A 57,136-nucleotide genomic window follows, 5' to 3' on the forward strand; every position below is an offset into this window, starting at 1 on the left:
CCACGCCGCGGCCTTCGATCTCGGCGCGATGCTGGCTCTGGAAGACCAGCCGGTGCAGGCGCCGTTTTTGCTCGGATGTGAGTTCGGCGTCGGCGTCGATAGCGCGTGCGCTGCCGGCAAGAAGACCCTCGACGCGCTCGGCGCCGAGTTCTTCATCCAAGAGACGGCGCAGCCCCTCGATCTCCGACGTCAGCCCAGGCAAGTCGTTGACGAGGCGATCCCAAAGGGAAGGCTGGACCGCCTCGCGCCTTGCCCGCGAACTGCCGCCAGGCTGCGCTCTCGCGCCAGGCCGCCTGGTCTCACTTGCCGACATAAACGTCCATTTCGATCTCGTCGTCCTTGTCGTAGACGAACTTGATCTTCTTGTAGGCGAAGCTGACTTCTTCCTCGATCAGGTCCGCCTCGTCGGGAGCCTGCCGCATGTCGTATTCCATGATCGACGCGTCGGTGAGCGTCACGACCAGATAGTCGCTGGTCTCGCCGTCAATGGTGCGCCGTGCCGAAAACACCACCTCGTCGAGCGCCTTGTTCTCGAACAACGCCTTCTTCAGATATGGCGACGACTTGTCGTAGTGCTTGAAGAACTTGATCATTCCCATCGACACACGGCCGCGTCGCGAAAGCGAATTCGGATCATAAGGCGCCATCATCTTGTAATCGACGCCATGCACTTCGATCTCGTCTTCATGCCCGTCGCGCTTGCTGGGCCCCTTGATGTCGGGAACTTTCAAAAAACCATCAATCTTCATTGAAGGAGCATCGCTTCTGTCTGTGGTCGGCATTGTCTTTCTCCACCGCTTTCAAATGAAACAGGATGATGACTTCGCTGCGCTTCAGCCCTTCACGGACGGCAGTTCCGACACCAACCGCAGCGAGGCGTTGATGCCCTCCAACTGGTAATGCGGACGCAGATAGAAACGGGCGTTGTAGTAACCGGGTCTGCCTTCGACGCTGTCGACCTGAACCTCGGCCGCGGCAAGCGGTCGCTTGGCTCGCGCCTTGTCGTCGGCAAAGGCGGGATTGGCCAGCACGTAGCGGTTGATCCATTCGGTCAACCATGTCTCCATGTCGGTGCGTTCCTTGAACGAGCCGATCTTGTCGCGCGCGATCGCCTTGAGGTAATGCGCAAAACGCGAGACCGGGAAGAGATAGGGCAGGTTGGCGCTCAGCCTTTCGTTCGACTGGGCGTCGGGGTCGACCAGACGCCCGGCACGCGTCTCGTCGTCCTGAAGCGAGTGCGCCCCGATGAAGGCTGCGAGATCGGTGTTCTTGCGGTGCAAGATCGGCATCAGGCCGAGCTTCGCCAGTTCCGCCTCACGCCGGTCGTCGATGGCAACTTCGGTCGGGCATTTCATCGCAATCGAACCGTCGTCCGTCGGGAAAGCGTGCACCGGCAGGTTGAGCACCGTGCCGCCATTCTCGACGCCGCGGATCTGCGTTCCCCAGCCATAGAGCTTGTGGCTGCGGTTGATGTTCACGCCCATCGGGAAAGCGGCGTTCATCCAGACATATTTGTTGTGGTCGCCGCTTACCTCTTCCTCGAAGGTGAAGCCCTTCACCGGAACGGTCTCCGAGCCGTAGGGCAGGCGTGCCAATACGCGCGGCATGGTTAGGCCGATATAGCGGGCGTCCTCGCTCTCGCGCAGCGACTGCCATGAGGCATAGGCCGGGTTGTTCACGATCATTTGCAGGTCTTGCGGGTTCGGCAGTTCCTGCCAGCTGTCCATCCGAAACAGCCGCGGCGAGGCGGCCGCGATGAAGGGGGTGTGCGCCGAGGCACAGACACCCGAGATGTTGCGCAGCAGGCCGACGTCGCGCGGGTGGTTGGAGAACTCGTAGGCGCCGATGATGCAGCCGATCGGCTCGCCGCCCAGCATCGAGTACTCGTCGGTGTAGACTTTCTTGAAGATTGGGCTCTGGTCCCACATCTGGCCTTCATAGTCTTCCAGCGTGTCGGCCAACTGCTCCTTGGAGATGTTCATCACCCGGATCTTCAGCTTGGTATCCGTCTCGGTGTTGTTGATGAGGTACCAGAGACCCCGCCAAGTGCCCTCCATCTCACGCACTTCGGGGGCATGCAGGATTTCGTTGACCTGCGTCGTCAGCATCTTGTCGATGCCCGCGATCAGCGACTTGATCGACTTGATCGCGTTGGACGAGATGGTCGTCGTCTCGGATCGGGACTGAGCGGCCAGCGCCAGGTTGCGCACCAGTTGCTGCAGCTTCTCGGTGTCGTCCTTCCTGACCTTGAAATCCTTTTCAAGCAGGCCGCTGAATTCACCCAGATCTATGGCCTCCGCCTCGGCGGTTGCGACTGCGGTCTTTTGCTGTTCAGCCATGACTTACTCCTCGCCCTTGCCGTCGGACATCGCCTGGCTGGCGATCTTGCTCAGCAAAGGCTCGTTGTTGAGAAGCTGCGCAATGCGCTTTTCAGCATCGACGCGGCCATCCATGAAGCCCAGCAGTTCCTCGAGTTGCCGCCGCATCTTGAGGATCTCGGCCAGTTGCGGCACCTGCTCGGCGATCTTGTCGGGCGCGAAATCACCCATTTTGGAGAAGGTGAGATCGATCGCCATTTCCTCGTCCCGCTCGGCACCTTCGGCTTGCGGCAACGTGTTCTTCACGCGCGCCTTCACGCGCGGTCCCATCGCTTCCATGAATTTGGGAAAGCGGTTGGCGTCGGTTTCGACGAAATTGCGATCCAGAACCGACTTTGAAGCTTCCTTGGTCTGCGAGGCGCCGGAAAGGTCGGCAATGACAGCCATGACGAACGGCAACTCGATAGTCGTCGGGCTGCCGTAGGTTTCGACGTCATAGGCGATCTGCACGCGCGGGGCGCGGTTTCTTTCGATGACCTTCGCTTTGCTCTCTGCTGGCATGATTGTTACCTTTCATCCTTCTGGGCCGGCTTCTTGGGATCGGGAACACCGGCAAGCAGCCGGAATTCCTTCAGCCCCGACGGGGCGAGATCTTCCATCAGTTCCACGAAATCCATATGCACCATGCGGCGGACGCGCCGGGCGAGATGCGGGATCGGGCTGGACGGCTCGGTGCGATCGTAGAATGCGACCACGAGGTCGAGGCATTTGACGACTTCGTCGCGCGAATTGAGGCGCTCAGGCAGGCCGATGCTGGTTTCCGCCAAGTTTGCCACACTTGCCATCGTCTCGGCTCCATGGCCATTTCGGGTGGGTGTCGATGCCGGTTGAGACGGCTGCGCTGCAGGCTTTGCGGCACCGTTGGCGACCGCGCTGGCACTGGTATTCCACTCCAGCGTCGTCAGCAGTCGCTGCAGGAACTTCTTCAAATCCGGAACGGCTGCACCATTGCCGTCGATGCGGGCATTGAGCGCAGCATCTACCGCCTGCAACGCCGAAATGGCGGCGCGCGCATCGCGCAAAAGCGTCATGATGGCGTCGGCGTCCTGATCGGCCTGCGCCGCGCATCCCGTGCGTACCCGGTTCAGCATCTGGTTGTGGGCCGCAGTCAGCGCCGCCCTTTCGGCCGCCCCCAGGCCGGACGCAGCTTCCTGGAGCATGACGCGCTCGTCGAGCGCGGCCTGTTCGAGGTCTCGCCCGCCGATCGGCCCGATCGCACGCGGTGAGAAGAACACGGTCTGCCTCAGGTTGGCCAGCAGGCCGTCCTGGCCGTTTTGGAGCTCAAGCAGCGCATTGATGCGTCGCAGCGCCGCGTCGCGGCCCGTGGCGGCCGTGCGCAAAGCCGGGTGCATCGTATCCCAATACTGGTCGAACGTCCTTGCGATCAGGTTCAACCCCTGGGCGAGGCCCGCGAGCCTCTCTTCGTTGGCCAGCGCGCGCGTGACGATCACGAGAAGGCGCAAATCCCGGCCGCGCGATTGTAATTCTTCGGCTTTTTGCAGGACGGTCGCCCAGTCGACCGAAATGGTTGACTGCGAAGCCTTGTTGCCGCCCTCGTGAACGACCTTGATCTGTGCTTCCGTCAGCCGCTCCAGCTCGTGAAAAGCCGGGTCGTTGCGCAAATCCACTCCCGACGGGTTGTCACCGTCCAGAGGATTCAGCCAGAGTGCGAGATCAACCACACTTACCCCCCGCAAGCCGCCCCGTGCCCCCCATATGACGTAACGTTATCATCGGTCCCCTGCCACGACAATTGAGCAGATGCTCGAAAACTAACAGAAGCTGAATGCTCAGTTATCTTTCAACGAAACCCATGGGCGATCGGAGGACCCGGTATGCGCAACGTCGTTGGCATCGCAGTGCTGGTTCCTAGCGGGAGTTTGCTAGTCTTGTGTAACGACAAGGTGCCGCCCGAACGGGCCAAAAGGGCCCGCTCGTCACATGGCTTTGTCAAGCAGCCGCTTCTGTGGCAGGGTAGGGTCAGCAGATTTCGGGGGCAGGTTCGAATGGAACAGCGCCGGTCGTCGCAGAGTTTCAAGCGCAAGGAACTCGTTGCGAAGCTCAATCCCACGGGGGTGCGCGCCTTCAAGGCCGCCGCCGACACGGCCAAGTTGCGCGGCAACCCTTATGTCGAACTGGTCCACTTCGTCCAGCAACTGGTGCTATCTGAGCGCTCGGACGTGCAGATGATCGTCGCTAATGCCGGGCTGGATGTCAGCCGGCTGACGGCAGATATGACCCGTGCCGTCGACAAGCTGCCCTATGGCGCGACCTCGCTGGAGGAATTCTCCGATCACATCTTCCACGCCATCCAGGAAGGCTGGAACCTGGCCACACTAGAATTTGGGGTCGAGGAGGTGCGCAGCGCGCATATTCTTCTGGCATGCCTGAAGACACCGGTGCTGGAAGGTCTAGTTTCGAAGATCAGCGCTGAATTCGACAAGATCGACGCGGATGGGGTTATCGCCCGCTTTTCGGATGTGGTCGAAGGCTCTCTCGAAGCCGGCTCACCGCCTGCCGCAGTTGCCGCCGAAACGTCGATGAATCGGGGCCGGGGGGGCGACTCGGCACTCGCCAAATACGCCACCGACCTCACCCAGCGCGCCCGCGACGGCAAGATCGATCCGGTCGTCGGACGCGATGCGGAGATCCGCCAGATCATCGACATCCTGATGCGGCGCCGGCAAAACAACCCGATCTTGACCGGCGAGGCGGGTGTCGGCAAAACGGCGGTCGTCGAGGGCTTTGCCTTGCGCATTGCCCAAGGCGACGTGCCGCCGGCGCTTCAGAACGTCAGCGTACGCATGCTCGATGTGGGGCTGATGCAGGCGGGCGCCAGCGTCAAGGGCGAGTTCGAAAAGCGGCTGAAGGCCGTCATCGACGAGGTCCAGCAGTCAGAGATCCCGCTCATCCTGTTCATCGACGAAGCCCACACGCTGATCGGCGCCGGTGGCGCGGCGGGAACCGGCGACGCCGCCAATCTCCTCAAACCCGCTCTGGCGCGCGGCGAGCTTCGCACCATCGCCGCCACGACCTGGGCCGAATACAAGCAGCACATCGAGAAGGACCCGGCGCTGACCCGTCGGTTCCAGGTCGTCAAGATCGACGAGCCTTCCGAAACGGTCGCCGTATTGATGTTGCGCGGTGTCGCCGGCGTTCTCGAGCAGCACCACCAGGTGCAGATCCTCGACGAGGCGATCGAGGCCTCGGTTTCGCTTTCGCACCGTTATATCGCGGCCAGGCAGTTGCCCGACAAGGCGGTCAGCCTACTTGACACCGCCTGCGCGCGCGTTGCCATCTCGCAGCACGCGACGCCTGCCGAGGTCGAGGACATTCTGCGCCGTCGCCAGGCGCTCGAGGTCGAGGAAGGGATCATCTCCCGCGAGGCGGCGATCGGCATCGACGTGACCGACAGACAGGCGCGCGTAAAGGCCGGGTTGGCGGAAGCCGAGACCGCGCTTGCGGCAGCGCAAGAGCGCTGGGACCGAGAGAAGGCGCTTGTGAGCGCGATTCTCGATCTGCGCGCCAAACTCCGTGGCGAGGGCATGCCCCTTGAGGCGCAGGAAAGCGGGGAAGCTCCGGGGCAAGCTGTCGACGCGCCAGCGGGCGAGGCGCCTAGGACACAGGCTGCCCACGAGCCTGCTCCTGCGCCCGATACCGCCGCTGATCTGGCGCGGCTTCGCGAATTGATGGCGGAACTCGCCGCAGCGCAGGGCGAGACGCCGTTGATCCTGCCCTCGGTGGACCGTAACGCGGTGGCGGCGGTTGTCCAGGACTGGACCGGCATTCCGACCGGAAGGATGCTGTCCAGCCAGACCGAGAAAGCGCTCAAGCTCGCGGCTACCTTGTCCGAGCGCGTGGTCGGTCAGGACCATGCGATGGAGATGATCGCGCGGCGCGTGCAGACCAGCCGCGCCGGTCTCGGCGCACCGGAAAAGCCGGTCGGCGTGTTCCTGCTTTGCGGCCCCTCGGGCGTCGGCAAGACCGAGACAGCCCTGGCGCTGGCCGAGACGCTCTATGGCGGAGAGCAGAACCTGATTTCAATCAACATGTCGGAGTTCCAGGAGGCGCATACGGTCTCGACGCTGAAGGGCGCGCCGCCCGGTTATGTCGGCTATGGCAAGGGCGGCATCCTGACCGAGGCCGTGCGGCGCAAGCCCTATTCGGTGATTCTGCTCGATGAGGTCGAGAAGGCGCATCCCGACGTGCACGAGATCTTCTTCCAGGTCTTTGACAAGGGAATGATGGACGATAGCGAAGGGCGCAGGATCGACTTCAAGAACACGCTGATCCTGCTCACCTCGAATGTCGGTTCCGAGGTCATCATGGACCGCACGAGGAACGGCACCCTGCGCACCGGCATCGACGATCTGGACACTGCTTTGCGCGGTCCGCTGCTGAAAGTGTTTCCGGCCGCTTTCCTCGGCCGCGTGGTGACAATCCCTTACTACCCGCTTTCGGACACGATGATCGAGGCGATCACCACACACCAGTTCGCCAAGATCGCGCGGCGTCTCAAAGCCAGCAACCAAGCAGAGTTGGTGATCGGCGAGGGTGTCATGGACATGGTCAAGGCGCGCTGCACCGAGATCGAATCTGGTGGGCGCATGATCGACGCCATTCTCACCAACACGCTACTGCCGGAACTCAGCCGCAGCGTGCTCAATCGCACGCTCGAGGGCAAGAAGATGACAAAAGTCATCGTCGGCGCCTCGGCGCAAGGATTTACCTACTTGTTCGAATAGAGCCCGAGATGGGATTCGCGGTCACGCATTCGCGCAATCTAAGATCTTGAAGCACAATGCATGGACGGACGCCGTTAATCAACGCACCTTCGCCGCCAATCGGAGCTCTGCGTGGTCCGCAAATGACGCGCAGCCGCAGAGAGCGTGCCGTGCTTGGCGACCGCGAGCACAAATCTGAAATCATCCCAGTTCAATGTGCCCGCCACCTTTGCGGCTTGGACTGTCGGCTCGCATCCCGGCCGAAACGGCGTCTCATTCGTCAGGCGAGCCTCAGCCCAATTCCTCTCCGCACTGTCACAGAATCAACGAACAAAGGAGCGCCATCCGTAACTCGTATCGTATGATGTTCGTTCTCTGGATCGACGCTAGACAAATACGCTCACCCTTGAGCAGTGCTGGACCAGCGTTCACTCTCGACGGACGCGCTCGAACCATGGGGGCCGTCCTCTCCCTCCAACGCGTAAGCGCCCGGCTGATCCCTGCGCCTTCACCCGGGTGCGACACCGCAGGCCGAGCAATCGGTTCGCGCGGCTCAATGAGCAGTGGGAGGTGGCGATCTGGTAGCAGTGGCGAAATGCTGGCGCGAATGCGCGCGCCGCGCCAACTCATTCGGATCGCAGAGTCACGCGACTAGAAGGCGACCTTCAGTCCGAGCTTGGCGCCCATAGTGGAACTGTCGGACGACACCTTACCACGGACTTCGCCGTTGACGGTCGTCAACTCCGAGACCTTCAGGTTGAAGCCGGCCGACAGCGCCGCGGAAAAATCGGCATCGTCAAAGGAGATCATCCTGGTGTCGATTTCGGTCGTGTTCTTGTAACCGAAACGCTGCTGCAATTCGGCCCGTGCATAGGGGCTGAACACCATCCCGTTGCTTAGCTTGTAGTCGCCATAGATCCCAGGCTCGATCTTAAACGCGCCAAAGGAAAGCCGGCTCTTGCCGAACTGGTTGCCGCCGCTGTCGGTAAAGGAATCGCCGCGGAATGACACGCCAAGCAGGCCACCACGCAGGTCGAAACGGGTGCGCTCGCCCAAGGTGAAGATGTGGCCGACCGATCCCGTAACCGCATAGCCCTCGGTGTCATAGCTGCCTGTGGTGCCGAGCACGCCGTTGGTCACGTCGCTTCCGCCGAAGAAACCGGAGGCGGAGACCAGGGCGTAATTGGCGTCCTTGCGCAACAGCGCGTAGCCGCCGAACATGCCGGCCTTGTTGGTGCCCTCGCCTATGGCGTCAAATCCACGGAACGCGCCAAGGTTGACGTCTGTCGAGGCATAGCCGGCGAAAATACCGATGTTGAGACCATACTCATTGTCGAACTGGAAATGCTTGGCGGCATTGAAATCCAGGCTGATCGCGGCCGAAAAATCATTGGCATCGAAGCTCGGACCGGGGCCATTCAAACCGCCGCCACTGATAGTGTAGCCGTCATGCTCGCTATGAGCGAATTGGCCGGAGGCAAAGACGCCGAAGCTGGACGAAACCGGCACCATTCCGGATCCCGATGCGGGCGAAAGGGGGAGGTCAGCATCGATCGCGTCGCGGTTTATGCCGTAGAGAGCATCGATTGCCACCGTGACCGCCCCGGCGTTGGTGGCGCTGATCGGCGCCGCCGCAATACCGAAATTGGCCGGCGTTGCGCGCAGGAACAAGCCCCCATTCGGGCCAGTGACGATCGCATAGGTGAAAAGTGAGCCCAGGGTGCCTGGAGTGCCTTGGATGTTGAAAATCCCGGCGATCGGCCCGCCGGTCGAGACGATGATCGGAATATCGGTCGCCTGCGTGAATTGGGGCGTGCCCAGCAGGTTGACGATGATGGTGTTGACCCCGGTGGCCGAAAATGCGTTGGCGACGAGTTGATCCGACTGCAGCGTCTGTTGATTGATGTCGAGGCCGATGCTTGCTCCATTGAGGGTGAGGCCGCCCAGCGTCAACACGTCATCGGCGGCACCGTCCGTCAGGTTGATCAGCGAATTCGTCGCGATGATCGAACCTGGCATAGTGACGTTGCCGTTGATGAACAGCGTCGAGCCATTGCCGAGATTGAGTTGGTTGATGCCTTGCGTGCCACCGCTGAAACGGAGCGTGGAATGGTCGGCGGAGAAACTATCGAACCCTGCGAAATTCTGGCTTTTGCCGCCGGCAGCAAGGTCGGTATCGGTGACGGTGCCATTGGCATTGGTTCCACTGAAAAGAACGTGATCGCTCAGATTGAGCGGATCGACCGCGCCGGATCCGTTGATGATCAGCGTGTCGGGTCCAAGGCCAGTGATGTCACCGCCGATAGTTCCGCCGGAGAGCTGGACGTGGTCTGCGTCGATGCCACCCTTGATGGTGCCGCCGGAAACCGAAACTTGGTCGAACCCGGCTCCGCCGCTGACATTGCCGTCGACGGTGCCACCAGATACCGTGATCGTATCATTGCCTGCGTCTCCGGTCACGGCGCTGTGGACCGTGCCACCGCTGATAGCCAGCGTGTCGTTGCCATCGTCACCGCTCAGACTAGCGTCGAGGACGCTCCCGGTCATGGTGAAGTGGTCGTCGCCGTCGCCAAGCCCGATGGCACCTCCTCCTTCCGAATCGCCGTGAATAATGGCGCCCTTCTTGATGGTGACGCTGTCGGCGCCGCCATTTGTCAAAACAGAACCCGCGACAATGCCGCCGTCGCCATCGGCCAAGCTTGTATCGTGTCCTATGATGATGGTGTCGGCGCCATCGCCACCGATGACTGAGCCGCCAATTTCACCGCCGGTCAACTCCAGCGAATTGTTGCCTTCGCCAAGGGAGACGCTCAGAATGGTGCCGCTGTGGATGGTGACCGTGTCATCGCCCGCACCAGTGTCGAGATTGGCATCGACTTGCGGCGCAAACGGCTCACTGTTGAAAACCCCATCGGACATGTCGAACCGGTCGTTGCCGCCAAGGAGTTGAATGGTCCCCGTGCCCGGCTGCAAGGAGGTCGTTACCTCCGAGCTTATCGGCGGCAGGCCACTTACGCTGGGTGTCGCCGTACTGTTGTTCAGGATGCCGCCAACGATGTTCACAACGTCGTCGCCATTGCCGTCATAGTCGTTGACGATGACAGTCGACGAACTGTTGTCTTGCCCTTGGTAACCCTCGAACCCCGTCGTGAATACGCCGCCGAAGTCCTGGACAGTTCCGGCTGTGTTGCACGAGGCCGTGACCGACGTCGTTTGGAAGGTCGTTACGGCGGAGACGCCAGACCCGACTGTTGTCGAGGCGCCCTCGGCGGTGGCGGTGCAGGCTGCCGCGCCAGACATTTGGAACGTGGACGCTGCCGCTAACGCAAGCAACGGGACACCCCCCAGTTGATAAACCCTGCGCGGCACTCTCATTCGACCTCACTTACGAGAAATCGATACCGTCACAAATTAGGCTATTAAAATCGCTCGGCGACCCATCTGGTGGGTTCGATGCCTTGCTGACCGGAAGTGTACGCGGCGCGCTGCCCTATGGCAATGGAAAGGCGTTCGCCCTCAGACCATTGTAACGCCATATGTGGCGACAAGGTCACTATCGAAAACTCCGATCGAACTGCTGACATGGCAGTACATCAACGTCAGAGGAGACTGTTACAGCTCAGAATAGGCTGCCGAAACGGTCATATCTCCTGCATGGGCGACCTTGCGGTCAAAGCTCGCCCATATTTCGCCGCCACATTGCTGCGCCCAGCGGTGGCAGAAAGAAAAATCGGTCGGCAAATCCACATCGGGCGTCACGATCTTTGAAAACGGCGTCAGAAAACTGTCGAACTGTGCGGTGTATTTGTTGTTTTTGTAGCGAGACCGGTTCACCGTTTCCGGAAGTTTCTCGATTATCTCGGTGACGCAGTCGCGGGACACCAAAAAGACGCCCGTGCCGCATAGCGACACCCGGACGAAGCCGCTCATCTCCTGGCGGGGTTCGATGATGGTTCCGACGAACTCCAGACTCCGTGCAAAGGCCTTTTCGAAGGGCAGTTTCGACAGCGAGTGAAGTCTGCGGAGATCGATCAGGCGCCGAGGATACAAAGTGCCGACCACCGGCTTCTCAAGCGCCAGCATCGCGGCGATAAGATCAGGCGAAAAGCCCATATCGCTGTCGATCATCAGGATGTGGCTGCAATCCGGTTTGTTGTAGTAGAAATTGGTCAGCAAATAGTTCCGGGAAAATGGGATATCCGTGTACTCGATTTCGGACAGCGTGAAGGCGTAGCTGGACAGGCTCTTGTGGGTCAGGGCTGCGAACAGGCTGCGGACGAACACGCTTTTGTAAGCGGCTCCATAAACCGGCAGCGCAAGGTTGATCTTGGTTGGCATTTTGTCCTCCACAATCCAGCGACTGAGCGCATACAAATCCCTTTCACCTATCTTTGATACGATTCTTGGTATAAAAATCTGCTGGCCTTTGGGGGCGCAGGTCCAGACGCTCGGGCAGGATTGCGTTTTGCGTCGTGGTGCGCTGTTTGGAAGGCTGCGAGATCAACATTGACGCAGGCCGGACCGAGCATGCTGACATGACCCATCGCCTCAGACTCTTGTTTCGTATCCCGCTGCTTCTGCTTCTGATGCTCCTTGGCTCGGCCGGCGCTCGCGCGGCGGTCGAACAGACCGCGTCGCCGCAACCACGCAACCGGCTGGCGATCGTCATTGGCAATTCGAACTATCAAAGCACCCGGCTTGAGCATCTCCCCAATGCAACAAACGATGCCATAAGGCTTTCAGGGAGCTTGAAGCGGCTGAATTTTGAAGTCCTGACTGGGACCGATCTTTCGACTCAAGGTTTTGCCAAACTCCTGCAAGACGCTGAAGCGCGGTTACCGAGCGCCAGTGCCGTTTTGATTTTCTATGCCGGTCACGGCGTCCAACTGAATGGCGAAAACTACCTGCTCTCGGTTGATACGCCCGATCCTGAAAGCCTGGAAAAACTGACGGGCAGCGCCATCAAGCTAAATGATGTGATCGCGCGGTTCGCGCGACGCGACCGCCAGACATTCATATTCCTGGACGCCTGCCGCAACAATCCGCTCGGTTCTGGCAGCGGCGCGAGCAATGGTCTGGCGCAAGTTGAAGTCGGTGAAAATACATTCGTTGCCTTTGCCACTCAGCCTGGAAATGTCACGGCAGATGGCGGCGGCGAAAACAGCCCGTTCACCACCGCACTGCTGAAGAATGTCGAGATCCCCGGGCTCAGCATTTCGGACATGATGATCCGTGTGCGCAACGAAACTGAGGCGCTGACGGTCGGCCGTCAAGTGCCTTGGGATCAATCCAACCTGCGCGAGCAGTTCTATTTCACCGAGCAACAGGTGCTCGATCCGGGACAGTTGAGCGCAAGCCTTTCACGCATCCTGGCAGACCCCACAGCAAAGAAGAGGTTGCAGGTCGAACTTGCCTCAAATGACCTGCAAACAGCCGTGGTCATCGTTGGACAGACGTTGCGGTCGGTCGAGATTCCCGCACCGTCATCCAGTTTGGCGCAGCCTGTTGGCACTCAGGTTGCCAATTTGTCGCCCGCTGAAGGGGTTGAAGACGCTCGCCAAAGTGTCGTCTCCGGTCTCGAAACCCTTATAATCGGCGCGTCCGCGGGCGTGGGGGACAAGGACAAGACGGCCGATCTTGCACGCAACATTCAGACGGAACTTCGTCGCCTGGGCTGCTACCGGATGCAGGTTGATGGGGATTGGGGCACGGGCTCAATTCGTGCTCTCACTGACTACTACAAAAACACCAAGCAGGTCGCAGCAACGACTGAGCCGAGCGTCGGACTGCTCGGCGATCTCTTTCTGCGCTCAGGCAGAATCTGCAAGCAACCGGTCATCGTCAAGGCCAAGCCGGCTAAAGTGGCGTCGGATGCCGCCCCGTCGCGCAACACCCCCAGGGGGATGACTGCAAAACGCTCGCCAGCCGCGCCGAGACGTCCCGCGGCTCCCCCACCCGACATTTCCGGGGGCATCGGCATTGGCGGTGTATTCTAGGCGGCCGCCTTTGCTCACGCCCTCACTTCCCACGGAGCGAACGGGAATGACGGGGCCTTGGGGGTGCTTCACCGCATCGTCTAGCCGCCGTTCCCTTGCAGTGTGTTGCGCCAGATCTGTGCAAGCCCGGCAACCCGGCCGGTCTACAGCGTCCATTGCCCCAGTCGCCAAGGTCGCTCAAGCGACACGAGAGCTGATGGATGCAGTGAGGCAACGAAAACGAGACGGCGTATCACTCCAGTCGGAGACAGCTATGATCTGGCCCACTGAAACGGAGCGACTGAAGTACGTTTTGGGAAGGTTGGTGGGGCCCTGCTGAACACGGCCGATAGCGCCTGCGGACGCTTCGTGGTGATCGCGGATGTGCGTAACAATGTTTGAAGTTGCTAATTTCCTATCATCGCCGAGCAGCCTATCATCCTAGGTTTTCAACGGCTATGCGCTGGAACCCAGTTGGAAAATGCACGTTTCTCTTATGGTCACTTCAACGACCACACGGAGGATCAAATGAACATCAAGATGCTCACAATGGGCGTGCTGACGCTTGCCATGATGAGTGGTTCAGCACTTGCCGCTAACAACACATCCGCTCTCGACGATCCGGCGAAGATGTCGCCGTTCTTCACCGATGCAGGCATGAAAACGTTGAGGTCGGAGGCGGATTTCAAAACCGCTTGGATGTCCATGAAGCCCGATGAACAGAAGGCGGTACTGAAAGACTGCGGCGATACTACGCTTAACAAGGCGCATGCGGATTTCTGCGCTATGGCGAAAAAGATGGGCGGCTAAATTTAGCCTTTGAGGCCAACAAAAACGGGGGTGGACTGTTTGCCCGCCCCGCAGCGTGATCGCGCCCCGCGTCGCGATGATAGCGCGATCTTGGCGGCTCCGTTGCATAGCTATGATCGTTCAACGACGAGCACCGCGCCATTGCTCGTTTGAAGGCCTCCTGGGTCTTGAAGCACGGCAGCACGGGTCTCAAGTCGCAATGACCTCGGTTCTGCGTCGTGGCGACAGTGCTGCATCTTCCGCTGGGGCCGTGCCGCGGACGCGCTGCTCATCGAGCCAACCGGCGGCAATATAGGTAGATGCTGGTGTGAGGTAGCGTTGTCGAGGTCGGGAGCGCAATCAAACTCCGACAGAAATGACCCGACTAATCGCCAGGTGTGCTTTCCGAAGTGAGATGATTAGCCCTGCCGAGCATCGCCGAAATTCTGGGCTGCACTTGAAAGGATTTTACGAGATCGCTTTATAAGCCGCTGGTTTTGCTCGATAATCTCCTGAGTTTCCTTAATGCGGCGTTGCGTTTCATCCAAGCGGTTAACCAGCTTTTTGGTGTCGTCCATCTTTTGCATGAGAATGGCCGCCTTATCGTGATGTGTAACCTACTGCGTTAGCAACTCGCGCGGGCGGGAAATTGTTCCTTAGCCCAAGTCACGCGGCACGGAGGCAGCAGGCGATATCCCAACAGCAGCTACAATCTTTTGCATTTCGCCTTCCGATAATGTCACGTGCTCCCGATTAAGGAGGGCACTCGCGCGTCGAGAGTACGTGACCCTTCAGCAAAACGAACTCGTCGCTCAAAGCGAAAAAGATGCGGACTTGAGCGATCCAGCAAGCAAGGCGATCCACTCGCCGTTCAGGCAGATCGTTGGAAAGGGAAGGTTAGTGGGGGAACATGTCCACTTCTTCGCGTTCTGTCGCATGTCTCAAAATCCAGATAGGTTAATATCGGTTCGCAGCAAATCAAGGTTCGGGAGCGGGCCGCACCAACTCCTGCGGCCTTCCCAAGTGACCCTGCCCGCTGGCTCCAGCCAGCGGGCTTTTTCGTGCCCGAAACACTACTCGAGGGAGGAGGTTCACCATACAGTGGTCGATTCCGACGGGATGTGCCGCCCTATGGAAGGCCCGTCGCGGGAGCGGCGGGCTTTCTTGATGCTGTTTTCATCTCGGCACAATTTCCATGGCGCCGAATGGCATTCTATTCTCCGCATTGGTCACCAAGGTCCGGCAATTGCCTTGATTCTGTCTACAGACGCCGCCGCTGCCGTGAATAGACGCGGCCGGTTTGCGCTCTCCCCTTTGATCGCAGGCGGCTGACAAGGCTCGCTAGCTCGGCGCAGTTTCGCCGCCGCGGATAAGGCGAGGAGCCCCCAGGGCTGATCAAACGCGAGCGACTGTCGTCCGTGACTGCCCGGTCGGGGGCGTCGATAGTCCCGCCGCCGCCGCCGGTCCCTTGATATAAGTGGAATGTGTTCAAAGCCCGCAAGCTCTCGCCAGCGGGCTCTTTTACTGCACCAGTGACATTGCACTTAGGTGGGCGTGCCTGGGTCGCGCGGCATCTGCTGGTTAAGGAGTGTGGCTAGTGCCGTTACAATCTGCACGACGGCAAATGGCTTTGAAATCATGACGCTGTTTGGGACGCCCTGTTCAGCCCAATGGGGGGCACTGTCACCGCTGACGTAGACAACTGGCATTGCTGGTGAGGCGTGGCGGAAATATCTGGCGAGTTCCCATCCAGATTTTCCGTTCCCGAGACGAACGTCAGTGACCAGGGCGCGGATATTCGACGGGTCTGTGTCAAACACCTCGATCGCAATTTCCGCGTTTTTCGCACGAACGACCTCGAACCCAGCGTCCTCTAACCCGGATTCGATATCCATTAGGATCAGCGGCTCATCCTCTACGACCAAAATCACAACGCCAACTCACCGGTTCCCCTCAATGGAGGGCATCTTGCGACCTATCAAAAGATTAGTCCATGCTAATAGCCTCCGCTATTGACGTTAAAGGCGTGGGTGTCCGTCGCCGGCGAGAATTACCGGTAGCGGACGTATGGAAGTGAACATCATGCTTTCGCCGCTAACAGGCAGCTGAAGCATGGATTCCATCAAGGACCACCTTCGCAACATCGTTCGCCGTGATAGCGGCGGCTCGAAAGTTACTGGAGCCGAAATTCCGCAAAGGCCGCTCTTTGGCGGCTGCATCAATGAGCGGAACGTAACATCTCTCGGCGGCTTATGCCCCGATGAGCACTCGCGGCGTCAACTTCCTCGACAGGTGGCTAAGCAGCAATCTGTCAGGCGTCGCCAGTTCAGACGTGATTACGGTTGCGGAGGCGATTGAAAAGCCTTTCGCCGACGCGAAGGCGATCGGGATCAGTAGCACCGAAATTGAGGAGGAGACCGGCAGCGTTTACGAAACAGTGCTCGACGCCACCGTTCATCATGGAGCGGGCGGGCTGTAGCCGCGAACGAAGATGCGCAAAAGAGGGGCAGACGACCGGGCAAGCGGGCGGCGGCGTAAAGCCCCGGTCGTCTATAGGCAACGTCAGCTGAGCTTGGAGGCACGCCGGCGCGGAGGGATGCGCTTGGAACGGCGCTTCTCCACGCTATGCCCATCAGCGGCGCCTACAATGGGGTTGCCGGCATATGGTGAATGAGCCGCTGCCATCCACAGGCACGCATTCCACCATTCTTAAGAGCACGGTCGGGGGCCTGCACTGGCCAATGTCGGGGTTTGCCTCACGTCTCCATCAAACAGTGCGACAAGCCTTCGTCGCCTGGCCACCCGCTGGTGGGGCTTTGTTATTTCCGCTTTGGAAATGCGATCACCTTCGCCTCCAGGCTCCGGCTCCAGCGGCTCATGAACGGGCCGCTCATGCCAGAAGACTTGGCGCAGATCGCGCTGATCAACCCTTTGGCCACAGGGACGTGCAGTTGTAGAAGTGCAGATGCTCTTCAATATTGCTGGGCGCTGTGCAACTTGCCGGGAATAGGCGGACCAAGCTCGGACAGCTTTGTCATGCGGGCTGCAACGCCCTGGTAAAGGTTCCGAAACCATTTTAGCCAAAACTGATTGAACTGCGGTTCGTGAGTGCTGTGTATGGGTTTGAAGGTTCAGTAAGCGGCTGATGCCGATCCTGGTTGAGAAGCCTCCCGAGGGCGAAGAATGGATTCGCGAAGTCAAGTGTGACGGCTATCGATCTCAGTTCACCAAGGATGAGGGCGGCGTGCGGATTTTAACGAGGCGCGGACTCGACTGCACGGCCAGATACCGTGACCTCGCCAAGGCAGCCGGCGACCTCAATGTCGAAAACGCCACCTTAAACGGCGAGATCATCGTGCTGAACGAGGCTCGGATCTCGGACTTCGGCCCGCTGCGCAATGCCATCACCAGCCGGCAGCATGACCTCTATTTCGTAGCCTTTGATCTGCTGCACCTCAACGGCCATGACCTTTGGGATGTGGCGCTGGAAGACTGTCGCGACATCCTGGCCGACTTGATCCCGCCGCACACCAGGATCCACTTCTATCAGCCTTTGCCCGGCGATGCTGCATTTTCCACCTTGTCGAGCAGCCCGGGCTGGAGGGCATGGTGTCGAAACGCAATGACCGTATATACCGGAGCGGCCCATCGATGAACTGGGTGAAAGCAAAATGCCATACGGTGGCTGAATACGAGTTACTTGGCGTCGAACGTGAGCCGGGCAAGCCAGCCTTCGCTTTGATGGCCGATCGGAAGACCGGCCAGTGTGTCGGTTCTACCTTCACCAATTCCAGCCGAGCAATCCGAGAACGGCTGTGGAAACGCGTCCAGGAGCATGTCCGACCGGCGCCCAAGGGCATGAAGCGGCCGGCAACGCAATGGGTCAAGCCCGGCATCATCGGCCGTGTGAAGCATTTGCGAGGCGAGGAGGATTTGCGGCACGCTACATTGCAGAACTTTCGCGAGGAATGAGTAAGATGGTCGTCGCAAAGAATGATCAGGAGCGCATCACCTGTGCCTACGCCTGGATGTATGGCCAGCAGGCGCGCAAGGATGGCAAGGAACGCGCCGTGCCTGAGTATTGGCACGAGCATGCCGAGGCCTGGCTACAGGGCTTTGACGGACAGCCTTTAGAAGGGCCGGGTGCAGCGCCCCTTAGCAGAGGCGGAGCTTGACGAGGCCGCCAATCGGCAAGCCGGGAAAGCAAAGCGCCGATCGACCTTATCGCCGAATGAGCACGCGCGGTGCGCCGTGCCATGGCCGCCCCGATCAATGATGCGGATTCAAGTTCGCTCATCCGCCGAGGTCGAACAGATGGGCAAACAGCTTCTCACTTTAAAACGGCGCGCCAAGCCTGGACTTATCCGATCATCATCCGCGAGGAGCTCTCGGCCAACATGGCGGGGTTTCCTAGGACTCGTGCCTGGTTGGGGATGGTGGCGGCCGCCCACTACCGGTCATCTCCCGCGGCGAGACCGGCGCCAGTAATGGAGGCCATTTAGGAAAAGTACGCCGACAGCACCACGGGCGAGTTGGTGCGATCCTTCGCTTGTCGGCCGAGGCCGACGGATCTCCGTGATGTTTGAACAACCGTCCTTTGACGCCCTCTCATCCGGACCGATGGTATTCCATTGGGCTAACCCACTCCCCTTTCTGAGCCGCACCGCGCTAGCACCCGAATCAGGTCAAATGTGGCGGAAATACAACTGCACGCGCCGGGAAGCTCTGCTACCAACGGACAGGTTATGGGGGCCACTATGAAAAAGCTGCTTCTTGGTCTGTCGCTGTCTCTGCTGGCGTCCTCGGCGTTTGCTGCCGACGCCATCGTCGGAGAAGCCGCGCCCGTTTTTATTTGGACAGGCGGGTATGTCGGCGTCCAAGCAGGATATGCTTGGAGTGATGGCAATATACACCAAAATAGTGGACCGGGGTTTATTGAGCCAGACCCTGACGGGTTCCTTGGGGGTGTCTTCGCTGGTTATAACTATCAGATGTCAAACGACGTCGTGATTGGTGCGGAACTGGACTTCGTGTCCGCCAATGTCGATGGCAGCGGCCAAATATTTGCCGCTCCTGGTCTGCCATTTCCGGGCGGCGTCGGGACTGAGGAGCTCAACTGGAGTGGGGCGGCAAGACTTCGCCTGGGATATGCCGCCGATCGCTTTCTTCCCTACATCGCGGGTGGCGTTGCATTTGGAGACATCGGCATCAGCAGTAACACCGGCGTAAGTTCTTTCGGAGATACATTCACGGGATGGACGATAGGCGCGGGCTTGGATTATGCCATGACGGCCAATCTGCTGCTGCGCGCCGAGTATCGCTATACTGACTTCGGCAAGGAAGCATTGCCGGCGGGGGTTGTTGATCTGACTACCAGCGAGGTTCGCTTAGGCTTCGCTTACAAGTTCTAGTCCCCTGAGCCCAATAGAGCCTGTCGCTTACCACGATAGCCTTTTGCGCAAGGATTAGCCGCTGACTGGCTGTTGTGAGCTTCGGCGATTTAGAGCTCGCATAGCTTTCCGCCCATCTTCGAGATTTACCTTCATAGGCAAAGGTAAAGTTGACAGTCACGTATCGGCCTTCGCGTTAGGTTCGTTCGCCCAGCCTTCAGGCAATCGGTCAAAGACACCAACCCTACTTAAAGCTCAGTGGGGGAATCACGCCGAGCTGTTTTTGGGAAGATATGTGCAACGACCAAGCGCACGAGGGACCTAGGCGCAACGCAAGTCCCCAAAAAAGCCTTCACTGGGTATTTGGCCCGTTCGGGGGAAGGGTACTCCGGGGCAGGCAAGGGGCGCTGGTTTAGGGCAGCGCCTCCTTCGATGTCGTCGTCGCAAGTAGAGCGATCCTGGCAATAGCGAGGACGCGCCGTCGCGGTCGCTTTTTTGGGAGGCGCACGACTGCCTCTGCATTCTGCATCCTGGGGCGCGTCTGCTTCTTTACCACTCGCAGGCTCGTTACGCTTTGCGTTTAGTTGAATAATGTCGGCCCTGTTGACCGGGCAGAACACCAGGCGACCTCGTTAAGTGACGTCCGAGATGGTCTACCGATGAGCGGCTTTACGACAACTCGCAGCGCCCGTCGGGCGCAGGATTGCCTCATAGGAACCTTTAAGAAAACCGGCCGTTGTTGGCGGTCCACCAGACCACAAAGGGGGCCACTTGGACCAGGATGATGCGGCACCGACACCGACTGGCGTACCAGGATTGGACTATGTCCTGCGCGGGGGATATGCCAGATACAGATCGCATCTAATCGAAGGACGTCCAGGCTCAGGCAAGACGACGCTCGGCCTGCAGTTCTTGATCGAAGGCGTCGCGGCAGGCGAAACCTGCCTCTACATCACCCTTTCTGAGAGCAAACGTGAGTTGCTTGCGGTCGCAACTCGTCACGGCTGGACCCTCGACGGCATCGTAATCCTTGAACTTGTGCCTCCGGAATTGAGCCTCGATCCATCACAGTTGCAGACGCTGGTGCACTCTTCCGACCTGGAACTCGGCGAAACCGTTCGATCCGCGCTGGCGGAGATAGAAACGCTGGAGCCTGATAGAGTTGTTTTCGACTCTCTTTCGGAGATTCGCCTTCTTTCGCAAGGTTCTTTGCGGTATAGGCGGCAGGTTCTGGCCTTGAAAAGCTTTTTCTTGCTCAACGACGCGACGGTCCTGCTTCTAGATGATCTCACCGCTGAGCATGACGACTTCAATCTACATTCCATTAGCCACGGCGTGATCCGCATGGAGCAGCTATCGCCAATCTATGGCAGTGAGCGCCGCCGTCTGCGGGTCATCAAGATGCGCGGTGTCGAGATCCGAGGTGGGTTCCATGATTTTGTCATCCGCCCCGGCGGAGTGATTGTGTTTCCGCGGCTTGTCGCGGCCGAACACGAAGAAGGATTGCACGGTCCCCCAGCCCTCAGCGACAGTTCTGTGGACGCACTCATGGGAGGCGGGCTCGCTAGGGGTACCAGCACCCTGTTGATTGGCCCCTCTGGTGTTGGGAAATCCACTATCGCCTCATCCTATGGCCATGCTGCGTTGTTGCGGGGTGAGCGCGTGCTGGTGCTCCTATTCGACGAAACCAAACGGATCTTTCTGACGCGTGCTGCCGGTGTTGGATTGGATCTGCAGACGTTTGTTGACCAAGGGGCGCTTCTCCTCGAACAGATTGATCCAGCCGATTTGTCGCCGGGCGAACTATCAACCCTGATTCAAAAGGCCGTCGAATTGTCCGACGTGCGCATTGTTGTCATCGATAGCCTCACCGGATACTTAAACGCCCTAGCGGAACAACAGTATCTTGTCCTGCAAATGCATGAAATTTTGACTTACCTCAATCACAAAGGCGTTGTGACCATTCTGCTGCTTGCCAATCACGGGCTCATTGGCAACATGTCCGTCCCGATTGACATCACTTACCTCTGCGATGCGGTTATGCTGCTTAGGTTCTTTGAGAGCGGCGGTCGGCTCCGACGCGCGATCTCTGTTGTCAAGAAACGGGTCGGGCCGCATGAGGACACCATCCGGGAATTCAGGATCGGTAGCCAAGGTCTTGCTGTGGGAGAGCCACTGGCAGAGTTCCGGGGAATTTTGACGGGCGTGCCACTTTTCGAGGGAAAATCCTCGGAACTTCTGGAAGACAAGGACCGGGCATGAACGCCCGTGAGGGAGACGTGCTAATCCTTGCTCCGCTCGGGCGAGATGCCAAGCTAGCGGCCTCCATTCTCGCCGAAAGCGGGATCTCTACACAGATCTGCAAAACCCTTGATGAGGTGGTGGCAGCACTCGAGACTGCCAGATGTCTCGTCGTCACCGAGGAAGCTTTGCTTCACGCTGATCGTACTGCGTTGGCAGCCTGGCTCGACATGCAGCCGGCTTGGTCGGACTATCCGATCGTATTGCTGGTGATGCGGGAGACGGAGTTCGACAAGCGGCTAAATTTTCTCGACCGGCACTTGATCGTCCTTGAACGGCCGTTCCTGGCCTCGAGCTTGGTCAACTCGGTCCGCTCGGCACTGCGTGCCCGCAGCCGCCAGTTAGAAGTCAAGTCGTACATCGAACAGAAGCAAGAAGTGGCTGATCGCCAGAAATTGTTGATCCGGGAACTCCATCATAGGGTAAAGAACACTCTTGCCAACGTTCGCGCCATGATGAGCGCCACAGCGCGAACGAGCGGGCGGGTGGAAGACTTTGTCCGCGACTTTTCGGCACGAATTGTCTCCCTCGCGGACACACATTCCATTCTGACTGACGACTACTGGCAGACCGCGTCTTTGCGCCAGCTTCTTGAGGGAGAACTTCGCCATTACGACACGAGCGGCTCTTCACGGGTCGTGCTTGAGGGGCCCGATGTAGCGCTGGTCGCCGACATTGCCATTCCTGTAGGCATGGCATTTCACGAGCTCGCCTCCAATTCCTCCAAGTACGGAGCTTTGTCCCGGCCGAACGGGCGGGTTGAGGTAAGTTGGTCGATCGAACGGGCCAGCGATCACCGGGTCGTTGCGTTGCATTGGCGAGAAAGGGATGGACCTACAGTGCAAGAACCAAAGCGAAAGGGCTTTGGCACGGTACTGCTGGAAAAAGTTGTCGCTGTGCAGTGCCAGGCGAAGATCAATTTAGTCTACGACCCCGATGGGTTGCAGTTCGACATGGAGCTTCCGGTGCGAGATACCCGGCTCGTTCCCGCCTACGGATAGGAACGACACGAATGCCTAAATCCTCTCGTCAGGCTCGAGATAGCGATCGAGCTCGGACAACCGATGCGTAGGTCTCGCCAGCTTCGCTCTCGCCAACTCCGTAAAGATCGCGCTGGCGGGCAATCGGCGATGCAGCTTTTCGACGGCGGGCTGTACCGCGGCAATGATACTGCCGGTTTGGCTCGAATCCGCCGGCAGCGATAAGAGAACCTGGCAGGAGGATGTCACCTATTCGAACGAGACCTTGTCGATCCATAGGCTTGGGCGCTTGGCGGCATGCTGGATCTGCACTGTCGCCGTGCCCATGCCCATTTCGACACTCGCTGCCTCGATGAGAGCGCTGCCGTCGGCTGAGACGCGGAGGCGCATTGTCGTGGGAAAGCGGAGACGGGACAGTAGGCAGTCGCCACGCCGATCAGCCATTGGCCGTCGCACTGAGACCGAGGCTCTCGTGCCTGAACCATCCCCGTCGGCGGCAACCTCGCATTCGAGCGCGAGCAGCGCCTGCTCGTCTTCATCGAGACGCGACGGCCGACTGTTCTCAGGCATGCCCTTATTGGTCGCCTGGTCGATCAGGTACTAGGGTCTAGGCCTAGTTCATCAGGATCGAGCGCTTCGCCTCCAGCGCCAGCGTCAGATCGCGGACCAGGTCCATAGGCGATGTCCAGCCATCCGAACCGGAGGATCGTCGGGAGTGGCCGCACTGTCGAGGGCGCGCCCGCACCACTCCTGAAGGACGGCAAGTCCGAGCCGATCAAGCACAGCATCCGAGAAAGCTCGCGTCGAACTCCCGGCCTGTGCAGGCATCTCATCGAGCTGCAGGCAACGGCCTTTGCCGACCAGCCCGATCGGGGAGACGCAGGTCAGCCCCTGCTGCTCGGCGTAGCGGATGGCCGATTCCAATGTCGGAAAGCCAAGCTCGACCTGGGCCAGCGTGTCATCGCCGCTCGTCTAGCCCACCAGGGCTCGGCGAACGGCGCAGTGCTTCGCTCGAAACGAGGCGCCAGCCCCCCAAGCGTGCCTTGCCCGACGTGGTCAATGCGCGCGACCGCATCGTCCGGGAAGAGCGAGCGCTTCATCGAAAGGCTTGTGCAGGTTGTCGTTCGACGGCCACCCCTGTGGGTTATAACCTGGTTCGGTCTGTCGACCTGTCTGGTGTTCATCCCTGCCTGCCTGAAGGACGCTGCCGGCGGCGGCCAGCTGCCCGCCGCCGGCGCCTGCCACGGGTTAGCTCTTGATGGCGATGCGCTTGACCTGCGACTGCGCTCTCTCGCTCTTGGGCAAGGTCACGGTCAGCACACCATTGCTGAAGCGCGCGTCGACCTTGTCGTCCTTGACCTCGTAGCCGAGTGGGATGCGCCGCTCGAAGTGGCCATAGAAACGCTCGGAGAACTGCCGGTCCTTGTCCTCCGTCTCGGAGTGTTTTTCGCCCTTCAAGGTCAGCACTCCGTCGTCGAGCAGGACTTCGATGTCCTTCTCTTCGAGGCCAGGTATCTCGGCTGTCACCTTGATCTCCTTCTCACTGTCGGAAATCTCGACGCTCGGCCAACCGCCGCTGAAGGCGGAAGGAGTGTTGAAAGAGGGAAGGTTCGAGCCGAAGCCGCGAAAGACGTCGTCGAACAGCCGGTTCACCTCGCGATGCAGCGACAGGAACGGGTCGCGCTCGCTATCGCGGAACACAGTTGGAGCCTGGTTGCCGTTGCCTCGGTTCCAGGGGATCAGATCACGGACATTCATTGTTCTTCTCCTTCTGTTTGTTCGTTTGTTTTCCCGCCGGCGCCGGGGAGTGCCCAACGCCGTGCCCAATGTGCGCTTTGGGGGCGGCTTTAGGCGGCCTGCTTCTCGGTCTCGATCTGCTTCGTCTCGACCTTGGGCAGCGCCTCGCCGGCCGCAATGTTGATCTTGCGGGGCTTCATTTCCTCGGGAATCTCGCGCTTGAGATCGATCGACAGAAGGCCATTGACTAGGCTTGCGCCTATGACCTTCACATGGTCGGCCAACTCGAAGCGGCGGTGGAAAGAACGCTCGGCCATACCGCGATGCAGATAATGGCCGGTGTCCTCACCAGCCTTTTGACCCGACACCATGAGCATGTTCTGCTCCTGGGTGATGGTCAGATCGTCCTGCGAGAAACCGGCCACCGCCATGGTGATGCGGTAGTCGTCCTCGCCAGTCTTGGCGGTGTCATAGGGAGGCCAGTTGTCGATAGTTTCGACGCGGCTCGCAGCCTCCAGCGCGTTCAGCATTCGGTCGAAGCCGATGCTCGACCGGAACAGGGGAGAAAAGTCGAGAGTGGTTCTCATAGCCACATCCTCCTTTGAGCAATATGGATACAAGGTCTTCGGCCGCCGGATGCTCTCCGGCCGGCATACCGGCCCCGATGGCGCCGGCGGTCATGATTTAGTTCACTGGATTGGCTGTTCAAGAGGCCGGCGTCTTACTACGAGGCCTTTAACCTGAACCCGACTGCGTGATGATGCGGACCCTGCCCCTAGCGACTCCTGCGCGACCGGCACGCCGGCCGAGGTGATGCGGGCGACGACGAGATTCTATGAGGTGCTTTTCGAAGCGGCTGACAAGCGAGTCGCGCTGCGTCTGATGCGCACGCCCTCGGTCCAAGGCACCTCCCTGCGTCGCGAAGGGTCGGTTCCAGTCGAATACCACAACCCGCTCGCCTGAACGCGCGGATGGAAAAAGGGGCAGGTGATCGGATTGAGATCGGTTCGATGGTGCTTGTGGGCTGTCTTCTCGATTGCGCTCACCGCATGCGCAGGGCAGCTCCAAGCGCCCTAAATCCAAGCTCAGCGCCGCGGATGCAACGGTTCTCCACCTGACGAACGTCAAGATCAACGATCGGCTCAGGCATAGCAAGTTTGCGGAAAGCTCCGAAAATCGTGCAACTGCTCGGAGGGCGATTGGCTTCAGGCCAAACGCTTATGGATACAATGTGGGCCTCGGCGACGGACTAGGGATAGCGGTTGCCGGGGCGTTCGGAGCCGTCGGCAGGGTCGCGGCGACAACAATCACCAGACGCTTCACGATTGGCAATTCTACCCAATCCAAATTCAAGGCAGCTACACATAAATTTGAAATCGACACGCCCCTTCGTATCAAGCCGACATTGAATGCATCGCGGATCGGCTTTAGAAAGAGGTACTTACAATCTTAGCTATTGGGAGGTAGCTATGATCGAAAGCCGTACAGACATCGCGCGGGCGATGATCGACGCCACCTTGACCTCGCGCCACCGCTCAATAAATGACATCGCGTCAATTCGTCGTGATCTGGACCAGTCCAGGCGGGCAGTTGCTGCATCACGCGCCCTTCTTAAGCGGTTGCGCCAGCGCAATATAGACGAGGCGAACAGAAACGTTGAGCAACACCCGGTGTCCGCGTTCGATGCCGACATTCTCCGCAACGTCTTTCAGAATTTGGTTTTGGAAGCGAAGGCACCGGAGTGTCAATGGCGCGACCTCGCCCAGATCCTTGTTTACGAGTTTACCGGCTGTAAGCGGCTTCAATCCGGCTTGATAGACTGGATCGTCAGAAGATGATCGCTGGGGCCTTGAACCTCCAGAAAGTACTCGGGATGTCTTTTTTATTGAAATACCGATTGCGGCGGACTTATTTGAAATCGACGTTGCCCGTCGCTTTCCAGAGAGGCTGTGGTGGATAGCGTGCTCGTGATGCTGAACGGCAAGGTTCTGCCTTGCATTGAAGTGTTCGAGGGCGGCGGAGAATGGTTCGTACGCGTGCTTGAGAAGGACCGGCAACTCACCCGCTCATTTAGACTGGAATCATTGGCGCTGTCCTATGCGCAAAGCCAGCGGCTACGCTTGGGGCTGGATGAGGGTCCTGCCTCCAGGCCAGCCGTAGGGCGTAACAAAAACCCCCGGCGCTGGGTGAGTGCACCGGGGGCTTTAGGCATGTACAATAAACCAAGCATGGCCACTTATGAGTCTGAGCTAATATCGTAAATGAATGGTGAAGGTCGGCACGTCGTAATGCTCGGCGTGACCGGGCTGCCGACATTGCAGCAGCGCGTCCGCGACCGTTACTGGCCCGGACGCGGCCGGCTTATGCGGGGCCTCGCAATTTCTCGGCCCGGATCGAATGCACCCACGGCCAATGTGGACAGGGTTTCGACCAGCGACTGAAGATGGAACGGCGGCGACGCTAGGCTCCGTTTCTCGCAAGCGCATTGTGCAGACGCGCGCGGCGACCACGAGCGGGAGGAATGCACCACCTGGAACTGGTGCAGAATAACAACAGAGAACAACTCGTCCACTCTTCGGCCCGCTCCCTGACGGTGACGGGCTTTTCAGGCGGCGCTGACCATCACGGCATAGCCTGATGCCCTTAAGACCAGCGAAACAGGTATCCAGTTTAAGATCTCGGGCAGGCCAGCCATTGGTCAGCTGGCAAAACGGCAAAACCACGCTTGGATTGTGAAGAGTTTCCCGGTGTTGACGATCGAGAACAACTGCCAACACCGTCCTTAAGGAACACTTAGGCCTGGAACGGAATTGTCGCCAGGCCGACAATGAGCGCCCCTTGTCTTTCGCCATAAATCGACGTGCCGGAACAATGGCGAATAGTCCGCCCAGCCTCGCGGGATTCTATTAAAAAGTGAAACTCAGCCCGTGGCCTCATGGGGCGGGCCTGCCTCTTTTTATGGAGCGCCTAGAGTCCGAATGACGGAGTCCAAGGGCTGGTCTCGTAGCCAAGGCGCGGCTTCAGACTGCTGGAATCGGCCTGAGGTGAAATGGCCGTACCGGTCGCCGTACAGTCCAATTTCGCTGCAACTGCAGCCTTGATCGAAAGGCCAGCACATGTGTTGGCAACGACTTTTGGCTTTCTTTCGTGCGCCATGGCGGCGCTCGATGCGGCGAGCAGAATTGCCGCGCAAACGATAGCGATTTTCATCGGAGACCCTTTTTAAGCGAAAGCTAATAATAGGTTAACGCTACGTAAGATCACCGTCAATGGTGCGCACCGGCAACAGGAACGCGTCCAGCTCCAGTCGCAAAGGCGCTGCGTTCCCACACGTGGGTCGGGACCTCAAAGCCGTCGCTGATGCAGCATTGCTCTGAACGTCTGATACGCGTTGTGAAGTTGTGAAGTGCTCGTGCCGAGATATAGCGCGCGTGCCGGGTCAGAGATCGTCTGAAGCACTTCGCGAATGCCGGCGTCTTCGATCTCGGAGAGGTCCAGCGCGATGGTCGCGCCGGGGGACGGGTCAAATGACGGAGGCGTGAAGTTGTAGGTGAAGGTTCGGGTCATAGCGCCAGCGCCCGCTTGAGATCGTCGTGTTCGAAGGCGCTGGCCATCCGTGTAATTTCTGCAGAGCGGGCGCCCGCCGCCTTGGCGGTTTCACGCCACGTCGCGGTCACGGTCGCGACCTCTTTGATGATTGCGCGGGCCTGCTGCAGTGTGAGGCCGAAGAACTCCGAAGCCGCCTCAAGCAGGTCGAGCGAGCAGGTGCCCTCGTCCAGGTCGATGTTCGTCGTCAGCACACGCGCCTTGAGATCGGTGGGCACAGGATTGAGGTCGTAGGCGGGAGAGAGAGACCATCCCGCCTTGCCGAGCCAAAGGAAGCCATGGTTGCGCAGGTGGTCGTCGACATTGGAAATCAGCACGTTGAAGACGACCCGCCGATAGAGGACATGAGCGTCGGTCTTCCCCTGCGCGCCATGTTGCGTAAGAGCGTCAACGATCTCCGGGTAGCTGCCGCGCTCACCGTCCTTGGCGCCCATCATGGCCATCGCTGACAGGAAAGGAATGCGGATCGAGTCGGAACGATCGAAGCGTCGGGACAGCATCACCGCCTTGCCGGCAACCTCGATTAGCTCATGGTGCGGCGTGGTAATGCCGGACTGCTCGGCCAGCCGCAGCGCGATCTCCTCCCATGTCTCCATGCTATAGTCGTCTGTCTCCTTCGGAAATTTGGCGATGGAGAGGTGTCCGTGCTGGTCGATGACCGATGCTTTCGGCCTGGCGCCGCCGAGGGAAGAGCCGGGGGCGAAGATGAGTTGAAGGTCCTCGTCCGTCTCCTCGTACCGGAGGATCCGTTCGGTGATCTGCAGCAGCCGCCCGAGTTCGATCAGGGCGGGGACGCCGGCGCGGATAGGCGCCTGGAACGCCTCTTCGCCTGCCCAGCGGAATCTGAGGGCACCCAGGCGGGTCTCGTCGGCGACGCCCAGCAGGTAATCGCTTTCCGCAAGGGTGCGAACGGCGCGACCTTCGCGTTCTGCAAGACGGCGCTCGGCGCGCTGCATAAGACGGCGCCCCCATGTGTCGGGCGCTGAGTCTCCTATGGAGCCGAAAGTCACCAGTCCGGCAGGAGGGGCGAAGGCACCGCGGGTCAGGGCAAGGGCGGGCTCAAGCGAGAACCGGTCTGGATTGGCGAGCCACGCGCCGTCGTATTCAAAAAGGATAGTCTCCGTGCCTCGAACGCGATTACTCCTCGCCAGGCCGATAGGGCGCGTGCGTCCGTCCAGGGCGATATGTACCTCGAAGTCAGCCATCGCGAGATGATCCGACTGTTCGCTTGAGATGGACGTGCTTGGGCAGTTCCGCGCTGGCCAGCGCTTGTCCAACCGGGTCGTTGCCTATGTCGGCTATCTGGCCAAGACCGTCGAGCAGGCCGAGCGCCTGAAGGACACCTGCATAAATGCCGATGCTGACATTGGTGTCCCCAGCCTCGACCTTTTGCAGGGTCGAGCGGGACGTGAAGGCGCGCTCTGCGACGACAGCCATTGGCAGCCGCCGACGCCGACGGGCATCGTGGATGTCTGCACCAAGCTTGCGCAGGACGCGCCGCACAGCGGCGGGAGGGTTATGTGGTGTAGGCATTTTGAAACCTTCACACTACAGAGTAGCGAGATATGTAGCATGAAGCTTACAATTCTCCTAGCCCTCGCGCGATAGCCATCCCATTGAGGGAGGGGGGTGGCGAACCAAGCACGTGACGCTATAATTCCGAGAGGCTGAATCGTGGCCGGCGTTGTCTAGCGTAGGGACGGCGGTGCGGCCGAAGTGACTTTCGGGGTGTTGTCGCCGCCGTGCCTGCCGATAGATGGTGGAACCACAATTTTCGCGATCTGGCAGAAAAAGCCAATGGTTCGGAGGCCGGTACTTTTGACGGCCTATGTAACATTAGTATGCGGAAATTGAGAAAATATTTTAGTCAATACATCCATTTGCTTAACGTTACGACGGATAATCGAGTGAGCATGGTAGTCCTTTCGCGTGGCCAAGCGCGGATACAGCCTTGCCTGATTGGGACCAGATCGCGGCAGGGATCTGGCCCAGACCGACGACGTTGGGGAGGCCCGGTCCGGACACAGCCGCGTATCACGATCGGCGGATCGTGCTAGGGCGGAACGATTGGGGGGCTGGCTTGATCCCTCAGTATCCGCCGAATCCCTGATCCAGCCGCTTCAGGCGGGGACGCTGGGCGTGGACCAGGTGGGCGCACGAACCCTGTCGGCGGCGGTGAGGGCGCACCGATTCTCTTCATCTCCGCCCAGGTGACAGGTGAGCGGCGCCTGGTCGCTCACGACCTCCGCGGCCGCCGCTGACGCTTCGGCGGTGGTCGAGCATCTCGACTTGAGGAATGAGCCCCGTCGAATCCCTTCATCAAGGCCTAAGCAACGCACCCAGCCTTGCAAAGATGCCGCCATTCATAGCGGCGCGAACACGAAGTGCTACCCATCCGGCCTTCATCGTTGCGCCGACATGACAATGGCAAACAATGTCGTGCAATTGCCAGTTGGACAGTTCGAAAAACTTCCGGGCCGCACCATAAGTATCGTCCTCCAGGCCCTGCGCCCTCAGAATTGGGTCTTCGAACGCAACGCTGATCGGCGACGAAAGGCAACGCGCTTCGTTGCGGTCATGGGGGCTCATATATTCCGTGCCCGGGAGCGCTCCAAGGCATCGATCTGGTTGGTGTTCAAGGAGGTTTGCCCAGCGCTCAAGGCGTTGCCTACGAGTCATTGCTGGATATTCCGCGTTCACCTCCGCGATAACGTTCAGTTGTTCAAGTGTCTGGTGTTTCATAGCAAGCTGCTCCCATTGGGCCAGGTTTTCCTTGCTTTCCGAGATCGCGACAGGCCCGGTCGCCATCGCCAAGGCGTGAACCTTGCTTTCTCGGCAAAGTTCCATGGCGTCGAAAATTTGGGTGCCGCTGGCGGAGCCTCGCCGTCAACCCGGAAGTTGCCATCACCAGGCTCTCGAGCCGCAGGCTCAGAAGGCGCGAGCCACCAGGCTGGGAAAATCTGCCCTGGGCCTGCCGAACCCATTGGGAGACGCAAAATATCTGAGGGACCGCGGGCGCGCGGAGCGAATCCGATTGGCGGGACAAAAATATACCGGAGGCAACGGAGCAGTCGCGCTCGCCCAACAAGGTGGACTCTCGATTTCGGCCGACACACGGTTCTATGGTTGGCCATCAACCGCGCGGCCTCATTACTTCGGGTTCCGTTCGGCCGCCCGGCCGTTGAGGCACGGAAGAAGCGCTCTAGCCTGTTGGGCTTTCAAGCGCATATCCACCCAGTCTGACGGTGCGAATGACGTCGTGGTGAGGAGACTGCTTGATCGATCTTCTTAGCCGACTGATGTGAACGTCGACCGTGCGCGGGCCGACATAGACATTGCTGGGCCAAGCAGCCCCGATCAGTTCTTCACGGCTGAGCACCTTCCCCGGGTGCTCAAGCATATGCCGCAGCAGCTTGAACTCGATCGGCCCCAGCTCGATTTCCCGACCGCTGCAGCGTACATGATGCGTGTCGATCTGCATTTCTATGTCGCCATGGCTCAGCGATAGCGCGCTCTGCAGTTGCAATCGCGAGCGCCGGTCGGCTCCGAGCCTGGATCGCAGGTAGTCCAGCAGCTTGGCTGGCGCCAGCGGTCTGATGAAACTCTCATCGATTCCCGATTTCAGCAGCACAATGTGTTGGGGTTCCGCACCGGGCGCAATCAAGGCGATGACTGGAAGGGTACTGGTCCTGTCATCCTGTCTAAGCCGGGCGCAGCTATCCGCCATCTGATTGTCCGGCCGGCAGTCCAACAGCAAGGCCTGAACGGACAGTTCGGCGGCCAACTCGAGCATCTCGTCGACATTGGTTGCTAACGCGCTTTCAAAGCCGTCCACCGCAAGAATGTGGCTCAGGATCAGATAGAACTCCGCGTGATCCGAGCATATGATGATCAGTGGCTTCATGGCGTCGCTCGCGTTTCGGCGGGTCGCTCGGTAGGTTGCTGGTCCCTCGTGCGCACCCGTTTACCCAACCATCTACCGGGGTTGCAAAACATCCGGCTTCGACCTTTTTCCTGTCGCTGGCCTGACGACAGTCAGCTCCTCAGCACGCGGGTGCTTTGCTGGTCCCGCACATCTGTGGGCCAGCCAACTCAGTTCAGTTGATGATTGGCAACTGCTCTGGAGAGAGCTCACTCAAAAACTGGACCCCGGCCTCGCGGATATAGATGACCTCTTCGAACTGGAAGACAGCGCCATTGATCTCCAGCTTGGGCTCCAGGTGCAAGATCATGCCAGGTCTTATCGTTTCTGGATTGGCCTTGGAGATGGACGGAGGTTCTGTGACATCGAGACCTCCACCGTGCCCGATACGTGAAACAAGCCCATAGGCGGGCGGAAGGCCGGCGTCAGACCAAAGCTGCTCGAAGGCGCCGAAAACATCCCCGCACGTCATCCCGGCCCTGACGCTTGTTGCAAGGGCCACGGTCAGCGCACGCGTTCGTTCGTAGGCCTCTATCTCCCAGTTTTCCGGCGCCCCGCCGCGAGCGATGCGGTTTCTGTCGGCAGGGTAGCCCCCATAGGTCGAGCGAAAATCCGTCCACACATACTGGCCAGCCTGCAGGGGATGCAGGCCTGGCGGGCGGCCGTAATTGAACTCGCCCCTGCAGAATGTCATGGCGATCGGATCGGCACGGTCGGCGCCGTTCATGATGATGCGGGCCTGGATCTGCCGGGAAAGCTCGACCTCGGTAATGCCGAGACGCGCCTGCGAAACAGCATCGTCGAAAGCTGCATTGACGATCTCGAAGGAAACGCGCTTTAGATCCGCTTCGAACGGCGATTTGATCATGCGCGTTCGCCACAGCATATCGACCGCGCTCTCAAGCCTGTGCCCGCGCGCCCTCAAGCCGTCGACGATCTCCAGCGAACCGCGACCGGCCATGTCCTGTCCATAGTCAACCGCGACCCGTGCAGTGGCGGCCAGGTCGCCGGTTCGGACCGCTTCGACGATGGTTTGCGCGCCTTCGGCCAGATACCCCGCGTAGTACACGATCGCGAAGGGTCGGTGCCGCGCTTCGAGATTTCTGGTCTCGATCCTGTTGGCGATGACGCGGACATCCTGATGGTCTATCACCAGGAACAAGGGGCGCGAGTGATAGCCCCAGGACAAGGTCCTGTAGTCGGTAAAGTATTCGACATTCTTCTGGTCGGTGAGGACCAGCGCGTCAATATCTTCGTCTGCCATCTCGCGTCGCACCGCGGCAAGCCGCCTGGTCAGCTCGGCCACCGCAACATCGGGTGAGGGTGAAACTGGAAGCATGATTGCCTGCTCCTGATCTAAAGCTCGTCGCGTCAGCCGGACGCCGGGTCGGTTCTCGTCCGCCGCTTGGGGGTTGCGTGATCGGCGTCGATTTCGACCACGCAAGCCAGCCGGTCGAACGGAGATTCGGTTATGCCGAACACCGAAACAGACCTTTCGGTGGTGCTCAGCCTGTAGAGGCGACGAAGGGTCGGATATCCGTTCGGAAGCGCGAACGTCTGCTGTGCTTCATTCGAGGCCGGCGCGGCATCGATCAGCAGCTTGGTCTTGGTGAAGCGCGTGCCGTGCTCGCGCAGGACATCGCCGATGAATTTGTCCCTGAACTCCTCAAGCATCTGATCGCTCACCGGGTGAGGCAGATAGGATGTGTCGTACATGATTGGTGTGTCGTCGGCTAAGATCACTTTGCGCACGCACAGCATCAATCCAGTGGGCGGCTCAAGCACGTCGAAGGCTGGGTCTTGTATTTTTTCGCGCGTCAACGAGATGAGCTGAATGGACGGCTTCAGGCCGAGCCGCAGGGCGTTGTCATAGGAGGTAAGAGAAAAATCGAGATCGCGAATGAACCGTCGCTGCTCCCGGACAAAGGTCCCCAACCCGGGTACCGACCGCAGGATTCCGGCCGACTGAAGATCCCGCAGCGCCCGCTTGATGGTGATTGCGCTGACGCCAAAGTCCTCGGCCAGCGCTGCGGCGGAAGGCAGCGGCTGACCGGCACCGTATTGCGCATCCCGCACCCGGCGCGTGATCTCCTGCCGTACGGTTTCATGAAGAGCAGTCCCGATCTGTCCGGCCATTCTCGCCCTCGCAAGGTATACTAGGAATACCTAGCGCAACGATAAGACGATGTCCATCCCCACGCAGGCCGGAGCGCCGAACGCGGATTTAACAAAAATAAAACTTATCCTTCACCTGATCTTGACATACCTGATATACCTGGTCTACCTGATAACCTCTACGTTGACGTGGAGAACACCGCATGCCCAACACGGTCGGACTGCTCAGGAAAATGGCAACTGCTGCTACGGCGGCCTGCGCTATTCTCGTTGCAGGCGCGAACAGCCTCAGGGCTGAAACGACAGGTGAGCGGGTCTTGCGCGAGGGCAAGATCGTGATCGGCATTTCGAATGGCGCGCCGTGGGGATACCGCGGTGCCGACGGCGAGCCGGAAGGCTTTCACCCCGACCTGATCAAAGCTGCGTTCAAAGGCCTCGGCGTCGATCGGGTGGAAATCGTGGTCACCGAGTTCGGCGCCCTTATTCCCGGCCTGACGGCGCAGCGGTTCGATGCCATCGCGGCCGGACTCGCCATCACGCCGCAACGATGTGAGCTCGTCGCCTTCAGCGACCCCGATCTGAAGATCGCCGACGCCGCCCTGGTCGCCAAGGGCAATCCGAAGAACGTCCACAGCTATGCTCAGATCGCAGAAAATCCTCAGATAAGGTTTGGAATTGGGCGAGGCAGCGTGACGGCCAAGAATGCTGCGGCCGCCGGTGTCCCCGAAAGCACGATGCTGCTGTTTCCCGACATACAGTCGAATGTCTCGGCTCTGCTCACAGGCAGGATCGACGTCGCCGCATTTTCAGCGCCGACGGTGGCTCGCATCTTGTCCGACCCAAATGTCAACGGCATCGAACGCGCATTGCCGTTCCAAGGCCTGCAGGAGAACGGCAAGGAACGCTTCGGCTATTCAGCTATTGCCTTCCGCAAGGAGGATGGCGACCTTCGTGACATGTATAATTCTCGTCTCAAACTCTTGAAGAGCGACGGAACCCTGGCCCACATCATGGCCAAGAACGGCTTCAGCCATGAGGAGGCAGCACCGGATCTGACCAGTGAGCAGGTTTGCGCGGGGCAGGGCTGACCGGACGCCCCGGGGATCGGCGGCAAGACACGTCGCGGCATCAGCGCGGACGGTCAGGCTCTCGGGGCACGGAGCGGCAGGATCAGGGATGTGCAGGCGTGACTATCGTTGAGATATTGGTCGGAATTTTCGCCGGCTTCCGGACCACGGCAACGGTAACCCTACTGGGCCTGCTGTTTGCCGTGCCCTTCGCCTTGATCTTCGGCGTGGCGCAGTATCTGACACGCGGCATCGCCCGCATCGCCGTCAGCGCCATCATCGAATTCTGGCGCAGTTCCGCAGTCATCATACTGCTGTTCGTCTTTTATTATGCGCTCCCTATCATTGGTATCCAAATGCCAGCGACTATTGTCAGCGCCATGGTGCTGGGGCTCAATGCGGGAGGATACGCCAGCCAGGCCGTCAGAGGCGGACTTCAGTCGCTAGACCGGGGGCAGATGGAAGCTGCCGCGGCCCTCGGCCTGCCGCGACGCCACATCCTTGTATTGATCGAACTCCCTCAAGCGTTGACCAGGATGGCACCGACCTTCATCAACCAGTTCATCCAGCTGGTTAAAGGAACGGCGCTCGTTTCCCTCGTTACGCTGACGGACATGACCTTTCGGGCAAAGGAGATCGCCGAGCTCCAATACAATCCCGTCGGCGTCTACACATCGCTTCTGCTCGCCTATTTCGTAGTCTGTTACCCAGTCGCGCTATTTGGCCGATGGGTCGAGCAGCGCATCGGCGTGGCAACGAGGTTATCCAGTGACCTTTGATCTCGAATTCGCCCTCTCGACCGTCCCCACCATCCTCAGCGTCATAGGAACCACGATCGGCGTGGCGCTGGCGAGTTGCGCGGGAGCGTCGGCGCTGGGCTTCTGCCTCGAGATCACCAGGCGGGCGGCGTCCATTGCCGGCTATGTGGTGCGCTTCATGATCGACTTCATCCGGTCCACGCCGGTGCTGGCATGGCTCTATTTTCTCTATTTCGTGCTGCCGCACTACGGGATCACGCTGCCGGCGCTGTTGGTCGGCACACTGGCACTGAGCGTCTATTTCAGCGGCTATCTCGCCGAGGTATTCAAGGCGGGCATCGACGCTATTCCTGCAGGCCAGGCCGAAGCCGCCAAGGCGCTGGGACTGAGCCAGACTGACATCGTGGTATTCATCCTGGCTCCCCAGATGTTGCGCAACGTCGCGGCCCCGGTCGGCAGCTACTTTGTCTCGATCCTGAAGGCTACGCCCTACCTCGCCGTCATCGCCGTACCGGAGATGCTGGGCAAGGCGTTGGATATCGCCTCGGACACCTACCGCTATGCCGAACCGCTGACTGTGGCCGGCATTGCCTTCCTTCTCCTCGCGCTCGCGGTCGCATGGCTGGTCGGCCGGATTGAACGCCAGCTGCTTGGGCCGACTAGAAGATGAATGAGCTCATGCGACAGGGCAGCTCCCAAACCACCGATATCGGGCAGGCAGCTGGCGCGCCAAAATCCGCCCAGCCGCCAGCGCTGGAGACGGTAGCGCTCAACAAATGGTTCGGCAGCTTTCACGCTCTGAAGGACGTCGATCTCGTTGCGGCGCAGGGCGCGCGGATTGTGATTTGCGGTCCCTCCGGATCGGGAAAATCGACGCTCGTCAGATGCCTGAATGGCCTGGAGACCTTTCAGAAAGGCGCGGTTCGGGTCGGTGGCGTGGATCTCAGTCGAGACCACAGGCAATTGCGGAGACTGCGGCGCGGGATTGGCATGGTGTTTCAGCAGTTCAACCTGTTTCCGCATTTAACGGTGATGGCCAATTGCACCCTTGCTCTGAAGCGCGTGCTCGGCCAATCGAAGACCGGCGCCGCAGGCATGGCGCTTCACCATCTCGAACGGGTGAGGGTTGCCGACCAGGCACACAAATATCCCAGCCAGCTGTCCGGCGGCCAGCAGCAGCGCGTCGCGATCGCTCGCGCGCTGTGCCTGAATCCCAAGATCATGCTGTTCGATGAGCCGACCTCTTCGCTTGATCCGGAGATGGTCAAGGAGGTGCTCGACGTCATGACCGACCTCGCCAGGGACGGCACCACCATGCTTTGCGTCACCCACGAAATGGGCTTTGCCCGCGAGGTCGCCGACCAGATCGTTTTCATGGACCAGGGACGCATTGTCGAGCTCGCGTCCCCGACAACCTTCTTCACCGCGCCAAGCCAGGAGCGGACGCGGCTTTTCCTGGACAAGATGCTTCGCTGAATGGAGAAGGTAGACATGGCCGCTGAGACACGGATCTGGACCCCGGTTGACTACGAGGCCGACGGCAAGCAGTCGGACTGTCTGAGGCTGCCGCATTCGACCGACCTGTCCGCTTACGGTTTCGTACCCATACCGCTGGTCTGCATTAAAAATAGCGGCGGTCCAACGGCGCTGCTCATCGCTGGCAATCATGGCGACGAGTATGAGGGCCAGATCGCCCTTTGCAAGCTCGCCCGCGAGATCCGCCGTGACCAGGTTTCGGGGCGGCTGATCATCCTTCCGGCGCTTAACTTTCCCGCCGTCGCCGCCGGCCGCCGGGTATCGCCGCTCGACCAAGGCAATCTCAATCGTACGTTTCCCGGCGATGCCGCCGGTTCGCCCACCCAGATGATCGCCCATTACGTGTGCGAGGTGTTGATCCCGATGGCCGACATCGTCGTTGATCTTCACTCTGGAGGGCGCTCACTCGATTATGTGCCGAGCGCGCTCGTGCGGCCGGGGCGGACCGCCGAGGAACATGAACAACTACTGCGTCTATTGCGGCTGTTTGGCGCCCCCATAAGCTTTGTCAGCGATGGCACAGGGGGTGGCGGACTGACCACCCTGGCGGCGGCGGCGCAGGACAGGGGCGCGCTGGTTCTAACCACCGAGCTTGGCGGCGGTGCGACCTTGTCCAAAGAAGGTCTGGCGCTCGCCGAATCTGGATTAAAGCGCCTGCTGAATGGCCACGGAATCTTGCGCGAGGTCGTCGTCCAACCGGCTCCGCCGACGCGGGTCATGACCGTCAAAGGCCATAGCGCCTTCGTCTACGCCCGCGAGCGCGGTATCTTCGAGCCGGCCGCCGATATCTGCGATGAGGTGGTCGGCGGCCAGCTTGCCGGCCACATTCACTTTCCCGACCTGCCGACGCGCGAACCCGAAACGCTGCTCTTCGAAAGCTCCGGACTTGTCGCGTGCCGCAGGGCGCCATCGCTTACCGAGCCCGGCGACTGCCTGTTCAAGGTGATGGCCGACCTGGACGCCCGACCAAATCGGCTGGCACATGCTTAGCTCGGAGCCTCGGCTCAATCCGCGCGTGAGTGGGATGCGCTGTATTCGCTGCCACGCCGTGTTTGCCGTGGCGGATTACTTCGAAGGTTGCCCGGCCTGTCTTGAACAGAACATGCCGGCAAGCCTGGCGATAGAGTATGAGGAATTCCCCTGCTGCCTCGAGCGGCCTTCTGAATGGCAGGTCTACCCGTCCTGTCCGACCTTGGGTGAGGGCAACACACCTCTGGTGGGGATGGACGAGCTTGCACATGAGGTCGGCGTCCGCGCGCTCCATGTCAAGAACGAGGGCACCAATCCAACCGGGTCGCACAAAGACCGCATGAGCCGGTTTGTCGTCCAGCGCGCGTTGCAGAGCGGCGCCTCGACGGTTGCCGCCGCCTCCAGCGGCAATGCCGGCGTGTCACTTGCCGCCTACGCGGCTCAGGCGGGGCTCGACTGCGTGATCGTCACCACGCCTGAGATGAACCCGAACTGGCGGCGAGCGATCGAAATGCACGGCGCGACCTTGCTGGCCGCGCAAACACCGCAACGCCGCTGGCAGGTGCTCGCCGATCGCGTCCGCGCCGGCGACTGGTATCCGGCCACCAACTTCATTGTTCCGGCAGTAGGCAGCAATCCGTTCGGGGTGGATGGCTACAGATCGCTTGCTTTCGAGCTGTTTCTTCAGCTTGGCGCCCAGACATGCAGCGACGTTGTCGTTCCGACATCGCGGGCGGATCTGCTTTGGGGCATCGCGCGCGGCTACCGCGATCTGCAAAGGTCCGGTCTCAGCGGCGAGCCGCCCCGCATCCATGCCGTCGAGCCCTTCGCACGCATATCAAGGGTACTTGCGGGCGCCGATTACCGCGGCCACTTCGAAGGTCATTCGGCTTTGACGTCGATCGGCGGATCGACGGTCACCTACCAGGCCGTTGAGGCGATTGCCGCGTGCGGGGGATCGGCAGTTGCCGTTGAGGAGGAACCGACCTACGACGACCAAGCGCGGCTGGCGCGCTACGGTCTTTATCTCGAACTGTCGAGCGCGGCAGCCTTGACCGGCTTGCGAAAGTTGGTCGCGCAGCGCACGGTCGGGCGGGAAGCCGCGGTCGTGCTGGTCGGCACTTCGAGCGGCGCTTCAGAATATCGCGCTTTTCCCAACGCCATTGCCTCTACAGACTAGTCTAGCAGAGCTTCGTTGCGGCTTGCGGTCACATCAGGGCATTTCCGCCTTATGCAGAACGCGCTAGACCAGCAACGGCGATGATCATCTTCAGCCTGCCCGCAGCCGATCGGGCTGTCTCGTCTGGGCCGCATTTGGTGTTCCGCGCCGAACGGCGGCTTGCGCCTATCCCGCCCGTTCACAGCGCAAGCTGAGCACCCTGTGGGTGAACGGCCGCGTCGGCGGCTGGCGGCACTTCCACCGGGCTCTGGTGCTCAAGTGGGACAGAACGGGCCCAGAACGGCCATTGGCGGTCAGTACCAATATACGCTAGAGGTTGGCGCCGGAGTTTCGCCGCGCTTGGCGCGGCAAACCGGTGCCCGTCCGCGTTGGGGACGCTCGGACCTGGGAACCGATCATGAGCCCAAGGAAGGGGCTGACACGTCAGCCAACCTGTCGCCTGGCATTAGCGATATCGAGGCGCTAGTTCAGCCCCGCGACCGGCATCGAACAGGGCGCGATTTGCGTCCCCGACAGCGGAGAGCTTACCCACTTGCTCCAGTGCCGGGATACAGATCGTGTCACCCTGCCGCAGGCCAGCCAAGGATGCGTTGACGACGTCACCCGGCTCCATCACCGGCACATTGGGCCTGAGGACCGGCTTGCCGTCGATATCATGGAATTCTGTCCTGACGACGGCGGGACAAAGCGCCTGGACGAGAATACCTTTGCCCTGCAGTTCAGCCGCGAGAAGCTCGCTGAACATCGTGATGAAGGCTTTGGTGGCGGCATAAGCCGAGCGCTTCGGCATGAACGGGGATTTCAAGCTTCCACTGAAGCAGAGCAGGGAAGAGACATTGATGATGGCGCCTTCGCCGCGCGCAATCATCGCAGGAAGTGCCGCATGCGACAGACGCATGACCGCAGTTACCTGCACCGCAACCTCTTCCTGGGCGCGGTCGATCGAGAGGTCGACGAAGGGCATGTAAGTCTGGAACCCGGCATTGTTGACGAGTAGCGACACGTCCCCGGCCTGGATTCGCTGCTCCACCATGTCGAGGCCATGCGACTGCGCCAGATCGGCGACGATGATTTCCGCGGAGGCGCCAGCGGCCTTGATCTCGCGGGCTACCGACTCGAGCCGGTCCCGTCGGCGGGCGACGAGCACGATGTCGTAGCCGTCGCTGGCCAGGCGCTCGGCAAAAGCTTTGCCGATTCCTGAGGATGCGCCGGTAATGACAGCGACGCCCAAAGAACCCCCTGTGGAATTGGTCACGTCCGTCCTCCTAATGTCCCGTGCCGATGAATTGACCCTGATTGTCCAACACTACCGCTTGCGGTCGGTTTTGTACTGGCCAATCTCGTCCTGAGCTCAGAGCGATGCTGCTCCTTGAAGACAGGATAGGGCTTTCTAGCGCGGCCATGCCGACAGCCACACGTCCCGAGTACACACGGACCGCGCCTGACACCGCCCTTGATGAAGCCAAATCAAGTGTGGCATTCACACGGCCGTCGCACTGTCCGGGTTTCGTAGCTTTCGAGGAGGAAGGTTATGTTGTACCCTGGTCAGTGCTGGGGCCTTGCGAGATCGATATGCTCTCTCACGTGTGCCGTATTGTATTCACGAGAACCGCACGCCCCTTGACTCGCAGCAGGCCTAGCGCATCGCGTCACACCTGCTCAAGCTGTTTTATCAACGGTCTGATAACCGAAGAGGAACTGCTGGACGCTGAAAGGAGCCGGCCGGACGGCTAAAGCAGCCGCTCCAGCATTCGGAGCTCCGGTTCCCGGTCGACCGCGGGCTAGGTAGCGCTCAACCCCTGGGTGCACATCTGCTCAGTCTTCCCACTGTGGGCCATTCAGAAGGCCGCCGCGGTGGTGCTGCGGTGCACGCCAAGGCGCGGGACGAGGAGCTGGGCAACTTCCTGGCCGAGGTGCAGATGGCTCTCGGCCACAACGTTCCGGGGCGAGGCCAGGAGCGCACTTGTAGCTTCCGGTAAACCGAGACAGAGCGGATACTCACCTGGTGGGGGTAGAGAAAGCTCATGCCGCCCCGGCGGCCGACGCGTTTGTTGTCGCGCATAGATCAGCCTAGACCCCTGGTGCTGCGAAACGCAATAGATTAGCAGTAGCTTGACGAAATGGTTGGCCGCTCCAGAGTCATAGTTATGGCAAAGGGCATCAAAATCGGCGACGAGGTCGTAATCACCGCCACCGTGCGCAAGCGGGTCACTGAGGACCGGGTGAGCGTTTCCATCCCCTCCTATGGCCAACCCCACTCGGTGATCGACCACACAACGAAGGTACAGAAGGGGCAGCATATCGAGTTGATTGGCAACGTCATCCACATCGACGAAAACAGCGTGACGGTGAACCTGGGCGCTCCAGTCACAGTCGACGCCGCTGTCGTCAGGCTGGTGAGCGCTTACAAGCCGCCAACCAGAAGGGCGCCGCTGGACAAGCCGACATGACGCCGGCCCGTTGTGCACATCCTGGCTGCACTTGCCGCTGGTGGGATCTCCCAAACAGGGCCGGAGCTAAGCCATCCTCTCATCGTTAGGGCGGCCAACGTATAATGGATGGTCCATGATGCATGACGGCAAAGTCCTAGTGGTCGAAGACGAGCCTGTCATATTGCTTGACCTCGATTTCGCGCTGACCAACGCCGGCTTCAACGTCGTTGCTACCAGCAACGCCGCAGGCGTGATGAGCACCACTATGGAAGAAGACATATAAATGGCCAGAACTGGAGAAGCGCGAGCGCTTGGGCAGCATCGCAGCCCAGTTGGTCATCGTATCCGGCCCAACCAAGGGCGGCGCGTGAGCTGCGCGACGATGAAAACCTACCAGAGACCCATCCCGACCAAGCGTGAACGTTGGTCCGATGCTACGGCCGCGACTTCTTCGCCGATCACCGTCTCAGGCGCGATCGACTAACCGGAGCATCTGCCTTTCACCACCCGCCCGCTGGATCACGCCGGCGGGCTTTTTTGCTTGCGGCGGGAACCGATTGTATCGGCCCAAGTTCATTCGGTGGCGCCCCTCGACACCCCCCGGACAGGAGCGGCGGAGAGTTGGTCGAACAGCTTTCAAACAAAGCCCGCCACTGTCCCCTCAGTGGCGGGGTTTGGTATGTTTAGCGCGGCGAGGTGGACTTGAGTACCTACCTGAGACAGCGGCTCGCTGAAATCAAAGCTGCTCCCAACTTCGCAGGCGCCTGCGAGCTAAGCGCCGGGCTTCGCTAGGCTGGGTCTCCGCTGCCTCGCGGGGCTATGCATCGAGCGGGCATGCCGCCGGCACGCCGCTTAGTCAACGCCCAGATCACAAGTCGACCCCGGCGCGGTGCCTTTGGCACCTGGAATCGGTCGATATGCGCCGGCAGGTTTGTTCGTCTGATTGCCAGGCGGAAGTCTCGAATCCGCGTGCAGCGCATTTCATTGCTGATCCAAACCCATCAGAAGTCCGGTCGTTGCGCATCTTCGAATTCCGCAATAGGGAAGTCGAGGGGACAATACAGGAGTTACAATTGACCAATACCGAGAGCTTCGACCCGATAGGTCTGACGGCCGAGATCGTGGCCGCCTATGTCCAGAACAATCCGGTGCCGACCTCAGGCTTGCCTGATCTGATTGCCAGCGTGCATGCCGCGCTATTGAAGCTGGAGCAGCCGGAGATCGCCGCCAAACCAGCGCCGGCCGCTGCTGTAAACCCAAAGAAGTCGGTCTTTCCCGACTACATCGTCAGTTTGGAGGACGGCCGAAAATTCAGGTCGATGAAGCGTCATTTGGGTCTGCTTGGCATGACGCCCGATGAATACAGGGCCAAATGGGGCTTGGCCAAGGACTATCCGATGGTCGCGCCAAGCTATGCCGCCCAACGGTCCGCCTTGGCGAAATCGATCGGGCTCGGCCGCAAAGCCGCCCCGCCGCCCAAACCGGCGCGGGCGAAGCGGAAAGCGAATGCATAAGCGGCAGGGCGTTCACTGTTCGGCGCCTGGTTGAGGCGCCAGGCAAATGAGCAACGGAGCGATCTCTCCGTGCTTGAGCAAACCCACGGACCGGATGAGTTGATCGAGCTCGGCACGCGAAAGGATGTCGCGGCCGAGGTCGTGCAGCTTTTCGTCTAAGGCCAAGTCATCCATCGGGTTGTTGGCGTCGCCCAGTGGTATGGGCACGTCAATGACGCGCTCGCGCGCTCCAGCAACCATGGTCACTCGCGCTGGCGTGCGCCGCGGAAAAATCCCGGCCAGGTCGTGGGGGTAGCGGATTTCGACTTTCGCCGCGAGCGCCACCACCTCCGGATCTATGAGCGAGCACGGACGCAAGGGGCGGAAGGCGGCCGCGCCGCGCAGTGCGGCCAATGCCGCGGCGAAAGGCACCGAAAACTGTCCGCCTTCGAGCGACTTCGGTGCGATTTCGTTGGGCAGTTTCCGCGCTTCTGGAAAGATATCCACGACGAGGCGGTCGATCGGCATCCCTGGATCACGATCCGCAACGAGTGCGAGCACGGCATCGATGACCGGGTGCGTATAGCGGCAGGCGGCGTAAGGTTTGAGGTAGGTCTCGGCGATTAGCCAGCGGCTGCCAAGGTCGGCGGTGAGGGCGCCGACATCATAGGCGTGGGCCCGGTCCAGCAAATCGATCGAGCCGGTCATGCCGGCCCCGGCCCGGTCGGCGGCGAAGACCGCCGAGACCGTCGACCACGGGCTGCTGCCCTTGACGGAGCTTGCCTGGCAATCGCCTTGCGGCAGGTTTTGCGGCGCTTCGGCGCCGGCTATCGCGAGTGCATGGGCGAGCTGATCGACTTGCATGCCGCGCAGCCATCCGATGGCGGCCGCGACGCCGAAGCCAGCCCACTGGCCGCTGGCAAAGCTCATCGTATCGGTGAAGCGGCGGGCGGCGGCGATGCGCAAAGCAACATCATAGCCTAGCGCGGTCGCGGTGAGCACATCACGGCCATCGCTGCCCAGCCTTGCCGCTTCCATCAGCACGGCCGGGACGATGGCAGCACCCGGGTGACCCGCCGCAAGGCAATGGCCGTCATCGACGTCGAGCGAACTCGCGGCCGCGCAATTGGCAAACAGGGCGCCGAGCGGATGCAGGCCGGCCTCGGCGAACCAGGCATGTGCCGCACCTGCTCCAAAACAGGCTCTGGCGGCAATGCGCGACAGCCGCGCATTGTCGGTCGGCACACCGCCGAGGAGAGCCGCGATCGTATCGAGAATGGCGCGTTGGGTCTTCTCGATGACCATATCAGGCTGGTCTCGGCGCCCGGCATCACAGACAAAATCGGCGAACCGCTGCGTAGCGAACCGCATTGCTTCCTCCCTTTCGATAATCATATACCTGGTATACCTGGATTGTCGAGATGAAAAGCCGGGACTCGAGACGCCGCTCAGCCGTAGCCGGGTGGAATCCTCACCGTCAGAATGTTTTGATCGCCGATTGGGCCGTGGAGGATTTGACCAGTGTCGCTGAAACCCGCTTTGAGATAAGCCGATTTCGCTGCGGCATTGCGGATGTTGACGGCAAGCATCAGCTGCTTGACGCGGGGGCGTTTCCGCCGGACCCACGAGATCGCCAGATCCATTCCGGCGCGGCCGTATCCCCTACCTTGCAAGGTGCGAGAAACGCGGAAACTGTGCAATGTGACCGCGTCCTTTGGCGCCCAGAGGGGCAATGCAAGTCTCTCGCGAAGAATGAAGAAGCCGACCGTCTTGTCGGCGGCGACAATTGCCAGGGGGTGCTCAAACTGCGGATAGCGGCTGTTTTGCAGTCCGTCAAAGACCACATCCACGTCGCCGGCGAACTGCTCCTGCTCAGGATCGAGCAGCAGCGTCTTGATGGCAGCCCGATCGCAGAGCGCCACGCGCTGCAGGCTGATCCGGTCCAGGCGCGACACGATCGACGAGGCTCGCGCATTCCCAATTGCCGTCGCGCCCGATGTCGATGGCGATCTCATGGGTTCGTCCTCGCTTCACATGGCCCGGTCAGCCGGCGATCATTGTCGCTGGATATCGATGGGGGCTAGTACGGCGCCGTTGCATCACAGGATTGCGCAGCTTGCGGCGGTATACAGGCCGGCGAGACCCGGAAGAGGTGGCGGACCGGCATGGCATGTGGGCGCCGACCACACCCCGGCCATTGCATCACCGGCGCACGAAGCCTCAGAACCCATTGCTTTGTCCGCCGCCCGGGTTAAGCCCATCACCGGCCCGCTCCAGGACTTGTTGCAGCGTCCTGCGCCTCCAGGAGAAGCGGGACCATGCTGACATCGGCTCGCTCGGCGCGCCCACAGTGATCGGGCAGGCAGGCAGTGGACTCGGCCAGCCAGCAATCGTTGCAAGCCATTGCTGGTCGTAGACAGTCTCGACATAGCGGTGGCCCTCGTCTGGAAAGAGCACGACCACCTTCTTGTCGGGATTGTTGTGAGACCACCATTCGGCAACCCTGTAAGCGGCGCCACTGGTCGGGCCCATGAAAAGCCCGTGCTGGCGATGAAGCTGATGGGTGGCTTGGAAGACCTCCACTGGCGTCAGCCAGTGGACCTCGTCGAACTGGCTGTGATCGACATTGGCCGGAAGGATGTTGCCGCCCAGACCGCTCAGGTTGAGCCTGCCGCTCGGCTGGCCAAACAGCACGCTGCCCGGCGTATCGACGCCTATCGCATGCAGATCGGGAAACAGCGTGCGCAGGTAATGCGATGTGCCGCTCATCGAACCCCCCGATCCGACCGGACCGACCAGGCAGTCCACCTTGCCGACCCTGTCGATCAACTTTTCGGCGACCTTGCCGTAGGAGCGCGCGTTGTCTCGATTGTCGTACTGCGAGGGCCAGTAGCTGCCGGGAATATCGCGCAGATACTCGTGCAGACGATCGAGGCGCGCTTGCTGCAGCCCGCCCGCAGGCGCCGGGGTGTCGACGATCGCCACCTCGGCGCCGAGTTCGATGAGGCGCCGATGAAGATGGCGATCGAGCGCCCAGTCGCTGACCAGGATCAACCTGTAGCCGTGCTGAACCGCCAGCATGGCGAGGGCAAGGCCAAAGGTACCGGACGAGGATTCGCAGATTATCCCTCCCGGTCTCAACCGTCCCTGTTCGACGGCGCGTTCGAGCATGAAGCGAGCCGGTAGAAGCTTCATTAGGAAGAAAGAGGCGCTGAACAGAGTGGCGCTGAGCGGAACGAGGCGAGGACCCTCGAATTCTTCCAGCCTGCGCATCAACGTGTGGACAGACATCATGCTTCTTCCCTGGGCCCAGAGTGGTCAGTGACGGTAGACTGCCGGGTCGAAACCAGACCCTCTCAAAGCGTCCGCCGCGCCATCGATGTTTGCCGAGGCCTTTGGATCGAGCGCATCGAACATCAGTCCGACGACCGTGCCACTATGGGCGACCTGGACACCTACGGCATCGAAACGGCAGCCAATGGTTTCGATCTCGTCCAGACCGGGCTTTGGCAGGAAGCGCTCGTTGATGCGCGCGCTTGCCGTCGCAACTCGGCCAAGCATGCGGACATCCGCATGCTTGATGGCCGTGCGCAGCAGGCTGCGCAGCGGCCGGAAGGTCTCGATTTCCGAGGCATCGTAGCGCGCCGGCTGGTATTCGAGTGTGTCGACGGTCACATCCGGCGTTGTGTCGACGCTGATCAGATCGACCGGAGGCAGCGGTCTGCGGAAAGCTTCCAAGACGATCCCGTCACGATGGGCGAACAGCACCGCCTGTTGTTTGAAGAGGGTGGAGTCACAGGCCGTCTCGGCGCTGACCGCGATGCGCATCACCTCGTCCGACGCCGCCTCGATCTCCAGCCACCCCAGCACGGCCTGGATACTCGCCAGCACGTCGGCCGTGGACGATCCCATGCCGCGGCCGACCGGGACGTTGCTGTCTATGACGAGATTCCCGCCGGTCCCCCTTTGGCCGAACCTTGCGATGGTCAATTCCGCGGCGCGCCTGGCTTTGTCGCACGATACCGGCGTCACAGCCACGAGATCGCCGTCGCCTGGGCTGAACCTGGCCCTGGATTGCAGCTGACGGCAGGGGAGCGAGACCAGCGCGCGCCGCAGCCGAGCGCCGTCGTCCTCGAACAGACCCTGAACCAATTCGCCGTGGTGGCCGACGGCCACGCCAAATCCAGCTCCGTCCAGCATGAGACGACCTCCTAAGAACAACGTATTAGATTATACTGATGTAAATTCTTACCGAGACTTTCATTTCAGACACCGGCGCGCAACAACAAACAAACTAATCTTTTGTGCTATATACGTTACATCTTGTTTGTTCTAGAATGTTAAGAGCATTAAACCCAATCAATAAAGGAACACGGCGACCACTCCAAAATATCGGGGTTACAGGCGGCGCATTAGCCGGGAAGTGGAAGCTGCGGGGATGATCAGGACGGACTGCGTGCCAGCGCGTATCCGGCAAGCCTGACGGTTCGGATGGCGGCGTCCCCAGAACATTGGCTAAGCTGCTTTCGCAGCTGGGAGATGTGGACATCGACCGTGCGAGCGCCGACGCCGCGGTTGCGCGCCCAGGCAGCGCCAATCAATTCGGCACGACTGAGCACTCTCTCCGGGTTCTCCAGCATGTGACGCAGCAACTTGAACTCGATCGGCCCGAGCGCGATCTCCTTGCCGGCGCAAGAAACGCGATGGGTATCGAGCCGCATTTCGACATCGGCGTAAGCAAGTGGTCGGCCATCCTGCGTCGCTGGCTCTGGTGTCAGGGCGATGGCGAGCCTGGAGCGCAGGTCCTGGAGCAGCTTGGCTGGCGCGAAAGGCCTGACAAAACACTCGTCGATCCCTGACTGCAAGAGCTGGATGAGCTGCGCTTCCGCGCCCGCATGGACCAGGGCCACACAGGGGATGGCGCCCACCGCGGTATCCTGCTTGAGCCGGCCGCTTTGTGCCGCCAACTGGTTGTCTGCCCTGCAGTCCAGCAACACCGCCTCGATGGGTTTGGCGCAGACGAGCGCCAACACGTCCTCGATGGAGGCGGCCAGCATGGGAGTAAAACCGTCGACCTCAAGAATGTGGCTCAGCAGAAGATAGAAGTCGGCATCCTGCGAGCAGATGGCGATCAATGGCTTCATGGGGCCGCCAAGTCTTGCGCCCGCGATCCAGTGCAGCTTCGCAGATCGAATTCGTCGCGCCGGCGGCAAGGATGATAGATTCGATCGGCGATGGTAGCAACTCCTGATCAAAGCTCATGCTGGGTTCGCCGCTTCAAAACGCGTCATCGGGCGGATGAATGAGGCATCAATCCTACCTATTAGAGGCAGAAGCCAACAATTCATGAAACTCTTCAAATTGGCTTGGGAAGTTATGGGCCAGATAGCGCACCACCCTAGAATTATCCATCATCTGGTCAAAATAGCGGCCGGCTGCCAACAGTTCCAGGCTTACGAAGCCACGTCGCTCCACGGTACTCAGAAACTCACTGCATAGCATTCCGAGTTCTTGCGTCATCGTGCTCAGTTGATCTTCAGACACATTCGCAATCATCGTCGGATGGAAACCCGGGGCCAGCAGTGCATGCGGCGTAAACGCGACAAGGATCTTTGCGTACGTGAACGTGACCCGTTCCATAGCAACCATTAGTCGAGCAATTTCCAATTGCCTGGTCGGAAGCACATGCCGCAGCAAGCCGAAGATTTTCACCCTCACAGGGCAATGCTGGAGAAAGTCGAGGACGTCCTGACAAATCCCACTGATGGGTTGCCGGCCTGCGCTTCTCTTGGAAAGCGATCCGCTAATATGCCTTGCTGCTCCCGGTTCGAACGCGGTACATTGCAATCTCTCAGCCAAAAGTTTTGGTATAGTGGCGAGCCCCTCGCACACTAGCAATGAGCGAAACCTTTCATCACAAATTGTCAGGCGAAACGCTTCAACCAGACGGCCCAGACGCTGCTCTGCTGCTTCTGCTTCTTCTATGAAATCGCGCTTGCGTCTACAGACCACCTCATAGGCGACCAAGAGCGTTGGCGCGAAGAGCTTTTGCTTTGACCCTGGCTGATCATCAGCAAGATTCTGGGCGTGTCTCTGATCACTGCCAAGCAAAGCTCGGTAGGCCGCATCGCGGGTAATACGATACTTCGAACTCACAATATGTTCTCCACGCTTGCTCGCCCTGCCAGCCTGGTAAGTGGGGTTAGGGAGAGAAACAGGTAGGTATCCAGCTGTGCTCCATTATTAGCGAGCAAGGCTGGTCTGCCGACGATTTTGGACGCAGGCGCAATCAGGTAATCGCGAATGACCAGGTCACCAGGACTCATCCTGATCAAGGTGAAAATGTCGGCCACCGACTGGCGCTGAGTGTCCATAGACCAGAAGGCATATCCGTGGTCGGAAGCGCGGCAACGTGCGATTTCGATCGCAACAGTGAACTCGTCGTTGATCCGCAAGAGGTCGTTCTGTGTGTCGTAAGTCGCCTTTCCGCCAATCCTTTCGATCGCGTCCAGCAGGTCCCCTATTGCTTGCGCGCGCACCGACGCCAATCGCTCTTTCGAGGTAATAAACTGCCAGTTCTTTGGCGGCTGATATCCAATCAACTCGTAGGCCTTCAGGACGCTTCCAAAGCGATAATGATATTGGCTAGCTGCGGGGCAATCCGCCGCAGCGTTGATGATGGAACTAGACAAGGCGCCTTCGCGCGCCAGGACCTTTTTCAGTGCAGCAAGCATCTCTTCGTTGGTCACCCTCAGATGCGCATATAGCGCTCTGTGAATGATTTGCGCCCGATCGAACAGATCGCGGTCAACAATGGGCTCAAATACGCCTTCCGCTCGAACCCACTGTTCAGAAGGGTTGCTTACTGCCTTTGCTTTTAGCTTGCGAGAGCGCCTGTTCCAGACATTTGTCCCAATGTATTTTTCGTTAGTCAGAACTCCGCGCACCGTTTCCCGCTTCCATGGCCGACCAAGGTCCGTCAGCACGCCGCGCTTGTTCAGCAGCCTTGCCAACTCAAGCTCTGTCAGGTGGTTTTTGACGAACTGACGAAAGATCCAGCGAACCGTTGCAACCTCTTTAGGCGGTCCGGGCACCAGGATCGTTCTGTCTGTGTGCACGCTCTTTTGCTCGTGTTCGGAGAGAATGAGTTTGGGACGTCCTGAATGGTCGATCACCTGGCGTCTTAAGCCGAGTCCTGGCTTACCACCCTGTCGGAACCCCAGCCGGATCAGCCTTGCTTGGCCTATGAATGTCTTTTGCGAGAGCATGCGACTGTGTTCGGCCGCCATGCTTCGTTTGATGGCCTTAAGGACATCGGATCCGATGCTGCCGTCGTTCAAGAACTGCTCGGCGCAGAATTCGATCCGCACGCCAGCCATGTGGCAACGATACTCGTAGGACGCGCTTTCATCTATGTTCTGAAAGCGTCCCCAGCGACTGACATCATAGACTACGATGGTTTCGAAGTCGGCACGCCCACTCTCCACATCGGCCAGCATTTGCTGAAGGCCGGGGCGACCGCCCAGGCTGAGACCGCTCCGACCGGCGTCCTCGTAAGTGGCAACCATGTCGTATCCCATGATCTCAGCATAGTTGCGGATGGCATCTTTCTGGTTGTCAATCGAGTAGATCTGGTGCTCTTTCGACATGCGCAGATACTGAGCCGCGCGCACGATGCGCCTTTCAGGGAACTGGGCCGCTGCTGCTTTGTCCATCGCCTCGCGCCATGGTACTCGCGTCCATAGTAGAGGGCCGCGCCGCCTGCGATTTGGTTAGGGAAACCTATCCAGTTTGTGTCGAATGCGAGCAGCCGACAATACGAGATGTAGCTGTGCGCAACTATATCGGCCTGATTCACAAGAAGCGGGGATCTCGGTGTGTCGTTCCCTGACGTTCCTGGCGTTGTCACAGCGGCCAGCAGCCTGGACGAGGCGGTCGTCACAACCGAGGAGGCGCTTGCTTTCCACGTTGAAGGGCTCGTGCAAGATGGCGAGGCCATACCGGAGCCGTCATCGATCGAGCAAGTGCTTGCCGGTGGAGATTGGGGCGCTCTCACCACAACTACAGATCGGCCGGTAACGCCCGCCCATCTTTGCATTTGGACACCACGGTCTTCAACGGTCGAGAAACCTTGATCTCACTTCGTGAGAAGTCACGCCGCCGTTCCGCCGCAATGCGCCAGCACTTGGGCGAAAGCGCCCTGTTTCAGTCTGTTGTCAGTTCCCGGGGCTTCAGGGGAGTTCTCGTCTCATCAAGAAGGCCATCCTGGCAGCGCTTATCACCGCAGCCCTTGCCGGCTGCGAAACGCAGACCGAGGGCCAGCAACGGGCCACCACCGGCGCGCTCGTCGGCGGCGCTGGCGGCGCGCTGCTTGGCCAGGCGATCGGCGGCAACACCAAGAGCACCGTGATCGGCGCCGTCGTTGGCTCGGCCACCACCCCGCAGCGCCGCGAAGATCAGCAATGCCGCTACCAGGATCGCTACGGCCGCATCTATAACGCGCCCTGCGACGACCAGTATTACAACAGCTTCCGACTGAGGGAGCCGGCGCGCAATGCCGGCTCTCACGCCGTCATTCTTCTGTACGGTATGCCTGATACGACACTCTGAAGTGGCTGCATGGATTCTCTAATCGCTGGAAGCGGTAAGTCTGCTGTCGGCCCCGTTCCAGCCCTCAAGGGTCCGGCCGGTAAGAGCGCCCGCTAACTCGGCCGTCAAAACCGCGTTCGCCGATCTGCTCTCCGCATTGCGCGAGCTCCGATTGCCGCGACGCTCGTAACTCGTCTTACCGTGCCCGCCCTATACCCTCGACGGGCCGGGGGCTCTCGTGCTGGCGCCGAGACGGAGCACTATCCGGCGGACAGGGGACGCCAGGGGCGCTCACAGCCCCAGTGCCGCAGTGACCCGTTCCTGGAAATACTGCACTCCCCGCTCATGCCGCCCCGAGAGCGGGCCGGAGCTATAGGCCCCTGCGGCATAGTTGCGATGCGTATCGGCGCAGATGGTGTAGTCCTCGCGTACCACGGCCAGAGTGCCTTGCACAGATTGCGCCCTGCTCTCGAATGCTTTTGCAGAGGTGTCGGCAAAGAAGAAATGGTAATGCTGGTCTGTGTGATGCGGTGAGGTCGGGTTGATCCGGCTAACGTTCATGCCGCCATCGAAAAGCGACAGCGTCCAGTTCGGCCACATCCAAAGCCATTTGCCGCGATAGAACAGACCGTCTTTCGGAGGTGCGGTCATCCGGACATAACCGGGATGGGCGGTGGTCTGGAAAGCTTCGAAGTCGATGGCAGCGTAGAACGAGGGATGCGTGCCAGGGATGTGGTAGCCTTCGACGAAATTGTCGGTGTAGATCTTCCAGTTCGCCGCAAAGCTGACAGTGGCCTGATCGGTGGCGGCATAGGTCTCCAACGGCTCGTCCGCCAGTTCGGCGGGCAGAGAGCCAAGTTGATCCAGAAGACTTTCCTTCGGGTCGAGTGCCGCGAAGAGCAGCCCGCGCCATTCGGACAACTGCACAGTCTCCAGCGGCCAGTCTTCGGCGATGATCGCGGGATCCTTGCCATACCATGGGGCCTGCACCAGCCGTCCGGTGTCGGCAAAGGACCATTTGTGATAGGGACAAACGATCAGCCCACATCTGCCCGCGCCATCGGCCAGAAGTTTCGCCCCCCGGTGGCGGCAGACGTTCTTAAATCCGCGCAAGGTCCCGTCCCGGCCCCGGATGGCGAAGATCGGCGTACCGGCGATGTCGATGGCAAGGTATTGACCGGACGTCGCGACCAAGGCGACTGGCCCCATGAACTGCCAGGTGTGCGCGAAAATGTTACCCCGTTCCTGCTGCCAGATATCATCGCGGACATAAAGCGAAGGGTCCAGATTCAGGCATTGCACGGGCGGAGTGTCGAGTGGCAGGTGGTTGGGCCGCAAGGTGTCTGGCGTCATAGGCTAACCTCGAATTGCTGCAATCCTGTCGCAAGCGGGGCGACATCGCAAGGGAATTGGCTCTGCTGCGCACAGCCTGTAAGCCGGCGTGTAATTTTGCTTTAACAGATTTGCTGGAGTTGCGGTTCATTTCCAATTCGCCGACCTAGTTGTCGACCGCGATCAACACGTCGGATGCCTTAACCGCAGCACAGGTTCCAAGCCGACGTCGCGGCCAGTTCGTCGTCCGCCTGATGAACGGCCGGTACAAGAATGGTGCGGTTCGCTCGCGAAAGACGAGGATGGGGTCAGCTGACAAGGCAAACTTCGCCCGATGGACTGTGAGCTCGAACGGCAGCTTACCGACGAGCGCTCCCTAGAAGGAGACCGTCCGGATACGGCCCCGATCCGGACATTAGTGGGGACGGGGATCTTCCAGGTGCGTGCCCTATTACCGGCGCCGGGCGTCAGATCAGGTTTTAAGCCCCGGCACGACTCTGAAACAATGGCTGACCTTGGCTCAAATGTTGCGCCGAGAAGGGGAGTCCGAGTGACGTCACGCCGGGGTATACGCTGACGTTATCGCACTTCGGTCGCTATGCCGGTTGCTTAACCGCATCTCCAAAGCGATTATTTCCCGCGCAAGCATGATGACCGTTTGGCAGCCAGCTCTAAACTGCTGAAGGTCATCTAGTTCGTCGACGGGCCAGAGCGATACTTCCTGTCCTTTCGCTTCGACACCACGCCCTTCATGCCAGCCTGCTCGACAAGGTGGAAAATGCTGGGGGCATCATCAGGCAGCGCCTGACTGAATTGGATGTGCTGTCCTTCGGGAATCATCTCGGCAAGGATCTCGCGGCGATCTTCCAGCGGCACGTCGCGGAGATTATGGCCGTTGACGTGCAGGAGATCGAAGGCGGCGAAATAGAGGTCGTGCTGCCGGCTGGTGATTGCCTTGCGCAGCGCGCCGAAGTCGGGCAGGCCGCATCGTTCAGGACGATGATCTCGCCGTCGATGATAGCGCTCTCCACCTCGAGGTCGCCGGCCGCCTTGGCTAGATCGCGATATTTCGCCGTCCCGTCCAGTCCCCGGCGCGTGAAGATCCGCACGCCGCCCTCGTCCTTGACGATTTGCGAGCGGTAGCCGTCGAACTTCACCTCGTGAATCCAGCCCACCCCCTCGGGAGGTTTCTCGACCAAGGTCGGCATCAGCGGCTCGATGAACTTTAAACCCATGCACTGGACCCGTGGAACGCGTATTCAATAAGCTTGCCGACCCCCTAACGGGCGAGGTGGCGTGCGTCGTCTCGACGATGGCCAAGCCAAACGGTCTAGCCTTCTCGCCGGACGATGCCACCCTCTATGTCGGCGACACCGGCATCACGCACCAGAAGGACGGGCCGCGGCACATCCGCAAGTTCGCCGTCGAAGGAGCGACGCTCGGGGAACTCGACGTTTTCGTCACCTGCAGCGCTGGCCTGTTCGACGGGCTCAGGGTGGATACGGCCGGACGTGTGTGGGCGGGCGCCGGCGACGGCATCCACTGCTTCGATCCCGACGGCATGCTGATCGGCAAGATCCGCATTCCAGAGACGGTGGCGAACCTCACCTTCGGCGGCGCCAAGCGCAACCGCCTGTTCATTACGGCGCGGCAGTCGCTCTATTCGGTGTTTGTCGTCGCCAATGCGGCAGCACGAGCGTGAGTTGGAAGAGAGAGATGTTTTGCTATGAAGTCAGACGCCTACGCGCTGCTTCCTGCGAGCTTGCGCCTGTTCCGCATGCGCTTCCCGCACCTGCGGCCTGGCGCTTACCTCGGGCACACCCACGTCCCACCAGGCGTCGCCTGGTGTCCAGGTGAAACCATCGGACACCAGCGTGATGACCGTCGTCCGGTCCGTTCCGAGTGCCCAATCGACGGCTCGCGCAAGGTCCGCGAGGCTGTCGACACGCCGGGTGAGCGCGCCCATCGACTCGGCGTGCTTCACAAAGTCGACGCTGAACGGCTCCTTCACTCGGCAATCCTTGATCAGGTTGTTGAAAGAGGCAGCGCCCTTGGCATTCTGGAGACGATTGATGACGGCGTAGCCGCCATTGTCGCAGACGATTACCACCATCTTATGGCCCGACAGGACCGTGGAATAAATGTCCGAGTTCATCATCATGTAGGTGCCGTCACCAATCATCACGATCGGGGTTCGCGTGGGATCGGCGAGCGCGGCGCCCCAGCCGGCGGCAATCTCGTAACCCATACACGAGAAGCCGAATTCGCAGTCGAACGTATTGGGCGACTTGACGCGCCAGTTCTTCATGACCTCGCCCGGGAGGCCCCCCGCGGCCGTGATGACCAGGTCTCGCTCGCCTGCGCGTTCATTCACTATGCCGATGACCTGGGCGTAGCTGGGAACGGGCTGGTTGGTCGGCTGCTGATACCCGTCCAGCGCCTTGTTCCAATTGGCGAACTCTATTCGGCCCTTCTCGGTCCATTCGCGTGGTGCTTGCCACTCTGCGAGTGACTGCTCCAATTCGCTGAGCGTGGCGAGAGCATCGCCTACCACGGCCAAGGCACGATGCTTGGTCGCGTCCCAACGGGCAGCATTGATGGAAATGAATTTGGCGTCCGTTGCAAAAGCGCTCCAGGAGCCGGTGGTGAAGTCCATCAGCCGCGTGCCGACGGCAACGATCACGTCCGCTGAAGCGGCGAGCGCGTTAGCCGAGGTCGAGCCGACGATACCAATCGGGCCGACATAAGCAGGATGATTGTGGCTTACGGTACTTTTGCCGGCGATCGTCTCACACAACGGAATGCCGTGGATAAGGGCCAGGTCGGCCAACACCTGCTCGGCGCCGGAGTAACGGGTGCCACCGCCAGAAATGATCAGCGGGCGCTTGGCTGCCTGCAGCAGCTTCACCGCTTCAGCCAGCCGATTGGCGTCGGGGCGCGGTCGCGGGATCGCGTGTACCGTCTCCGCGAAGAATTCCTCAGGGTAGTCCCAAGCCATCTCCTGGACATCCTGCGGCAATGCGATGAATACCGGACCGCAATCGGCCGGATCCAGCATGGTGGCTACCGCCTGGGGGAGTGAGGAGATTATGCCTTCAGGATGGACGATGCGGTCCCAATAACGGGTCACCGCCTTGAAGGCATCGTTGACATTGATGGTCGGATTGCCGAAGTGTTCGACCTGCTGCATGACTGGGTCGGGGCGGCGATTGATGAAAGTATCGCCAGAGAGCATCAGCACCGGCAGACGGTTCGAATGGGCGACACCGGCGGCGGTGACCATGTTGAGGGCGCCGGGGCCGATCGACGTCGCGGCCACCATGATCTGGCGGCGGCGCTTGGATTTAGCGAAACCGATTGCCGCGAGAGCCATCGACTGCTCATTTTGCCCGCGCCACGTTGGCAACCGATCCTGGACCGCTTCCAGCGCTTCCGATAGGCAGGTGACGTTGCCGTGCCCGAAGATGGCGAAGACGCCCGGAAAGAGCGGAACTCTCTCCCCGTCGACGATGGTGAACTGATTGCAAAGATAGCGGACCAGGGCTTGCGCCATGGTCAGACGGACGACTGACATTTGATTCCTCCGGGCATCGCGGCAACTCACGCCGAATGATGAGTTCAATTCTTATTGCAGAATCTGATTTTTTGCAAGCACCATTGCAATTGACGGCAACGGCAGAACCGGATCAGGTTTTTCGGGTCGGAATTCTCAGCTGGTAAACGAAGCGCAAACAAGCCATCATGCAACGAAAATTGCAAGGATGTCTGTCGTGGAAGAGAAAGTCGAAGCCCCAAAGGACTACGAGGAACTCATACGCTTGATCCACGATCGGTATGAGCAGATGAGCAAGTCTTACCAGAAG

53 protein-coding genes and 4 pseudogenes (2 of these 57 only partly in view) are annotated in these 57,136 nt (G+C 60.1%); 26 read left to right on the forward strand and 31 right to left on the reverse strand.

All coding sequences use genetic code 11. The features are described from left to right. The 5 genes from tssE to tssA form a co-directional block, all read right to left on the reverse strand. A protein-coding gene (gene tssE / locus FJ527_RS27085) for a type VI secretion system baseplate subunit TssE (protein WP_140824489.1) crosses the window boundary here: on the reverse strand, window positions 1–313 show its beginning. The gene continues 440 nt to the left of window position 1, outside the view; 313 of the gene's 753 nt are visible here — the first part of the coding sequence; its start codon is at window positions 311–313; its stop codon lies beyond the left edge, outside the window. Beyond that, the gene (locus tag FJ527_RS27090) at window positions 300–749 is read right to left on the reverse strand and encodes an Hcp family type VI secretion system effector (protein ID WP_181166515.1); all 450 of its coding nucleotides are present in this window, start codon (window positions 747–749) and stop codon (window positions 300–302) included. The genes tssE and FJ527_RS27090 overlap by 14 nt, the downstream gene beginning before the upstream one ends. Window positions 750–833: 84 nt before the next feature. Continuing rightward, complete coding sequence (gene tssC, locus FJ527_RS27095; RefSeq protein WP_140620043.1) at window positions 834–2,339, reverse strand: type VI secretion system contractile sheath large subunit; 1,506 nt, start codon at window positions 2,337–2,339, stop codon at window positions 834–836. Between the two features lie 3 nt (window positions 2,340–2,342). Beyond that, on the reverse strand, window positions 2,343–2,879 hold the full coding sequence (gene tssB, locus FJ527_RS27100) for a type VI secretion system contractile sheath small subunit (protein ID WP_140620028.1): 537 nt from the start codon (window positions 2,877–2,879) through the stop codon (window positions 2,343–2,345). Between the two features lie 5 nt (window positions 2,880–2,884). Then, on the reverse strand, window positions 2,885–4,060 hold the full coding sequence (gene tssA, locus FJ527_RS27105) for a type VI secretion system protein TssA (RefSeq protein WP_140824490.1): 1,176 nt from the start codon (window positions 4,058–4,060) through the stop codon (window positions 2,885–2,887). A 324-nt stretch (window positions 4,061–4,384) separates the two neighbouring features. On the opposite strand from tssA, the gene tssH reads away from it, so the two are divergent. Further along, window positions 4,385–7,123, forward strand: coding sequence for a type VI secretion system ATPase TssH (gene tssH / locus FJ527_RS27110; protein WP_140722550.1), 2,739 nt, complete (start codon window positions 4,385–4,387; stop codon window positions 7,121–7,123). A 630-nt stretch (window positions 7,124–7,753) separates the two neighbouring features. Here tssH and FJ527_RS27120 read toward each other — a convergent pair. Continuing rightward, complete coding sequence (locus FJ527_RS27120) at window positions 7,754–10,402, reverse strand: autotransporter (protein ID WP_246677818.1); 2,649 nt, start codon at window positions 10,400–10,402, stop codon at window positions 7,754–7,756. A 312-nt stretch (window positions 10,403–10,714) separates the two neighbouring features. After that, window positions 10,715–11,440: a hypothetical protein gene (locus FJ527_RS27125; protein ID WP_140620019.1), complete on the reverse strand. Its 726-nt coding sequence runs from the start codon at window positions 11,438–11,440 to the stop codon at window positions 10,715–10,717. A gap of 197 nt (window positions 11,441–11,637) precedes the next feature. Between FJ527_RS27125 and FJ527_RS27130 the strand changes: the two genes are divergently transcribed. Beyond that, window positions 11,638–13,098, forward strand: coding sequence for a caspase family protein (locus FJ527_RS27130; RefSeq protein ID WP_140620017.1), 1,461 nt, complete (start codon window positions 11,638–11,640; stop codon window positions 13,096–13,098). Between the two features lie 507 nt (window positions 13,099–13,605). Further along, window positions 13,606–13,887 (forward strand): hypothetical protein, encoded by a 282-nt coding sequence (locus FJ527_RS27135; protein WP_140661237.1) that lies wholly within the window; start codon window positions 13,606–13,608, stop codon window positions 13,885–13,887. Window positions 13,888–14,285: 398 nt separating this feature from the next. Here FJ527_RS27135 and FJ527_RS29460 read toward each other — a convergent pair whose 3' ends face one another. Then, a complete protein-coding gene (locus tag FJ527_RS29460; RefSeq protein ID WP_181166506.1) occupies window positions 14,286–14,453 on the reverse strand; it encodes a hypothetical protein in 168 nt (55 codons plus the stop codon). Window positions 14,454–15,410: 957 nt separating this feature from the next. Further along, a complete protein-coding gene (locus FJ527_RS27140) occupies window positions 15,411–15,797 on the reverse strand; it encodes a response regulator (RefSeq protein WP_224720258.1) in 387 nt (128 codons plus the stop codon). A gap of 329 nt (window positions 15,798–16,126) precedes the next feature. Between FJ527_RS27140 and FJ527_RS27145 the strand changes: the two genes are divergently transcribed. From FJ527_RS27145 to FJ527_RS27170, 7 genes are all read left to right on the forward strand, one after another. Further along, entirely contained in the window at window positions 16,127–16,345 is a 219-nt protein-coding gene (locus FJ527_RS27145) for a DUF768 domain-containing protein (RefSeq protein ID WP_140824492.1), read from the forward strand. A 666-nt stretch (window positions 16,346–17,011) separates the two neighbouring features. Next, window positions 17,012–17,521, forward strand: coding sequence for a hypothetical protein (locus FJ527_RS29950; protein WP_348642627.1), 510 nt, complete (start codon window positions 17,012–17,014; stop codon window positions 17,519–17,521). After that, window positions 17,518–17,838 carry a hypothetical protein gene (locus tag FJ527_RS29955; RefSeq protein ID WP_318011831.1) on the forward strand — a complete coding sequence of 107 codons (321 nt, stop codon included), beginning with the start codon at window positions 17,518–17,520 and terminating at the stop codon, window positions 17,836–17,838. The genes FJ527_RS29950 and FJ527_RS29955 overlap by 4 nt, the downstream gene beginning before the upstream one ends. 5 nt (window positions 17,839–17,843) lie before the next feature. Next, complete coding sequence (locus FJ527_RS27155; RefSeq protein ID WP_140824493.1) at window positions 17,844–18,041, forward strand: hypothetical protein; 198 nt, start codon at window positions 17,844–17,846, stop codon at window positions 18,039–18,041. Between the two features lie 582 nt (window positions 18,042–18,623). Next, complete coding sequence (locus FJ527_RS27160; protein WP_140824494.1) at window positions 18,624–19,277, forward strand: outer membrane protein; 654 nt, start codon at window positions 18,624–18,626, stop codon at window positions 19,275–19,277. A 750-nt stretch (window positions 19,278–20,027) separates the two neighbouring features. Continuing rightward, window positions 20,028–21,518, forward strand: coding sequence for an ATPase domain-containing protein (locus FJ527_RS27165; RefSeq protein ID WP_140824495.1), 1,491 nt, complete (start codon window positions 20,028–20,030; stop codon window positions 21,516–21,518). Then, window positions 21,515–22,558 (forward strand): sensor histidine kinase, encoded by a 1,044-nt coding sequence (locus tag FJ527_RS27170; protein WP_140824496.1) that lies wholly within the window; start codon window positions 21,515–21,517, stop codon window positions 22,556–22,558. The genes FJ527_RS27165 and FJ527_RS27170 overlap by 4 nt, the downstream gene beginning before the upstream one ends. 228 nt (window positions 22,559–22,786) lie before the next feature. On the opposite strand, the gene FJ527_RS29465 is transcribed toward FJ527_RS27170, so the two are convergent. The 3 genes from FJ527_RS29465 to FJ527_RS27190 form a co-directional block, all read right to left on the reverse strand. After that, complete coding sequence (locus FJ527_RS29465) at window positions 22,787–23,107, reverse strand: hypothetical protein (RefSeq protein WP_181166507.1); 321 nt, start codon at window positions 23,105–23,107, stop codon at window positions 22,787–22,789. Window positions 23,108–23,785: 678 nt separating this feature from the next. Further along, a complete protein-coding gene (locus FJ527_RS27185; RefSeq protein WP_140620004.1) occupies window positions 23,786–24,295 on the reverse strand; it encodes an Hsp20/alpha crystallin family protein in 510 nt (169 codons plus the stop codon). Window positions 24,296–24,384: 89 nt separating this feature from the next. After that, entirely contained in the window at window positions 24,385–24,861 is a 477-nt protein-coding gene (locus FJ527_RS27190; RefSeq protein ID WP_140824497.1) for an Hsp20 family protein, read from the reverse strand. 882 nt (window positions 24,862–25,743) lie between these two features. Between FJ527_RS27190 and FJ527_RS27195 the strand changes: the two genes are divergently transcribed. Next, on the forward strand, window positions 25,744–26,112 hold the full coding sequence (locus FJ527_RS27195; protein ID WP_140824498.1) for a hypothetical protein: 369 nt from the start codon (window positions 25,744–25,746) through the stop codon (window positions 26,110–26,112). Between the two features lie 1,211 nt (window positions 26,113–27,323). Further along, on the forward strand, window positions 27,324–27,500 hold the full coding sequence (locus FJ527_RS29470) for a hypothetical protein (protein ID WP_181166508.1): 177 nt from the start codon (window positions 27,324–27,326) through the stop codon (window positions 27,498–27,500). A 119-nt stretch (window positions 27,501–27,619) separates the two neighbouring features. On the opposite strand, the gene FJ527_RS27205 is transcribed toward FJ527_RS29470, so the two are convergent. The 3 genes from FJ527_RS27205 to FJ527_RS27215 are packed head-to-tail and all read right to left on the reverse strand — an operon-like array spanning window position 27,620 to window position 29,413. After that, window positions 27,620–27,841, reverse strand: a complete 222-nt coding sequence (locus FJ527_RS27205; protein WP_140824500.1) for a hypothetical protein — start codon at window positions 27,839–27,841, stop codon at window positions 27,620–27,622. Further along, window positions 27,838–29,085, reverse strand: coding sequence for a HipA domain-containing protein (locus tag FJ527_RS27210; RefSeq protein ID WP_140824501.1), 1,248 nt, complete (start codon window positions 29,083–29,085; stop codon window positions 27,838–27,840). Before FJ527_RS27210 ends, FJ527_RS27205 begins: the two co-directional genes overlap by 4 nt. Next, on the reverse strand, window positions 29,078–29,413 hold the full coding sequence (locus tag FJ527_RS27215) for a helix-turn-helix transcriptional regulator (RefSeq protein ID WP_010185539.1): 336 nt from the start codon (window positions 29,411–29,413) through the stop codon (window positions 29,078–29,080). Before FJ527_RS27215 ends, FJ527_RS27210 begins: the two co-directional genes overlap by 8 nt. A gap of 478 nt (window positions 29,414–29,891) precedes the next feature. On the opposite strand from FJ527_RS27215, the pseudogene FJ527_RS29765 reads away from it, so the two are divergent. Further along, a pseudogene (locus FJ527_RS29765) lies at window positions 29,892–30,034 on the forward strand (SOS response-associated peptidase); the annotation flags it as partial. 165 nt (window positions 30,035–30,199) lie between these two features. Here FJ527_RS29765 and FJ527_RS27225 read toward each other — a convergent pair. From FJ527_RS27225 to FJ527_RS27240, 4 genes are all read right to left on the reverse strand, one after another. Then, window positions 30,200–30,622, reverse strand: coding sequence for a hypothetical protein (locus FJ527_RS27225; RefSeq protein WP_140620125.1), 423 nt, complete (start codon window positions 30,620–30,622; stop codon window positions 30,200–30,202). Between the two features lie 460 nt (window positions 30,623–31,082). Further along, on the reverse strand, window positions 31,083–31,784 hold the full coding sequence (locus FJ527_RS27230; protein ID WP_140661243.1) for a response regulator transcription factor: 702 nt from the start codon (window positions 31,782–31,784) through the stop codon (window positions 31,083–31,085). A gap of 193 nt (window positions 31,785–31,977) precedes the next feature. Beyond that, window positions 31,978–33,141, reverse strand: a complete 1,164-nt coding sequence (locus FJ527_RS27235) for a M24 family metallopeptidase (RefSeq protein ID WP_140620123.1) — start codon at window positions 33,139–33,141, stop codon at window positions 31,978–31,980. Window positions 33,142–33,173: 32 nt separating this feature from the next. Then, entirely contained in the window at window positions 33,174–33,938 is a 765-nt protein-coding gene (locus FJ527_RS27240) for a GntR family transcriptional regulator (protein WP_140619994.1), read from the reverse strand. Between the two features lie 182 nt (window positions 33,939–34,120). Here FJ527_RS27240 and ehuB point away from each other — a divergent pair, with 182 nt between their 5' ends. The 6 genes from ehuB (at window position 34,121) to FJ527_RS27270 (ending at window position 39,427) form a co-directional block, all read left to right on the forward strand. Beyond that, entirely contained in the window at window positions 34,121–35,005 is an 885-nt protein-coding gene (ehuB, locus tag FJ527_RS27245) for an ectoine/hydroxyectoine ABC transporter substrate-binding protein EhuB (protein WP_246677819.1), read from the forward strand. A 98-nt stretch (window positions 35,006–35,103) separates the two neighbouring features. Then, complete coding sequence (locus tag FJ527_RS27250; RefSeq protein WP_140619992.1) at window positions 35,104–35,763, forward strand: amino acid ABC transporter permease; 660 nt, start codon at window positions 35,104–35,106, stop codon at window positions 35,761–35,763. After that, the gene (locus FJ527_RS27255; RefSeq protein WP_140619990.1) at window positions 35,753–36,412 is read left to right on the forward strand and encodes an ABC transporter permease subunit; all 660 of its coding nucleotides are present in this window, start codon (window positions 35,753–35,755) and stop codon (window positions 36,410–36,412) included. Before FJ527_RS27250 ends, FJ527_RS27255 begins: the two co-directional genes overlap by 11 nt. Before the next feature lie 8 nt (window positions 36,413–36,420). After that, window positions 36,421–37,218, forward strand: a complete 798-nt coding sequence (locus tag FJ527_RS27260) for an amino acid ABC transporter ATP-binding protein (RefSeq protein ID WP_140619988.1) — start codon at window positions 36,421–36,423, stop codon at window positions 37,216–37,218. A gap of 15 nt (window positions 37,219–37,233) precedes the next feature. Continuing rightward, window positions 37,234–38,268 (forward strand): succinylglutamate desuccinylase/aspartoacylase family protein, encoded by a 1,035-nt coding sequence (locus FJ527_RS27265; protein WP_140824502.1) that lies wholly within the window; start codon window positions 37,234–37,236, stop codon window positions 38,266–38,268. 58 nt (window positions 38,269–38,326) lie between these two features. Next, window positions 38,327–39,427 (forward strand): pyridoxal-phosphate dependent enzyme, encoded by a 1,101-nt coding sequence (locus FJ527_RS27270; protein WP_181166509.1) that lies wholly within the window; start codon window positions 38,327–38,329, stop codon window positions 39,425–39,427. Window positions 39,428–39,872: 445 nt separating this feature from the next. On the opposite strand, the gene FJ527_RS27275 is transcribed toward FJ527_RS27270, so the two are convergent. Beyond that, window positions 39,873–40,682, reverse strand: a complete 810-nt coding sequence (locus FJ527_RS27275) for an SDR family NAD(P)-dependent oxidoreductase (RefSeq protein WP_181166510.1) — start codon at window positions 40,680–40,682, stop codon at window positions 39,873–39,875. An 892-nt stretch (window positions 40,683–41,574) separates the two neighbouring features. On the opposite strand from FJ527_RS27275, the gene FJ527_RS27280 reads away from it, so the two are divergent. The 3 genes from FJ527_RS27280 to FJ527_RS27285 all read left to right on the forward strand — a co-directional run bounded on the left by FJ527_RS27280 (window position 41,575) and on the right by FJ527_RS27285 (window position 43,373). Next, complete coding sequence (locus FJ527_RS27280) at window positions 41,575–41,877, forward strand: hypothetical protein (protein WP_140619981.1); 303 nt, start codon at window positions 41,575–41,577, stop codon at window positions 41,875–41,877. A 115-nt stretch (window positions 41,878–41,992) separates the two neighbouring features. Further along, on the forward strand, window positions 41,993–42,142 hold the full coding sequence (locus FJ527_RS29475; protein WP_181166511.1) for a hypothetical protein: 150 nt from the start codon (window positions 41,993–41,995) through the stop codon (window positions 42,140–42,142). A gap of 790 nt (window positions 42,143–42,932) precedes the next feature. Beyond that, window positions 42,933–43,373, forward strand: a complete 441-nt coding sequence (locus tag FJ527_RS27285) for a MucR family transcriptional regulator (RefSeq protein WP_224720327.1) — start codon at window positions 42,933–42,935, stop codon at window positions 43,371–43,373. Window positions 43,374–43,385: 12 nt separating this feature from the next. Here the strand turns inward: FJ527_RS27285 and FJ527_RS27290 are convergent, their stop codons facing one another. The 7 genes from FJ527_RS27290 to FJ527_RS27320 all read right to left on the reverse strand — a co-directional run bounded on the left by FJ527_RS27290 (window position 43,386) and on the right by FJ527_RS27320 (window position 51,067). Continuing rightward, window positions 43,386–44,723 carry an MmgE/PrpD family protein gene (locus tag FJ527_RS27290; RefSeq protein ID WP_181166512.1) on the reverse strand — a complete coding sequence of 446 codons (1,338 nt, stop codon included), beginning with the start codon at window positions 44,721–44,723 and terminating at the stop codon, window positions 43,386–43,388. A 77-nt stretch (window positions 44,724–44,800) separates the two neighbouring features. Further along, window positions 44,801–45,367 (reverse strand): GNAT family N-acetyltransferase, encoded by a 567-nt coding sequence (locus FJ527_RS27295; RefSeq protein ID WP_140824505.1) that lies wholly within the window; start codon window positions 45,365–45,367, stop codon window positions 44,801–44,803. 205 nt (window positions 45,368–45,572) lie between these two features. Beyond that, on the reverse strand, window positions 45,573–46,646 hold the full coding sequence (locus tag FJ527_RS27300; protein ID WP_246677820.1) for a pyridoxal-phosphate dependent enzyme: 1,074 nt from the start codon (window positions 46,644–46,646) through the stop codon (window positions 45,573–45,575). Between the two features lie 24 nt (window positions 46,647–46,670). Then, the gene (locus FJ527_RS27305; protein WP_224720270.1) at window positions 46,671–47,528 is read right to left on the reverse strand and encodes a GHMP kinase; all 858 of its coding nucleotides are present in this window, start codon (window positions 47,526–47,528) and stop codon (window positions 46,671–46,673) included. A 266-nt stretch (window positions 47,529–47,794) separates the two neighbouring features. Then, a complete protein-coding gene (locus FJ527_RS27310) occupies window positions 47,795–48,565 on the reverse strand; it encodes a response regulator transcription factor (RefSeq protein WP_140824506.1) in 771 nt (256 codons plus the stop codon). Window positions 48,566–48,668: 103 nt separating this feature from the next. After that, window positions 48,669–49,508 (reverse strand): plasmid partitioning protein RepB C-terminal domain-containing protein, encoded by an 840-nt coding sequence (locus FJ527_RS27315; RefSeq protein WP_246677821.1) that lies wholly within the window; start codon window positions 49,506–49,508, stop codon window positions 48,669–48,671. Further along, a complete protein-coding gene (locus tag FJ527_RS27320; RefSeq protein WP_140824507.1) occupies window positions 49,505–51,067 on the reverse strand; it encodes a recombinase family protein in 1,563 nt (520 codons plus the stop codon). Before FJ527_RS27320 ends, FJ527_RS27315 begins: the two co-directional genes overlap by 4 nt. Before the next feature lie 116 nt (window positions 51,068–51,183). Between FJ527_RS27320 and FJ527_RS27325 the strand changes: the two are divergent. Both FJ527_RS27325 and FJ527_RS29770 read left to right on the forward strand, forming a co-directional pair. After that, window positions 51,184–51,385, forward strand: a pseudogene (locus tag FJ527_RS27325) (type II toxin-antitoxin system HicB family antitoxin); the annotation flags it as partial. A gap of 217 nt (window positions 51,386–51,602) precedes the next feature. Next, a pseudogene (locus FJ527_RS29770) lies at window positions 51,603–51,878 on the forward strand (glycine zipper 2TM domain-containing protein); the annotation flags it as partial. A gap of 354 nt (window positions 51,879–52,232) precedes the next feature. Here the strand turns inward: FJ527_RS29770 and FJ527_RS27335 are convergent. The 3 genes from FJ527_RS27335 to FJ527_RS27340 all read right to left on the reverse strand — a co-directional run bounded on the left by FJ527_RS27335 (window position 52,233) and on the right by FJ527_RS27340 (window position 54,481). Next, window positions 52,233–53,294, reverse strand: a complete 1,062-nt coding sequence (locus tag FJ527_RS27335; protein ID WP_140824508.1) for an aromatic ring-hydroxylating dioxygenase subunit alpha — start codon at window positions 53,292–53,294, stop codon at window positions 52,233–52,235. Between the two features lie 669 nt (window positions 53,295–53,963). After that, window positions 53,964–54,224 (reverse strand): hypothetical protein, encoded by a 261-nt coding sequence (locus FJ527_RS29960; RefSeq protein WP_348642630.1) that lies wholly within the window; start codon window positions 54,222–54,224, stop codon window positions 53,964–53,966. After that, window positions 54,110–54,481 carry a hypothetical protein gene (locus tag FJ527_RS27340; RefSeq protein WP_348642629.1) on the reverse strand — a complete coding sequence of 124 codons (372 nt, stop codon included), beginning with the start codon at window positions 54,479–54,481 and terminating at the stop codon, window positions 54,110–54,112. Before FJ527_RS27340 ends, FJ527_RS29960 begins: the two co-directional genes overlap by 115 nt. Before the next feature lie 65 nt (window positions 54,482–54,546). Between FJ527_RS27340 and FJ527_RS27345 the strand changes: the two are divergent. Next, window positions 54,547–54,975 (forward strand): annotated as a pseudogene (locus FJ527_RS27345) (SMP-30/gluconolactonase/LRE family protein); the annotation flags it as partial. 30 nt (window positions 54,976–55,005) lie between these two features. On the opposite strand, the gene iolD reads toward FJ527_RS27345, so the two are convergent. After that, a complete protein-coding gene (iolD, locus tag FJ527_RS27350) occupies window positions 55,006–56,847 on the reverse strand; it encodes a 3D-(3,5/4)-trihydroxycyclohexane-1,2-dione acylhydrolase (decyclizing) (RefSeq protein WP_140824509.1) in 1,842 nt (613 codons plus the stop codon). A gap of 196 nt (window positions 56,848–57,043) precedes the next feature. Between iolD and FJ527_RS27355 the strand changes: the two genes are divergently transcribed. After that, window positions 57,044–57,136, forward strand: partial view of a MurR/RpiR family transcriptional regulator gene (locus FJ527_RS27355; protein WP_246677822.1) — the beginning only. It continues 783 nt past the right edge of the window; 93 of the gene's 876 nt are visible here — the first part of the coding sequence; it begins with the start codon at window positions 57,044–57,046; its stop codon lies beyond the right edge, outside the window.

Origin of the sequence: Mesorhizobium sp. B2-4-18, from assembly GCF_006441385.1 — a bacterium.
Lineage (GTDB): Bacteria > Pseudomonadota > Alphaproteobacteria > Rhizobiales > Rhizobiaceae > Mesorhizobium > Mesorhizobium australicum.

Bases quoted from the DNA above. Each gene is read 5' to 3' on its own strand.
- FJ527_RS27145 (WP_140824492.1), top strand. From the start codon at position 16,127: ATGAGCACTCGCGGCGTCAACTTCCTCGACAGGTGGCTAAGCAGCAAT.
- FJ527_RS29955 (WP_318011831.1), top strand. From the start codon at position 17,518: ATGAACTGGGTGAAAGCAAAATGCCATACGGTGGCTGAATACGAGTTA.
- FJ527_RS27205 (WP_140824500.1), bottom strand. From the start codon at position 27,841: ATGACCCGAACCTTCACCTACAACTTCACGCCTCCGTCATTTGACCCG.
- FJ527_RS27155 (WP_140824493.1), top strand. From the start codon at position 17,844: ATGGTCGTCGCAAAGAATGATCAGGAGCGCATCACCTGTGCCTACGCC.
- FJ527_RS27280 (WP_140619981.1), top strand. From the start codon at position 41,575: ATGGCAAAGGGCATCAAAATCGGCGACGAGGTCGTAATCACCGCCACC.
- FJ527_RS27215 (WP_010185539.1), bottom strand. From the start codon at position 29,413: ATGCCTACACCACATAACCCTCCCGCCGCTGTGCGGCGCGTCCTGCGC.
- FJ527_RS27290 (WP_181166512.1), bottom strand. From the start codon at position 44,723: ATGCGGTTCGCTACGCAGCGGTTCGCCGATTTTGTCTGTGATGCCGGG.
- ehuB (WP_246677819.1), top strand. From the start codon at position 34,121: ATGCCCAACACGGTCGGACTGCTCAGGAAAATGGCAACTGCTGCTACG.
- FJ527_RS27335 (WP_140824508.1), bottom strand. From the start codon at position 53,294: ATGACGCCAGACACCTTGCGGCCCAACCACCTGCCACTCGACACTCCG.
- FJ527_RS27090 (WP_181166515.1), bottom strand. From the start codon at position 749: ATGAAGATTGATGGTTTTTTGAAAGTTCCCGACATCAAGGGGCCCAGC.
- FJ527_RS27320 (WP_140824507.1), bottom strand. From the start codon at position 51,067: ATGGACAAAGCAGCAGCGGCCCAGTTCCCTGAAAGGCGCATCGTGCGC.
- FJ527_RS27120 (WP_246677818.1), bottom strand. From the start codon at position 10,402: ATGTCTGGCGCGGCAGCCTGCACCGCCACCGCCGAGGGCGCCTCGACA.
- FJ527_RS29460 (WP_181166506.1), bottom strand. From the start codon at position 14,453: ATGCAAAAGATGGACGACACCAAAAAGCTGGTTAACCGCTTGGATGAA.
- FJ527_RS27230 (WP_140661243.1), bottom strand. From the start codon at position 31,784: ATGAAGCCACTGATCATCATATGCTCGGATCACGCGGAGTTCTATCTG.
- FJ527_RS27260 (WP_140619988.1), top strand. From the start codon at position 36,421: ATGCGACAGGGCAGCTCCCAAACCACCGATATCGGGCAGGCAGCTGGC.
- FJ527_RS27130 (WP_140620017.1), top strand. From the start codon at position 11,638: ATGACCCATCGCCTCAGACTCTTGTTTCGTATCCCGCTGCTTCTGCTT.
- FJ527_RS29475 (WP_181166511.1), top strand. From the start codon at position 41,993: ATGATGCATGACGGCAAAGTCCTAGTGGTCGAAGACGAGCCTGTCATA.
- FJ527_RS27225 (WP_140620125.1), bottom strand. From the start codon at position 30,622: ATGAAACACCAGACACTTGAACAACTGAACGTTATCGCGGAGGTGAAC.
- tssC (WP_140620043.1), bottom strand. From the start codon at position 2,339: ATGGCTGAACAGCAAAAGACCGCAGTCGCAACCGCCGAGGCGGAGGCC.
- FJ527_RS27340 (WP_348642629.1), bottom strand. From the start codon at position 54,481: ATGCCGACCTTGGTCGAGAAACCTCCCGAGGGGGTGGGCTGGATTCAC.
- FJ527_RS27300 (WP_246677820.1), bottom strand. From the start codon at position 46,646: ATGATGTCTGTCCACACGTTGATGCGCAGGCTGGAAGAATTCGAGGGT.
- FJ527_RS27185 (WP_140620004.1), bottom strand. From the start codon at position 24,295: ATGAATGTCCGTGATCTGATCCCCTGGAACCGAGGCAACGGCAACCAG.
- tssH (WP_140722550.1), top strand. From the start codon at position 4,385: ATGGAACAGCGCCGGTCGTCGCAGAGTTTCAAGCGCAAGGAACTCGTT.
- FJ527_RS27125 (WP_140620019.1), bottom strand. From the start codon at position 11,440: ATGCCAACCAAGATCAACCTTGCGCTGCCGGTTTATGGAGCCGCTTAC.
- FJ527_RS27210 (WP_140824501.1), bottom strand. From the start codon at position 29,085: ATGGCTGACTTCGAGGTACATATCGCCCTGGACGGACGCACGCGCCCT.
- FJ527_RS27265 (WP_140824502.1), top strand. From the start codon at position 37,234: ATGGCCGCTGAGACACGGATCTGGACCCCGGTTGACTACGAGGCCGAC.
- FJ527_RS27295 (WP_140824505.1), bottom strand. From the start codon at position 45,367: ATGAGATCGCCATCGACATCGGGCGCGACGGCAATTGGGAATGCGCGA.
- iolD (WP_140824509.1), bottom strand. From the start codon at position 56,847: ATGTCAGTCGTCCGTCTGACCATGGCGCAAGCCCTGGTCCGCTATCTT.
- FJ527_RS27190 (WP_140824497.1), bottom strand. From the start codon at position 24,861: ATGAGAACCACTCTCGACTTTTCTCCCCTGTTCCGGTCGAGCATCGGC.
- FJ527_RS29950 (WP_348642627.1), top strand. From the start codon at position 17,012: ATGCCGATCCTGGTTGAGAAGCCTCCCGAGGGCGAAGAATGGATTCGC.
- FJ527_RS27170 (WP_140824496.1), top strand. From the start codon at position 21,515: ATGAACGCCCGTGAGGGAGACGTGCTAATCCTTGCTCCGCTCGGGCGA.
- FJ527_RS29470 (WP_181166508.1), top strand. From the start codon at position 27,324: ATGGCCGTACCGGTCGCCGTACAGTCCAATTTCGCTGCAACTGCAGCC.
- FJ527_RS27235 (WP_140620123.1), bottom strand. From the start codon at position 33,141: ATGCTTCCAGTTTCACCCTCACCCGATGTTGCGGTGGCCGAGCTGACC.
- FJ527_RS27135 (WP_140661237.1), top strand. From the start codon at position 13,606: ATGAACATCAAGATGCTCACAATGGGCGTGCTGACGCTTGCCATGATG.
- FJ527_RS27195 (WP_140824498.1), top strand. From the start codon at position 25,744: ATGATCGAAAGCCGTACAGACATCGCGCGGGCGATGATCGACGCCACC.
- FJ527_RS27240 (WP_140619994.1), bottom strand. From the start codon at position 33,938: ATGGCCGGACAGATCGGGACTGCTCTTCATGAAACCGTACGGCAGGAG.
- FJ527_RS29465 (WP_181166507.1), bottom strand. From the start codon at position 23,107: ATGCCTGAGAACAGTCGGCCGTCGCGTCTCGATGAAGACGAGCAGGCG.
- tssB (WP_140620028.1), bottom strand. From the start codon at position 2,879: ATGCCAGCAGAGAGCAAAGCGAAGGTCATCGAAAGAAACCGCGCCCCG.
- FJ527_RS27160 (WP_140824494.1), top strand. From the start codon at position 18,624: ATGAAAAAGCTGCTTCTTGGTCTGTCGCTGTCTCTGCTGGCGTCCTCG.